A 49,971-nucleotide genomic window follows, 5' to 3' on the forward strand; every position below is an offset into this window, starting at 1 on the left:
AAGACTTTTATTTTCATGAACTCTTCTTTTGAAATCATGGTGCTTATCCAAAAGCACCAGTGTTAAGTTAACTGGATCAGATTTCAATTGTTGAAGTGGATCATTTTTGCATTGCTGGTAACAATTAGCAGGCATGGGTTTGTAAAATTTAATTAAAAACCAAAGCGCGAGATACACTCCCGCTACAATTCAAAAACTTCGCTTTTCGCGTCAGCAAGCTTAACGCCTACGGTGCTAAAAGGAGCTAGGATTTGCTCGTAGCTCGTAGCTCGTAGCTCGAAGCACTTTTTATCTTCTCTGTGTAGCGCCGCGCCTCGGTGAGCTCGGTGGTAAAATTGGTTTTAAAACAATCATAGATTAAGGTAAAGGCGCTAGGTTCTAGGGAAGTGACTAGGTTCTAGGATTAATCCGTAGCCCGTTTTTCAACTTACCAGTTTTACGCTATAAACTAGTCAATTAAAATTTACTTATGGGTTTTAATTTAATTACAAGTATTCATAAGTTAAATGCATTTTACTTATGGTCTTGTTGATTAATTATTTAGTCTAAAAGTAAAGTATCGTTGACTTTTTCTTAAGGTATTCTAGAATTGGTTGTATAAGTAAACTATAGTTGACCATAAATGAGCGATTCCTCCGTCAAAAAAACACTCGGAAGAGTTGTTAAGCGTACTGAAATGCCTGAGCTTTCTAAGCCATTTTCACCCATGCAGCTGGCTAAAGCCATTACTGCAAAGCGAACTGGTATGAAGCTGACATTAGTGGATGTATCACAAGCGCTTGCTATTTCTAAGCCTACGCTAATAAAAATAGAAAAAGGTGATGTAACTGTGCAACTGCATAATGTACTAAAAGTTATGGAGTATTTAGGGTTGTCGTTCAGCCTTGTCAGTGATGATATAGCTCATAGCAATGATGAGGTGAGCGATGAACAGTGGTACTAACACCAATCGTTTAGATGTGTTTATCGGTCAATCGCAAAAGGTGGCTGAGATAACGCTGGCAATAGGCTCTGAAAATGAGATTTCATTTACTTATGAGGCTAAATGGATCAACGAGGGTTTTGCAGTTTCACCACATTTGCCACTCAATGGCGATTTTGACTCTCGTGCAGTACGTAATTATTTGCAAAACTTATTGCCTGAGGGGAAAGGCCTTGAGGAGATCATCAGTAGCACGACCATTTCTAAGAATACATACTCAAACTACCTCTAGATACGAGTTTCAGTTGGAATTAAAAGCGATTTAGGCAAGGCATTGATTGCAAGTAATAGTGGTTCTATTGTTAAAATCAATAACGCAGTATAAATTGCTTTTAAACCAACCTGTTGGGAGTTTCACAGGCACTTACTCTCAGCGTTGTTACTTCTTAAAAGGGACTGCCATTCTTGCAAAGTAACGCCTTGATATTAAGCTCCTGTGAAACGCTGAATTCTGCATCTTGAGGTGGTTTGAGTATACCCTTGGCTTAATTAAAGTGATTGGCGAGGAGACATCAGGTGCTTTATCGTTTAGAGCAAGTAATTGTGCAGTAAAGCAAACCTCCTTTCGTGAAGTAACGAATCACCAATTGAGTCAAAAGTTGAACCGTTTTAAGCAAGCGGGCGAGCCTATTACATTATGGGACGGGCGAACGAGGCTCTCGGTTGCTGGGGTTCAAGATAAGCTTAACCTACTCGAAATAGGTGGAAAACTAGGGTTTGGTGAAGGCCAGTTATGCTCTAATAAAATCTTTAAGTTTGAAACGGGGGCTGCGCCTTTTATTGCCGTAAATGAGTTATTTACTATGCTGCTGGCAAGAGGCGCAGGACTTGATGTGCCTGACGTTGAATTGCGTAGCTATGGTGAAATGCGGGCCTTTGTTATCGATCGTTTTGATAGGCGAATAGTTGTCGGAAACTTCTAATTGAAAGTCTTGCTGCTAGCGTAAAAAATGCTACGCTATCCCTAATTTAACGACAGTGATGTATATATGATTAAAAGGATTTTATTGGCTATCTGCGTGATTTCAAGCAATAGCACATTGGCCGCAGAGCAGTATTCGCAATCACGGTGTGATGCTATTAAAGCCGAGCGAGAAAAAGTTCAGGATAGAATGAGGGTAGGGTATAAGGCAGCTGAAGGTGAGCGTTTACGCAGGCGCTCAACTGAGTTGTTTGAAATATTAGGTCGTCACTGCATAAGCCCAACTAATTGGAGGAGCCACAGTTCAGGTTCACGAACTTATACTCGCTCATCTGCGAATGATTTATTAACTAAAAAAGTTCATGACTCAACGGTCTATAGTAAAACATACGACAGTGATAGCAAGCGACTCGCGTGGAGTAGCTTTTACCAATATCCTGAGCGCTGCCGTGCTAAAGAAATGCAACAAACTGACTTTGTTTGGTGCAGTGAAAATCGAGCTGAGCAGCGTGCAAAATTTGAAGCCCAGTGGCAAGCACCAAGCAAAGCAAGCGTGAATGTTAAACAGCCAACGGTTGTTTTATCTCAACAAAACGCTACTGCAATAGCCACAATTACACATTCGATGACGCTAACCCCAGTGTCAAAAGCTGATACCCGTTTGAATACAGTTGCTTTGAAAAATGAAGGCTATAACTACAAAGTTTGGCAATTAGTGGCTGTTGGTTGCCTTGCCTTTATGGGAGTTTTTGGCGCTTACCGCTGGTTTAAAGATTAAGTGCAAACAAGTCGCTCTAAGTAAACGCCGGGTTAGGTTAGGCTTATTGTCACGTAAAGTATGAACTACGGGTTAACTCGTTACTGTAGTTTGGCTTGGGGCTGATAATCACCTTGCTCTAAACCTTTAAAGTAAGATTGGTAACGGCCGTTGTGCTTAAACTGTGATAAGTACTGATTAAAGGTGTTGAGCAGTTTTTCACTTTCGCTGTTATTTTTTGGAAATAGTAAGAAGCTTTTATTAATTAACAGGGGTTTGGGGTGGTGGCTAATAACATTAACAAGATCGGGCAGTTGGTGTTTGAGGGTAAAGTAGCCAACACTTTGCTCTTCAGCAAAGGCGTCGATACGCCCTAGTGCTAAACGGCGAAAGTTTTGCTCGGTATTACCTACCCGCGACATTTCAAAAGAGCCTTCGGCAAGGGCTTTATCAAACTCTGGGCCATAACTATAGCCAAGCCCACCACCGAGTAATAGGCCTTTTAAATCTGCAATATTTTGCCAATCAAAATGGCGCTGCTTTTGATAAAAAAACACAAATCGTTCACTGAGTACCGGTTCGCTATATAAGTAAGCAGTTGCTCTTTCGTCACTGAACATCCATACCGCAGTAGCGGCATATTTGTTATTTTCGGTATCGTGATATGCACGTGACCAAGGTAAAAATGTAAAGTTAACGGTAATGCCTGCTTCCGCAAATATATCGCGAATTAAATGCGCTACTACACCTTGGTAGGGCAGCGATTCACTGAGAAAAGGCGGCCATTCACCTGCGCTAAGTTGAATTGTCGTTGAGTCAATACTTTGCGCTGTTGGTACTGCTTTACTGGCGTTACTTACACACAACAGTAGTAACAGACTGGCGTTGCATATGTTGCGTAATCGTTTAGCTGTTCGCATTGTGTAATTTAGCATTTATGATCATGGTAAAAAAATCTGCATTGGTTATAAATTCCTCATTTATGATACTACAGTAGCGATCATGTAAAAGCGAATTAGTTCATAAAGTTATGCTGGGGTTATATGAGTTATCTGATGAGTGAAACCTATCTGGTTGTGGTGTGAGGCGACGTTTAATTGAGTCCCATATCAAATTAGGGCAGTTAGAAGTTTACCCTAATTTTGAATATAACTGCCACTATAAATATTATTTAGTGGGCCCTAAGGAGCATTTTAATTGGCCAAAGGTAATCGCTTTTCAAGCTTGGTTATTATCTAGATTTCAGCAAGATGATGACGCACTTAAACAATGTTTAAAGTAACATTGCGTTGAGATTGACTAACTTTCTAACTTTCTAACTTCATAACTTTCTTTAACTGGCTATCTAACACATTTAAATTAAAAGGTTTTACAATAAAGCCTGACACTTTCGCGGCGATAATTTCTTTGATTGCTGTGGAGCTGTCTTCGCAGGTGATCATTAATACCGGGATTTCGGCTAACTCTTGGTCATCACGAATACGATTGAGTAAAGTTTTGCCATCCATTTTTGGCATATGCAAGTCGGTGATAACTAAATCATAGCCTTGGTTTTGTAATAAACTTAATGCTTGTATTCCATCAGTCGCTTCAACAATATCGTGATAATTTAGTTTTCTTAACATATTTATTAATACATGGCGCATCAAAGGCATATCGTCAACGACGAGGATTTTCATAAAGTTAAATTGTCCATTATATGCAAATTACCTTAAGGTTAGTTAACAAAGTCTTACTCTGCCACAAAACACTGGGCAACTAGCTGACTAAGTCGCGCTATTTTTATATTGCTAAGTTGGCGGTAATCAAAGTATGGACACACAATCAACTTGTTTACTTTATCGATAGCAAATTCTTCATCTAACCACTGTAATTGGCACTGTAAGTGTCCTTGCTGCAGCAGCGCTTTAGCATATGTGCGTCCGGCAATAATATGCAAGGTATTATTGTTATTTAAAACCGGAGGGCTAAAAAGTAAGGCAGTTTGACTATTAAGCTGCAGCAGTTGTTCATCACGATAGTGTTGCCAAGTCGGGGCGAGTTTGGCGAATTGGTAATACTCGCTAGGCAGTGCAAATAACACTTTAGCATATACATTAAATACTTTACGCCAGCCATTACCACAGGCTTGGTTGATGCTGGCAATTTGTCCATCCACACATGACGTCACTGTACTTAGGTTGGTGTACTGTGGCATCGGTGGTACATTCGCTATATACACAGCGACTGTAAAAGCTGGGTCACCAAAGCCTATATTACTTGCAGCCTTACTCATTTATTTTTAGCTAGAATGCGGTCTAGATTATTAGCAAAGTTTTGACGATCACTTTGGCTAAGCGGTGGCGGTCCGCCGTTCATTTCAACGCCACTTGAACGCATAGTATCCATAAAATCGCGCACATTTAGTAACGAGCGAATATTTTCACTGGTATACAGTTCGCCGCGAGGATTTAGCGCTTGGCCGCCATTATCGATTACTTCGGATGCTAGCGGAATATCACCGGTGATCACTAGATCATTGGCTGCAATACGTTTGACGATTTCGTCATCAGCCACATCAAACCCTGATGAGACCTGCAACCGGCTAATGTATTTTGAAGGCGGAATACGCATTGCATGATTAGCGACTAAAATTGTTTCAGTTTGCGTACGCTCTGCGGCACGAAACAAAATTTCTTTGATCACCACTGGACAGGCGTCAGCATCAACCCATATCTTCATTGTTAACTTCTAATAGTTAGTAAAAAAATGATCCTAACCTAAGGCTTTTAGAACAACTAGTATTAAGTGAACTTTTTATGCTTTACTGCGTTGGTGGCCTAATTAACTATCAAGGAATCAACGATGAAAAATCAATTATTTATCACTCTTACTCTGTTCGTCAGTAGTTTACTGCTTGGCTGTACTGGCATGCCCGATAAGGTTGCACCAGTGAGTCCTTTTTCCATCGAACAGTACCAAGGTAAGTGGTATGAAATAGCCCGATTAGATCACTCTTTTGAGCGTGGTTTAGATAATATAACAGCGGATTATACAATTAACGATGATGGCTCTGTAACTGTGCTAAACCGTGGTTTTAATAGCGAGGAAAACAAATGGAGTGAGGCTCAAGGTACTGCGAAATTTGTTGATAGCAATAATGTTGGTCATTTAAAAGTATCGTTTTTTGGTCCTTTTTACAGCTCTTATATTGTATTTAAGTTAGACCAACAAAATTACCAATATGCGTACGTATCTGGCTACAATAACGATTATTTGTGGCTATTATCGCGTACCCCCACTGTGAGTGAGCAACGCTTAGCTGACTTTAAAGTGCTTGCGCAGCAAAAAGGCTTTGATACAGACAACCTGATAATGGTTAAACAGAACAGTACACCATGACTGTAAATCCCCTTTACAGTGATAGAGAATAGCTATGTAGGGCGGCTTGTGTAACTTTGACTTTGCTACGACTACACAGTAATAGGTTTTATTTTTTTATATTAAAAAGTAATTACTAGGTAATAAATATGACACATTAGAGGGATATCATATTCCGCATAGATTGATTGGCAATAGCTTCAATCAAGCTATTTGTAACATGAGTATCCCCCTACTATTTATAACCAAATCATTTGGATATAGGCAAACTAAGTTAGTTTGCCTTTTTTTTTGCTCAGATCATATTTTTACTAACTAAGCTTAAAAAACAGTTAAAAACAGCCCACTGAGCATTACAACGGTGATATTTAAAGCACTCATTATTTTTACCCAAGATGCTTTGAAGCTATAAAAAATCATTAATATTAAGACACTTAGCGCCATGTAACCACAAAATAGTAAAGCGCCGTAGCCGTTATGTTGTACAACACTCAGTACTAAGCTTAGTAAAATACTGATCCAAGCAGCGATCAAAAACTGTTTACTGAGTTTGTCGCTAGGGCGGGTTTTAAATACATCACGGTAATGATTAAATTTAGCCAAAGCAAAACAATTAAATGCCAGTAAACATAGGCTCAATTGCAGTAATTCATGCATTATGGTTGCTCCTGTAACTTAGTTTTTGCTGAACGGCGCGCCCGTTGTTGCGGTGTTTTAGCCGGAGTGTGAGTTGGTATTTTTTTGGCCTGAATTACAAATAAGGCTGCAAATATTAAGCACATTAAATCAAAACTAAACAACGCCCATTGGCCGTTTAGCAAGTAGCTTATTAGATTGCCATTGGTGGTAAGAGCATTAATAACAGGCACGCTGAGACAGGCGATACCGTTTATCCACGCGAGTAAAATCCACTGCGGCCTTGCGCGTTTAAATAGCGCAAACAAAGCAACGGCTAGCCAAGTCACAAAGAATGCAAGTATTTCTTTATCAGCGCGCTCAGGGGTTGTCATAGGCAGTAACCGGTTGGCAATAAAAAATGCGCAGGTTGCAAGTGGTAAGCCCATTAATGTGGCAAGGTTTAACCCTTCTACCAACTTTAAGCCAATTGTAGCGGGTTGGTCTTTTTTCATGCGTTCGCGAATACGCTTAGCCCACATAATACAGCCAGTTGCTATCATTACACAGCCAGCTACGCCGCATAAAAAGTATAACCAGCGTAATAATGGGTTAGCTAAACGGCCTGTGTGTAGGGCTGTTAGCGAGTCATAGAACACTTCTGTATTGGTTAATTGGGCAGCAGTTTTAGCTATTAAGCTGCCATCTACACCGTTAAATAATAAGGTGGGTGTTTGGTCGCGAACTAGGCTACCGGTGTCTGCACGGACTGTAATTGTGGCTGAGGCTCTATTTGGATCACGAATTGATATTTGTGTTAAGTCAGCATCAGGCCAGTTAGTATAAACTTGATCTAAAATAGTATCGATGGCTATTAATGGGGCGCTATCTGGGCTAGTTTTGGTGCGCACATTAGTGGGTGACACATCGTTAAATAAACCACGAATACCATCTTCGTATGCGGTCATTGCTGGATAGGGGAATAACATAAATATTAGCGTGATTAGGCCTGTATAAGTGATCATAATATGAAAAGGTAACGCCAATACAGACGATACATTATGGCCATCTAACCAACTGCGGCTGCCTTTATTGGCACGAAAGCTAAACATATCTTTAAAAATACGTTTGTGGATCACCACCCCAGATATCAGCGCTACCAACATAAATAAGCTCGCAAAGCAGACAATCCATCGGGCTGTGCGTACATCAATATAATGTAGGTCAAAATGCAGTCGGTAAAAAAAGTTACCACCTCTGGTGTCTCTTGTTTGTGCTATTTCGTCGCCTGTTTGTGGGTTGATATTGTGCTCTTGCCAACCACCAAAACGCTTCCCTTCAGGACGAGGCTTTTCATAAGCATAGTTAAGCTGCGGTTTTCGCTCTGTGGGCAAGTAAATTCCCCAACGCGTAGACTCCGAGCCTGCATTTTGTAGGTAATTAATACCACTGATAATTTGGCTACGCTGTTGCGCTACACGCTGTTCAGGCGCTTGTACATTGTGCAGCGCTGGTTGATTCCATAGCGTTATTTCGTCCCGAAAAAAACTCACCGTACCAGCAAAAAATATTAAATAGAGTAGCCAGCATACTAATAATCCAACCCAAGTATGCATCCAGGTCATGGAGCGGAAAAAACTCTCTTTCATAGCCAACCCTTTAGTAATGATAAGATCAGAGCACACCCTGAAGTAGTTAGTAAAATAGTGATCCATATTTTAGATAGTGACTTAACTGCAAACACCCAAATAAACACGCAGCTGTACACTAAAATAGTCAGGCTGATACTAAGCAGTACAGCATCTGATTTTTTCAGCGGTAAAATAATACTCAGTAACGCGGTAAACACGGCAGTAAAGGTATAACCACCAACAATGGCGGCAAAAAAGCGTGAGATAACAGCAAAACGGTAAGCATGGGCTTGATAAGCTTGGCTTAATTTAGATCTTATAGAGAGTGTTTGGCTGTTTTTGACAGATTGAGCGTGCATGATGATCCCTCAAAGTCCCAAATGGGGGCGAATAAAGAGGGTATTATATATTCTAGATACAGAAAAGATAGTGATTCGTATTTTCTTTGTTGTTTGTTCGGGTGATAGCGCAATAATACTCAGTATATTTACTTAGTAAAATGATGATCTGCTTTTATCATTTGCTGTTTTAATTGAAAAGTTCGCAAATTTTTCAACTGCTTGTATGCTTAGTGATTGGAAGGCTATAAGCCGTTACATTAATTTTTTAGGGAGTACTATGTCAGCACACAAAAAACTTAATTATGTTGAATTTGCCGCAGCAGATTTAATCGCCACTAAGGCATTTTTTAGTGCGGTTTTTGATTGGCAGTTTATTGATTATGGCCCTGAATATACGTCATTTAGTGCTGATACAGCTGGGCTTGATGGCGGTTTTTATCAAGCACCACTTAGCTCATTAACGCAACATGGCGCAGCTTTATTAGTATTTTATAGCGAGGATATTGCGCAAACACAGGCTAAAGTAGAGCAACATGGCGGGAGTATTATAAAACCAATTTTTGATTTTCCAGGGGGCTGCCGATTCCATTTTACTGAACCCAGTGGCAATGAATTTGCAGTGTGGTCAGAACATAATTGAACGCAAAAATAGATCATTATTTTACTAACTCAAGGAAAAAAATTGAATGACAGATTTGAGTTGCGAAGAAATTAAAGCATTTGTACCAGCAAAAGATTTTGCGCTTAGTTGTGCGTTTTATCAGCATATGGGCTTTCAAATCGCGTGGGAAACCCCAGATATGGCGTACTTTTACCACGGAGACTGTAGTTTTTTACTGCAAAATTTTTATAATCCAGAGCACGCTAAAAATTTTATGATGCACTTATTAGTTGCAGATGTGACAGCATGGCATGATAAATTAACAAGTGCGGGGTTGGCGCAAAAATATAATATAAAAATTACTGAGCCAAGCTTGCAAGCGTGGCAAATGATTGATTTTGTTATTTATGATCCAAGTGGTGTGCTGTGGCGAATAGGGCAAAGCAGTGATGATGGCTAGCACCTTGTTAAAGCAAGTTAGTCAATGCGTGATCTGTGAGCCTGAGCTGGCGCTTGGGGCACGTCCGGTGCTGCAATTTAATCCCAGTGCGCGTATTTTAATTGCAGGGCAAGCGCCGGGGCTTAAAGTACACCAAAGTGGCATTCCATTTGATGATGCCAGTGGCAAGCGGCTGCGCGAGTGGTTAGGGCTTAAGCCATGCGATTTTTATGATGCAACTAAGGTTGCTATTTTGCCGATGGGCTTTTGTTACCCAGGTAAAGGTAAGTCAGGCGATTTAGCGCCGCGTAAAGAATGCGCACCTGCATGGCGTTCCCAGCTTTTAGCGGCACTGCCCAATATTAAGTTAACCATAGTGCTGGGTAAATATGCCCAAGCGTACCATTTACCACACACAAAACATTTACCCCTCACTGAGTTAGTAAAATCATGGCGTGAGTATTGGCCAGATGTTTTGCCATTGCCGCACCCGAGTCCGCGTAATAATATTTGGCTAACTAAAAACCCTTGGTTTGAGCGTGATGTGGTGCCTCAGTTGGCGCAAACTATTCAAGCAATTTTGCAATGTGAGGATGATTAGTTTGATGATCAATACCCAATTTGAGCAGCATGGTTTTTTTCATGTAAAAGGTTTTTACACTGAACGTGAACTTGTGCATGAGCGCGAAGTGATCAATTGTTTTCATCAGCAATGGATCGCAGATAATCAACAGTTTTATCAAACCAAGGCGGTTAATAGTGCCTATTTAACTGCAAATACCTATTTAGATGAGGCCCAGCGCTTAGTATTATTTAAGTTTATTGCCAGCCATAAGTTAATGGCTCAAGTTGATTCGATACTTGAATCAGCGGCCTTTATGAATACCCAGTTGTTTTTTAATCCGGTTAATCCTGAGCAAGAAAATTATTGGCATCGTGATATGCAATACCATTTAAGCTTGGCGGAGCAGCAAGCTGCGCTATCGGGTCCTGAAGTGATACATTGTCGGGTTGCGCTTGAGGATGAGCCAGGTATTGAGTTAGTACCAGGTACCCATCGACGTTGGGATACCCCTGATGAGCTGGCAACTCGGTTGGCTATTGATCACAACAACACCAGCGATGATTTAGCCACCGGCCATGTGATAGAAATGCAAGCAGGGGATTTATTAATTTTCTCGGCAAATATGATCCACCGTGGTTTATACGGTAAAGACCGCTTAGCGCTGGATATTCTTTTTGGTGAGCCACAGCCCCACGTACTGCATTTTGTTCAGGATATCTGTTTGCCTACTCCAGCGATGCTTTCGACATTAGAAGATGCCAGTGCCTTTGCGGTTACTTTGGCACACCAAGAATAACCGCGCTACATAGACCTGCCTAAAAACCACATGGGCTGCTGTAATAATCTCGAAAGATAAACAGGTCTGAGCTACATTTCGCTGTTACTTAACAGCGCCAGTAGTTGATCTTTAGACATTTGCCCAGCATCACCACTGCCGGCGAGTACTTTATCTGCGAGTGCTTGTTTATGTTCGTGCAATTGCAGGATTTTTTCTTCAATGGTATTTTGTGCTATCAGTCGGTACACAGTAACGGGGCGTGTTTGCCCTAGGCGATGCGCGCGATCTGATGCTTGTTGTTCAACCGCGGGATTCCACCACGGATCGAGATGCAGTACATAATCAGCCGCCGTTAAATTAAGCCCCGTGCCGCCTGCTTTTAAGCTGATCAAAAACAGTGGTGCATGACCTGCTTGAAATTTATCAACTTGTTGTTTGCGTTTGTTAGTACTCATGCTGCCGTCAAGATAACAATAATCGATGCCGCGTTTTTGTAAGCGCTTTTCAACCAGTTTTAACACATCGACAAATTGGCTGAAGATCAGCGCTTGGTGGTTGTTTTCTAGTAATTCTTCAATAATCGCTTCTGCAGTGTCGAGTTTACTCGATGGCAACTTACTATTTTCTAATAACAACTGCGGGGCAATACAAGCGCGGCGTAATTTAGTTAATGACGCCAAGATAGTAATGTATTGGCTATCTTCCTGATTTGCTTGTTCAAGTGCATTTAAACGGGTTGCTTCGTACAGTGCTTGCTCTTTTTCACTTAATGCGAAGGTTAAGTTTATTTCGGTTTTTTCTGGTAACTCGGTCAATACCGTTTGTTTGGTTCGACGCAGGATAAATGGAGCAATGAGGGTTTTCAGGGTATCGGCTTGTTGTTGGTTTTTATCGGCGTTACCAAAGCGCTTTTTAAATACTGGCAGGGTATGTAAAAAGCCTGGCATTAAAAAGTTAAACAAGCTCCACAGTTCACCTAAATGGTTTTCGATTGGTGTGCCTGATAGGGCAATTTTAAATTGACCATTGAGTGCAAATGCGGCTTTAGCTCTTAAACTCAAGGGGTTTTTAATTGCCTGTGCTTCGTCAAAGACAATATTAGCAAAAGAAAATTGCGCCAGTTGTTCACCAATTAGTGGCAGTAAACCATAACTGACGATCACTAAATCGTGTTTACCAGCCGTTGCCAGAATATCAGCGCATGCAGTGGCGTTTTCAATGATTTTTACATGCAAAGCCGGCGCGAATCGCTCGGTTTCAACTTGCCAGTTATGACACACAGATTTTGGCGCAACCACTACACTGGCACCTAAACTACTGCGCATTTGTAACACGGTTAAGGTTTGTAAGGTTTTACCCAGCCCCATGTCATCGGCTAAACAAGCATTGAGTCCCCAGTTGGCCAGTTGCATTAGCCATTTAACCCCGACTACTTGATAGTCTCGTAAAATATGGACTAAATGTGCAGGTAAGGTAGGGTCGATAGTTTGCTCAAATTTAGCTAAACGCGTTTTCCAGCTGTCACCAAATGTGACATCATCTAAGTCGGCAATGCTTTGGTGTAAAGGCAATGCACGCGCGTTGGCAATCCGTAGTTCATCACTTGGGTTGTGCTTATCAATATTTTGCATCCCTTCTAAGCGATTTAATAAGTTAGTTAAACGCTGATCCAATAATAATGAATTGCCTTCCGAAAACTCTAAAATGCTGCCACGGCGCGGGGCTTTAAGCAGGGTTTGTAATTCGTATATTTGGCCGCTAGGGAGTGAGATTTTACCACTGACGCTTAACCAATCGTTATCATCATTTAAGTTAAGAGAAAGGTGCTGGCTTTTGGCAACTCTCATGCCTTGGCTCGTTTCGTCCCAACTTAATACCAGAGACTGTGCTTTTTGCGCAGCTTCAAGTAACTCAATTGCTTGGCTAATATCTTCAGGTAAATAAAACTGCTGTTGAATTTGATTATGTTGCGGTGATTGCCGATCAGCAAATAATCCGGCCATACTTTTCAGTAATTTTCTAAACGCTTTTTGCTCTGCTTTTAAATCACGTTTAATAACAATGCTGTCGGTTTGATCATCATCAGTATGTGCCAGTGTCAAAGCACCAATGCCGGGCTCAACCCAAGGGCCATCTACGCCATTTGGCATGGCATAAAAGTTAATGTTGATACCTAATTGGGTAAGAGCGATCACTGCGGCAAATTCACACAAGCCTTGGCGTACGTTGTTGATATGAGCAAACTCGGTACGCTGGCTGCTAATATGATGCTCGTTAGCCAGTACTTGTAATGCGGCATTTAGTTGTGGCAGTTTTTCTTCGGTTAAATTATTGGGTTGTTGCTCAAATAGTTGCAGTAATTTGAGCTGTTTGTCATCAATGGCGAATACTTGGTAACAATTTGCGTGACTGTGGATAAGTAAAAAGTCACAGTCCGGATCGCTGATACTCGGTTGCATTACCAGGCGATAGCAATCATTGCTGTCTTGTGCAATTTCAATGACAAACTCGCCTTTGATCAGCGTAAGTGGCTGTCCATTGTGATCTTCAAGCCCTTTAAACCCTATTAGTGCTTGTAATACCGCGGCCGTTGCATGTATTTCGTGATAACCAAATCCGGCATGGTTGTTGAGCACTTGTACTAAGTTATGATCGGCGCTGGTTAATGCATCTTGATACTGGTTATAAGCAAGTTCTTGGGCGTTTACTTTACGACCTTTGGTCCATTCGCCTTTGGCATTGAGTTGCTGTACTTTGGCTTGTATGAGCGGTAAATCTAAATGGGTTAAATCCAGTTGCCATACAATTCGTTGCTGCGCAGTGGGCGTATCAATTTGGCTAATATCATTAAGCCAACGCTGCCATTGTGGGACGCGGGTAAAGTGCTGTAATAAACCAGTATTGGGTAATGGTGTGTCATCGCTAAGCCAATTAACTAAGTGCTGGCATTGCTCAGCTAACCAGTGTTGATGCGCACTAATTGCGCTATTGAGCTGTTCTAACAGTTCAGTATCACCCCTTAGATGATTTACCTGTTCGTCTGTGGCGTTTTTAATAATTGCCAGTAATAAGCAAAATAATGGCGCTAATGCATTCGGGTTACCAAGTAGATGACTTAAGCTGTTGCTTAAACGATGGTTTTGATAGTTAGCTAAATCCTCTTCCAGCAAATAATCAATCGCTTGGCTTGGGTGGCTTAATTCCCCAAGATTTTTTTGATACCATTTTCGACAGGTATTTAGTTGTTTAATATCTGCAGCGGTTGCACTGATAAATAGGCATACAGTGTAAAGTAATCCGGTGATCTCGGTCGGATAGATGCCTTTGCCAAAGTTTTTTCTAAACGCTGTTAAAGCGCTTTTATACTGTATCAAAGCAATATCAATAAACTCACCCTTGATGGCATTGGTATTTGCTTCATAAAAAGTGGCTAAAACACGGTCTCTTTTATCATCTAACAATTCAGCAAAATTATCTTCTTGTAATAATATGGCTAAATTCTCATTCAGATAAATGCGTTTTCTCAGCTCTGTTGTTGGGAGCGCTTTGGCAATCAGAGTCGGCCATGCACGCTCACTGGTGAGGTTGAAAAATTGACCGCGGATAAAGTTATCCAAGCAAAGCTGTTGCCATTGCTCAGGAAGGCATTGCCACAGTTGCTCGCTGTATGGTGATTGCGCGAGCAAATTAACAAAAGCGCTATCAAGCTCAAGTGATAAATCACTAGGGAGCGGTTTTTTTCCGCTTATTGCGCGGTCAAGATCATTGAATAGCAGGTGCAGAAAGTGCACGGCTTGATCGTGGTAATAATAGCTTTTTGTAGCTTCGGTTAAAAAAGCATGCAATAAAACTGGCTGATGTTTTATAGCATTAATAGCTACATAAGCAACTGCGCTAACTGATATACGAAAGTTTGGTCCGTAGGGGAGCTTCCAAATTAAATCTTTAGATTCGAGTTGTTTAGTGTATTTAGCGACTTCAGCTTGAGAAAACGAATAGCCATTTTTAATGTGACTATAAAGACGTTTAGTGAGCTGCTGGACAGAGTTCTCATAGCCATGCGATGAGCCACTTATTATCAGTGCAAGTAATACACACAGTTGTTTTTGGTCGTTATCAGTTGTGGCGGGCGAAAAAGTACTTAATGGCATAAAATCAATAATTAAAGTCGCTAATGATTGTAGACAGTATAATTTTCAGCTGGGGGAGTTACAACTATAAAAAAGCGACCCTAAGGTCGCTTTTTTATAAAAACCTATTGCACTCTGGCAAATAGTTTTTGTAGTTGCGGCATATATTCTTTAATTAGTTTTAAATTACTTTCGCTAACAACCGGCGCATCTGTATTAGCAGCATTAGCTGAGTTACCAAGTGTGCCCATCATTGAACTAGCGCTGTTATTTTTCGAGCCGCCCATACTTTGCAAACCGCCCATTAACTGATTTACTTTATCTTTGTTTTCTGGCGATAAATTACCTTTGATGTTTTCAAGGTAAGCCATCGAGACTTCAGAACCCACAGTAATTAGTTGTTCAGGCGTGAAACCATATTTATTGGTAAGGGCTGCAAACTCTTTGTATAAATCATTATCTTTGATTGTACCAAGGGCGCCTAATGCCATTGCCGTCGAGCCCCCTTCAGAGCCACCTAACATACTACCCAAATCCATGCTTTTTAATGAATCTTGATTTTGTGACCAATCAACAACCGCGGGTAATGCTTGCATATAACCTTGTAAATCTTTTTCTGTGATATCTGCCGCAAGGCTTGAAAAACTCATTGCTAACAAACTAAGAGATAAAATTATTTTTTTCATGTTGAGCACCTTTTTTATTCAATTGTTAGTTGCATTAAAGACTATTAATTAGATAACCGCTATAAATTAAAGAGGGTTTTAGTCTGTTAACATCAGATGATATACTACATTTTTGCCTGATGTAGCTGAACCACATGTTAATTATTTCAAATACCGTAACAATCGATGAATGGGAAGTCGAGCTGTCAGCTATTCGTTCACAAGGAGCGGGTGGTCAAAATGTTAATAAAGTGGCCAGTGCGATCCACCTTCGCTTTGATATTAATCGCTCAAAGTTACCAGAGTTTTATAAAGAGCGGTTGTTGGCGTTCAATGATAGTCGTATCACTAAAGAAGGTGTGATTGTTCTCAAAGCGCAAAGTCATCGAACTCAAGAGCTAAACAGGGAAGATGCGTTAAAGCGACTAAAACAGCTTATTTTATCAGCCACTAAGGTCGAACGTGCTCGTCGTGCTACAAAGCCAACACGTAATTCACAGCGCAGACGCATGGATAAGAAAACCAAACATGGTAATACCAAAGCGCTGCGCGGCAGTGTTAAAGTTTAATTTATAAGTTTGGTTTAAGCACCTCAAATAACGCGTTAATATGATCGTCTCTATCATTAAGCGCAGCTATATAACGGTATTTTTCACCGCCAGCTTGTTCAAAAATCTCTCGGTTTTCACCTTCTAATTCTTCAAGTGTTTCAAGGCAATCAGCGCTAAATGCAGGGCTGATAATAGCCACGTCTTTAATCCCTTCGTTTGGTAAGCTCTCAAGGGTTGCATCTGTGTAAGGTTTTAACCACTCGGCTTTACCAAAACGGCTCTGAAAGGTGCTGATAACTAAATCTTTATCGAGTCCGAGCTTTTCGACCACTAAGCGAGTGGTTTGTAAACATAAGCAATGATATGGGTCGCCATTATCTAAAAACTGTTTAGGCATACCGTGGTACGAAAACACTAATTTTTGTGGCATACCGTGTTTTTCTAAATCTTCGCTAATGCTGTTAGCGAGTGACTCTAGGTAGGTTGGGTTTTTGTGATACCCATTTATAAAGTGAAGCTCTGGCACCCAGCGCCATTTTTTTAATACATTCGCCACGGCATCAAATGTTGAGCCTGTGGTTGGGCTTGAATATTGTGGGTAAAGTGGCAACACAATAATGCGGGTTAAGCCTTTATCTCTAAGCTCTTCAAGGCCGGCTTCGATTGATGGATTACCGTAGCGCATCGCCATAACCACTTCGGTATTGGTATAGCCATGCTGTTTTAATAAGGCATTTAATTTAAGGCTTTGCTGGCGTGTAATATGGGTCAGTGGCGAGCCATTTTCAGTCCAAATACTTTTATATAGTTTAGCTGAGCGTTTTGGGCGAATACGCAAAATGATGCCATGCAGGATGATCATCCACACAATACGCGGTATTTCTACGATACGAGGATCTGACAAAAACTCACGTAAGTAAATGCGCAATGCACTTGCTGTTGGGGCATCGGGGCTGCCTAAGTTGGTCAGTAAAATCCCTGTTTTTTGATTAAAACGCTGATCATGAGGGTTATCGGTAACGGCTGAAAATCGCGACACGCAATGCTCCTAAAGCAAAATAGACGGTTATGGAATATAGGCTATTAATATTAATAGCCTATTGTAACGAATGAAAGGGTTAATAGGATCACTGATTTACAATGATTTGATCATGATCCTAAATGGAGTCGGTTTTTTAGCTTCTAGTTGCTGTAACTTTTCAATGGATTTAGCACTAAATATATGCCCCTTTGGCAGCAACATAATCCCCGTGTGACTATGAAGTGCATGGCTAAGTACCATATTGATGGCTAGCTCTTTGGCCGTTATTATTTTCATCGAGCCTACTTTTGCTTGCTGCTTAATGCATTTAACTCGGCAAGCCTCCAAAGCTTGCACTAATTTAGGATGGTAAAAGTTACCGCTGTACATTTTTACTGTTTCGAGTGCATGTTGGTGCTTTTCTTCATCTTTTAAATTACTTTGTTCAAATGCATCCCAATAGTCACGTGCAAGCGCGAGTATCATTGCACTAAGAGGAATATCATTACCTTTTAATCCTTTAGGTAGGCCATTTCCGTTATAGCGTTCGTACTGGTGATAAATGGCGTCAGATACTTCATGCAGATGAGTCGCAGGCATTAACATCAATTGTGCTGTACTTGGATGCGTATAATAACTTTTGCGTTGCTGTTCATTAAGCGCATGCACGGGTTTTTCATAAAGTGCGGGATCCATTGCTAACAGCCCTATCTGAGCTAAGTAACCAGCCATTGCCGCCATTTCTATATTTTTTGGTGGTAGCTGCAACTGTTTTGCTATTTGCGTACAGGTATTGGCAATGTTCTGCGCTTTGGTGCCATCTAAATATGGATTGGCATTAATGAAGTTATAGAGCAACTCAACTGTTGAACTATGTTCGTGTTTTTCATGGGCGTTGGCAATTTCGAGTTTTTTAAGTACTTGTTTTATTTGTTTGGTTCTTTTTTCAACGCGCTGTTCAAGAGAGCTATTAAGTTCTTTGAGGACTTCATTATGGCGATTAATTTGTTGTTGGAGTTTCAGGTTTTGTTTTTTAAGTTGATATTTTTCAATACTGTCGGTGATGGAACGTAGTAATAAGTCATTTTGCCATGGTTTTTGGATATAGCCATGGATCTTGCCTTGATTAACAGCTGCTAAGGTGATTTCGATATCTGCATAACCAGTAAGTAAAATACGCTGAGTATCAGGTGCTAATTTTTGCGCTTGTTGAAAAAGTTCAGCGCCATTCATTTTTGGCATCCGCATATCGCTAATAATTACATCAAATTCATACTGTTTGATTAATTTTAGTGCATCTATAGGTGAATCACTGGTAAGTACCGTAAGTTGCTGCGTTTTGAACAGCCGCGATAAAGAACGTAGCACAATCTCATCATCGTCAACGCATAATACTTGCATGGTTGGTAGGTCTGCTGATTGACTCACGATTTTACCTATGGATAAACAATATTATTAACCATAGCCTGTCTGCTATAGTTTTTCTAATTAAACCGTGTCATTGGCATCAATTGTGCTAATTTTAATGACAAGATAATCGTTTTTAATTGCTGGTTAATTAAGATGGATGCGATAGATGAAGACTACAAGCAAGCTTATTTTCGTGAACGTACCGCGCGTATAAAGGCTGAGCAGCTGATTGAAGATAAAAGTCGCGTTTTATATGCACTAAATGAAGAGTTAATAAAAAAAGTAGCTGATCTTGAGTATCAACAGCAGTTATTTATTCAAGCAGAAAAAATGGCCACTTTAGGTACCTTATGTGCTGGGGTTGCCCATGAAATTAATAATCCCTTAGCTTATGCAATGAGCAATGTAGAAAGTTTGCAACAGAGCATGCATGGCTTTTGTGAGTTACTTGATTTAAACCAGCAATATTTAGCTAAGAGGATTAGTGAAACAAATTTTCAACAACAGTTAGCATCACTTAGTGAGCAGCAATCATTTGCTGAACTGCAGCAAGATATTCATCAACTAGTGGCCGATAGTGCTGAAGGCTTAAGGCGCATTAATCAAATCGTGGGCAATTTGCTTAATTTTGCGCGACCAACAACTAACAAGAAACAATTGGCTGATATGACAGATGCTGTGAAAAATGCGCTTAAATTGCTTAAAAATCAATTAAAAGGTTGTCAGTTAACCACATCAATAACGACATTGCCGCTGAGTTATTGTGATTTGGCAACCATCAATCAAATAATGGTTAACATACTTATTAATGCTTCACATAGTTGCGAAGCATTAATTGATAGACAAGCACATATTCACGTGCAAGTTGATAGCGACGACCAGCAAATAATTATTAGTGTTAATGACAATGGTTGTGGCATGAGTGAGCAAGTGCTTGCAAAAGTTTTTGATCCATTTTTTACTACTAAACCAGTTGGCAGGGGGACCGGTATGGGCATGCCATTAGTGTACACTATGGTTAATGATCATCAGGGAAAAATTGAAATTGAGAGCACCGTAAATATAGGTACATGTGTGCGATGTATATTTCCAGTGTTGAGTGAGCGACCTTAACTCAGGCAAAACCATTTAACCAGAGTTAGGTTAAGTAATAATTTGCTTTTAAATTAGCCAATTGTTGGTTAGTGTAGGTATGAATTTTATAATAACTTGAGGGTGAATAATGCTTAATGAAAAAAGTGAATTGGTTCTTAGGGATTATCTAAGTCAGCACCCTGAACTAAAAGTGGTGAGTTCTGACAGCGTGATTGGTTTTATCAGTGGGTTATTGGCGTGCTCGGAATTTTATGGCGAGTCAGAAATTGCCAATTATATTGCTGATAAAAATGACCCTATTTATACCCAATTAATGACAAGCTCAGCGGAGCATGACGCAATGATCACGCTGCTGGATAATGTGACCGAAGCTCAGGTAGCGCAGCAGCATATACTGGCAAGTATTTATCCTCATGGTAAAGATGCTAAAGCGCCGAGTGAGCAACTACAACAATGGTGTGTAGGCTATTTAGCTGCTTATATGGTGAATCAAGAAGTATGGCAGCATGACTTTAACTTTTTACTCAGTGCCGATAAACAGGTCGTTGAGAATCAGGCGGATGGACAGTTATTTATTGATAACTTTGAAGCGACGCTTAATTTACTAGCCACTTTTGCGATGTGGCCAGATTCGCTCAAAGAGCATCCAGAACCTGCGGTACTTAGTGAAGGCTTTGCGCTACTGTATACCGGATTAGATGAAAGTCTTACTGGCATTGCATCCATGGCATTGATGCTAGAAGATGAAAAACTGGCTTTGTGGGAAGAAGAAGGCTAGAAAACATAGTTTTAACAACCAGCATGATTTGAATAATCATGCTTTTTTTTGTTTAAAATTCAATCAAAAACATGAAATAGGAGAAAATTTAGCTAACTTTTGCATATATCGACCATTGTCGCAGTTAAATATGTTTCTTTTTATATGTGTATGTTGCTAGGATGTTTGCCAAAGCGCAATTTTGTAAATGACGCTTGATCACACTAATTATAACTTTTATTAATTTACCTGTTTACTACTGCAATTGAGTAAACAGGTGAAGAGTCAACAGGGTCGAACAACACACATGACAACACTTCGTTTAAATACATTGGCTATCGCCGTAGGACTTGCATTTAGCACCTCTTCAGTTATTGCTGAAGAAGCAACAGTTCAAGCAGAAAAAAATATAGAACAAATTTCCGTTTTAGGTTCACGGGTTTCTAACCGCACAGCAACTGAATCTTCGTCACCCATTGATTTAATTGACGCTGATGATTTAAACAAAGGTGGCTTTACCGAGCTTGGCCAAAGCTTACAAGCTACAGCGCCATCGTTTAATTTTTCGCGTACTCAAGTATCAGACGGCTCTGATTTATTCCGCCCAGCAACATTGCGCGGCTTACAGCCAGACCAAACGCTGGTTTTAGTAAACGGTAAGCGCCGTCATAATCAATCTATTTTTGGCCTTAATGGAACAGTTGGTGCAGGTGCTGCGGGTACCGATATGAATGCTATTCCACTTACGGCACTTAAAGGGGTTGAAGTATTACGTGATGGTGCAGCAGCGCAGTATGGCTCTGATGCTATTGCTGGGGTCATTAACTTATCACTGAATAACTCAACAGGTATAACAACTGGTTATGTACAATATAGTGAAACAGCTGAAGGTGATGGCGAGACTATTTCAGCGGGTTTAAATCGCGGTTTTGATTTGGGCACTGAAGGCGGTTTTATTAATTTATCTCTTGAGTATCGTGATGCCGATGGTACTAACCGTGCAGAGCGCGATACCGGTGGTTCGCTTGATGTAGAGCCAGGTACGTTATCTGACAACGTTCGTTGGGGCCAAGGTAATTCGGAAAGTGAATTTACCTCGTTATTTTATAATATGGCATTGCCAATGGGCGACGGTGAGCTTTACTCGTTTGGTGGTTACTCTGAGCGCACTGCACTGGGTAACGGCTTTTACCGTAACTTTAACGAAGCATCTAAAAATGTTACTCAAGTATACAGTGATGGTTTTTTACCGCGCATTTATAACGAAGCACAGGATATTTCTATTGCGCTAGGTTTTAAAGGTGATATTAATCCAGATTGGAATTACGATGTATCGGCAGTTTATGGTGAAAACCAATATGACTTTACATCACGCAATACATTAAACGCTTCTTACGCGGCGGAGTATTTATTTAATAATCCAACGGCAAGTGATGCTGAGATAGCAGCAAATGCAGGCCCAAGTGGTGGTTACTCAGGTGGTTTTAGGTTCGATCAAACAACAGTTAACCTTGACGTAAATGGCATTGTGGACATTGGTCGCGGCGAACCGCTCTATGTAACAATTGGTGCAGAGTATCGTAAAGAAAATTACCAGATAGTGCCTGGTGATGAAGCATCGTACGCATGTGGTTTAGCAAACATGGATACATCGTATCCATCAGTGAACGACCCTGAGCAATTTGCACAATGTGGCTTTCAAGCTTATAACGGTTTGCGTCCAGAAGCTGCAAATCAGAGTGATCGTAACAGCTACGCATTTTACGTAGATGTTGAAACTATGCTTACTGATGCATGGAACGTCAGTGGTGCACTTCGCTATGAAGATTTCTCTGATGCTGGAGATGACTTAATTGGTAAGTTAGCAACGCGTTATGAATTTAACGATGACTTTGCAGTACGTGGTGCGGTATCTACTGGCTTTAGGGCCCCTTCGCTGCAGCAAAGTGGCTATACAGCATTTACTACTAACTTAGGATCCGACGGCACGTTAACGCAATCATTTACTGCAAATACGGGCACTGCTTTCCCAAGTGCACTAGGTGTAGATAGCTTAAAGCTTGAGACATCGACAAACTACAGTGCTGGTTTTGTTTACGATGTAACAAGCGAACTTTCGTTAACGGTTGATTTTTACCGCGTAGAAATTGAAGACCGTATTACACTTGGCAGTTTATTAACGGCTGACGATGTATCGTTTAGCTCTGAGGCTGTTGCTGCTTTACAAGCAACCGGCGCTGTACAAGCTAACTACTTTTCAAACTCAGTTGATTCAACCACTCAAGGCGTTGATATAATTGCATCATATCGTACAGATGTAGAAGGCGGTAACTTTGGTGTTACTTTTGCGGGTAACTTAAACGATACTAAAATTGATGGTGTAAACGCAGCGGACGGCATTCCAGAATCGGTTGCATTTGATGATTTACAACGCAGCTTTTTTACCGACGGACAGCCTAGTGAACGAGCAACACTTACCTTTGACTACGAACGTGATGCATACACTTCAACAATTCGTTTTAATTACTTTGGCGAAACCGATGTAAAATATTTTGGTAACGATCATATACCATTACCGGGTGAGCTTTCGCCAACAGGTTCGTTTAAACCAACAAGTACGGTTGAATCTGCAGTGTTAGTTGATTTAAACGTGAGTTACCAAATTAACGATATGTTTGTGCTTTCGGTTGGTGCCGATAACGTATTTGATGAAACGCCAGATGAACTAGGCGATGACGAAGTACTAAACTTTATCACCAATGGCGCATTTAAATACCCTGTACGTGCATTGCCTTATGGCTTTGATGGCAGAAGTTATTACGCAAAAGTAAGCTTTAGTTTCTAAATTTATAGTTGTTTATTAAGCCCGCAAATAAGCGGGCTTTTTGATTTAAAATACTTGTATTTTTTTATATCAAGCATACAATCGCAAAACTTTTAAAGAGGAAAAATAAATGAGTAAACGTCGTTCTAAAGTGATTAAATCTACAACATCAGTAGATACAGGTCGGGGTGTTATTCGCGATAATGCATTAGCGGCATTAGTGACATCGAAAATTTTTAAACCACAAATTGTAGCTGCTAAAAAAGGCAAAGGCGCTTACAAACGCAACAAAAAACACGCAGGACAAGAGTCCTATTTAATCGCCGCTTAATGACGTTGTGATCAAATAGGGCTTTTATTTAAATGCTATTTTTTACAAAAAATAGCAAGCTCCGACATTTTTTTAAAAACCTCGCTTAGATAATTTTTTTCTAAGCGAGGTTTTTTGGTTATATAGTCTACCACCTTATTGTTTATATCTATTCCCACTCTCATTTACGTTTTCGTAAAACTTGCTAGAGCCCGCGAAGATACTCGCAAATAAAACTTAACCATAAATTAACCTTGTATTCATATTCTGTATGCGAAATTACCCTTTCTTTAAACGGGATGGCTCTAATTTAGTTCTAAATAATGATAAAAAATATATTTTATGGTCTTTTTTTATTAATAAAGTGGCTGTTTTATATACATCATATATCCAAATTAAGTTGACGTATGAGTTAACTGTGGTAGTTTTTAAACTGAGTTGTAAATTTAATGTTATATTTAACCCTGGGCGGAGGAGCTATGAGCTCACAAATGACAATAAAAAATGCTTTTAAGCTAAGTGCGGTATCGCTTAGTTTTGTAGGCTTAAGTACGCATGCAGCAGTTGACTGTAGTGTATTAACACAATGGCAAACGGGTCAAACTCACAGCGGTGGCAGCCAAGTACACGCACAAGATAATGCGTATGAGGCAAAATGGTGGACACAGTCAAATCCAGTTGAAAATGCTGGTGACTGGCAAGATTGGAAACTTTTGGGTTTGTGTGACAGCGCTGTCACAGAAAATCAGGCGCCAAATATTACAGTATTAACCCCCGCAAACAATTCTCAATTTGCTGATAAAGACAGCGTTGTCATGACTGCGCAAGCAACCGATGACGATGGCTCTGTGACAAAAGTTGAGTTTTTTGTTGATGGTGCATTAATCGCAACTGATAGTAGCGCACCGTTTAGTACTAATTGGCCTGCAGTTGTCGGCACACATCAAGTGAGTGCTGTGGCAACCGATGACGATGGCGCGCAATCTACGCAAGTGATCAATACGATCAGTGTTACTGAGATCGTGGAGCCGGTTAATCAAGCACCGGTGGCAACAATTAGTTTCAGCAGTTTACCAACAGAATTAACGGTTGGCTCACAAGTGGTGTTTGCGCTTGCTGGTACTGACAGTGATGGTCAAGTAACGGCACTTAACTTTGCGGTTAATGGTGCTGATGTTCACCAAGCAAGTACGGCATCAAGCAGTTATGCTTGGCAAGCAACAGCGCTTGGTCAGGCAACCTTTACGTTAACGGTAACTGATAACGAAGGCGCAACAGCCCAAGTAACAAAGCTGCTTACTGTTGTTGAAGAAAATACCGGACCAGTGACTGGAACTGATTGTCATCCGCAGGGGTTATATCAAACACCAGGTGTAAATACGCCGTATTGTACTGTGTATGATGCAGATGGTCGTGAGATAATGGGTGTTGATCATCCGCGTCGTGTAATTGGTTACTTTACCAGTTGGCGCAATGGCGCAAATGGCCAACCGAGCTATTTAGTAAATGATATTCCATGGGATAAGATAACTCATATCAACTATGCGTTTGCCCATGTTGATGCCAATAATAAAGTATCGATTGGCGATCCAAATGCTGCAGGTAATCCAGCTACAAATATGGAATGGCCAGGAGTGGTAGGTGCCGAAATGGACCCAAGCTTCTCGTATAAAGGTCACTTTAATCTTTTAAACAAATTCAAAAAACAACACCCACACGTTAAAACATTAGTATCTGTAGGTGGTTGGGCTGAAACGGGTGGTTTCTTTGATGAAACGGGCCGCGTTGAAAGTGGTGGTTTTTATACCATGACGACCAATGCAGATGGTTCAGTTAATCAAGCGGGTATTGATGCCTTTGCAAAAAGCTCAGTCGAGTTCATTGAAAAATATGGTTTTGATGGTGTTGATATTGATTATGAATACCCATCATCAATGAAAGATTCAGGTCATCCTGATGATTTCCCAATTTCAAATGCACGTCGTGCAGGTTTAAATGCATCTTACCAAGTACTAATGAAAAAGCTGCGCGAAGAGCTAGACCGTGCTGGTGAAAAAGCGGGTAAACATTATTTACTAACAATTGCATCGCCTTCTTCAGGTTATTTACTACGTGGTATGGAAGCATTCCAAGCGGTTAAATACCTCGATTACGTTAACATCATGTCTTATGACCTTCACGGTGCATGGAACTCGCATGTTGGCCACAATGCGGCCTTGTTTGATACCGGTATTGATTCTGAACTAGCGCAATGGGGGGTTTACTCAACAGCTGAGTTTGAAGGGATTGGTTATTTAAATACTGATTGGGCGGTACGTTATTTTCGTGGTGCAGTATCGGCAGGACGTATCAATATTGGTATTCCTTACTACACCCGAGGTTTTAAAGATGTCAGCGGGGGTACTAATGGGCTGTGGGGGCAATCTGCACTACCTAATCAAGCTGATTGCGCAACAGGTACCGGCGTTGGTGAAAAGAACAAGTGTGGTAATGGCGCATTAGGCATTGATAATCTTTGGCATGATAAGAACGATGCAGGACAAGAAATGCCAGCAGGTTCTAACCCGTTGTGGCATGTTAAAAATCTTGAGAACGGCATTGTTGGTTCGTACTTAGGTGTGTATGGCTTAACACCAGAGACTGATGTTGATGATCAATTAACGGGTACTTATACACGTCACTATGACAGCGTTGCTGTTGCACCTTGGTTATGGAACTCAGAGAAAAAAGTATTCCTATCTATTGAAGATGAGCAGTCTATGGCAGCTAAAGTTGATTACGTAATTAACAATGGCCTTGGCGGTATCATGTTCTGGGAACTTGCTGGTGATTATGATTTTGACTCAGCAAAAGGTGAGTACTTCATGGGTTCTACCTTAACAACTTTGGCTTATGACAAGTTTAACCAAAGTGGTGTGGCGTACGACACTCATCCAGGTAATCCAAACTTTGTTGTACCAACTGAAGCGGTAGATGTAACGTTTGCAGCAAAAGACTTCCCAATTGGTGATGATAACTACCCAATTAGCCCAACATTTGCGTTCACTAATAACTCCAATATTGATCTAAGCGGTGCGAAAATTTCGTTTGATGTACCTGTATCAACATCGGCTATTTTTAAATCTAACTGGAACGCACAAGAAAAATTGGGCATGGCAGTTGAAGTAAATGGCTCAAATGCCGCAGGTAACAACATTGGTGGGTATGAAAATGAATTCCACCGTTTTTCAATCACTCTGAACAATGAATGGGGCGGTCAACCGAAAGACTTCAGTGGTGGCAAAACAGTCAATGCGCAAGTTATGTATTACATGCCAATTACCGGTCCTAGTAACTTTACTATAGAAAAAGATGGCAAAGTTTACGCGTTCAAATTTGAATACCCACAATTGCCTGATGGGACTACCGGTGGCGGCGACACCACGGATCCTGGTAATGGTGGTGGCGATACATCTGGTATGTGTGAAGGTGTGGCTGTGAGCTCAATCCCTGTATATCCAAACTTCCCTCAAAAAGACTGGGCAGGCAATCCAAGCCATGCCGCAGGCGGTGACTTAATGGTTCATAACAGTGCCGTTTATAAAGCGAAGTGGTGGACAAGTTCTGAACCAGGAGCAACAGCTGACTGGACTAAAAGTTGTAGTCTGTAAGTAAATAATAGGGGCAAGTTTGCTTGTCCCAAAATTTCAGCTTTTCAAGGACAAAACAATGAAAGCTATTAAATTTAAAACTTTATCACTCTCGGCAGTGGCAAGCAGCGTATTACTAACAATTATGCCAGCGCAAGTGAACGCCCATGGTTATATGGATAGTCCAAAAGCGCGGCAAGCTTTTTGCCAAGCCGATGGTGGGTATTGGTGGCCAGAAGATGGCACTAATATTCCAAACCTTGCTTGTCGCGCCGCATTTTTAGAGTCGGGTACAGTGCAATTTGTACAAGATATTGAGTTTTCTGTTAATACACCGGACTACTTAAATCAAGCCGCGGTAGAGGCTAAGGTACCAAATGGGTCGTTATGTGCCGGTGGTGACAACGCAAAGCGTGGTATGGATTTACCTTCGCCGCATTGGCAACGCAGTGATGTGGTACCTAATGCCAATGGTGAAATTCAAATTCGTTACTTAGCAGCAACGCCGCATAATCCCAGTTTTTGGCAGTTTTATTTAACTAAACCAAGCTTTAATGCAGCAACAGATGTATTGACGTGGGCTGACTTAGAGCTAGTTCAACAACATGAAAATATTGACGTTATCAAAGATACCGATGGAAAGCGTTATTACGAAATGAATGTTGCTATTCCACAAGGGCGCAGCGGCGATGCTATTTTATATAGCCGTTGGCAACGTATTGATGTGGTGGGGGAAGGTTTCTATAACTGTAGCGATATCAATATTGTGACAGACGCAGGGCCGACGGATCCGAGTGTTTGGTCAAGTGTTGGTTACTTTGTTCGTCAAGGACAAAGTGCCATTGCTGGTGACACTGTTTGGGCACGTTTATTTGATGAAAATGGCCAAGAGGTTATCAATCAGCAATTAAAAGTGACCGCTGCGAATCAAGCGAGTTGGCAGCAAGCACTGGCACAACAACTGAACTTAGATTATGCCCACTTAGTACAAGTTGGCGTGCAAAATCAAGCCGGTGACGTGGTTTATAACAGTACTGATGTACTGACTAATCAAGTGTATAGCAGTAATGAAAATTACACTTATAGCTTAAGCGTGCAAAGCGCTCCCACTAATACTGCGCCAATTGTACATACTTTGGATGATTTAGTTGTCGATGAAAACACCAGCACAGCTGTACACCTTCATGCTTTTGATGATGAACAAACGCAATTGAGCTACAGCTGGTCAGTGCCAGCACCACTGAGCTTTACCGGTGGTGACGCAAACGTGGTGATTAGTGCGCCAGAGGTATCAACAAGCACAGATTATACCGTGTCGGTTTCGGTTTCGGATGGTCAATTAAGTACTCAAACTAGCTTTAAAGTCACTGTAAATGACAGCGTTATCACTGATCCTGATGTTGCTGCTTGGAGCAGTAGTGCAGTTTATCAAGCCGGTGACAAAGCCAGTTTCCAAGGTGTTGTTTATACCGCGAAATGGTGGAACCAAGATCAGCAACCTGATAGCTCTAATGCATGGCAAAGCGATTCACAATCGGATATGAATAACGATTGGAATGCAAGTAAAGCCTATCAAAGTGGCGCTGAAGTAACGTATCAAGGACAGCGCTATAGCGCTAAGTGGTGGACTCAAGGTGATACACCTGGACAAGCCAATGTATGGACCAAACTTTAATAAGAAGCCTAAGTTTTGTAGTTCAAACTTATTAAATAATTAAATTAATAATGGATAAGAGAGAAATATGAATATTAAACAGTTAACAGCAGCCATTGGCGTTGCTCTATTTGCAAGTACAGCCTTTGCAGCACCGTCTACACCAAGTATTAATTGGGAACCGCAACAATATTCGTTTGTTGAAGTGAACTTAGAAGGTAACGGTTCTTATAAGCAACTTGTTACCCGTGTGGAGCAGGTGAGCATCAATATTCAATGGAGTGCATGGAGCGGTGACGGTGGTGACAGCTACAAAGTTTACTTTGATGATATGTTGGTAAATGAAGGCACACTTTCTGCAGGTTCTAAGAGCGGAACTATTTCTTTCCCTTATGACAAAGCTGGTCGCCATACATTGTATGTAGAACTATGCGAAGTCGGTACTACTTGCGCACGCAGTGCCGGTAAGCCAATCGTAATTGCAGATACCGACGGCGGGCACTTAGCGCCATTGCCGATGGATGTTGATCCTAATAATCGTGATATTGGTACCAAAGCAGGGTTAGTGACCGGTGCGTATTTTGTTGAGTGGGGTATTTACGGTCGTGATTATGATGTAACAAATATTCCAGCACAAAACTTAAGTCACATTTTATATGGCTTCATTCCAATTTGTGGTGAAAATGCATCACTAACTGGCAGTCCTAAACAAGCACTTGAAACAGCCTGTGCTGGCTCTGCTGATTATGAAGTGGTTATCCACGATCCATGGGCTGCTGTACAAAAAGCATTACCAGGTGTGGATGCAGCGGATCCAATCCGTGGTACGTATTCACAGTTAATGGCACTTAAGCAGCGTTACCCGGATCTTAAAATCTTACCATCAGTAGGTGGCTGGACGCTATCTGACCCATTTGGTGGTTTTACTAATAAAGCTAACCGCGACACATTTGTAGCATCAATGGAAGAGTTTTTAAGAACCTGGAAGTTTTACGATGGTGTTGATATTGACTGGGAATTTCCTGGTGGTGACGGCGCTAACCCAGATATTGGCGATCCGATAAATGATGGTCCTGCATATGTTGCGTTAATGCAAGAGCTGCGCGCTATGCTTGATAAGCTTGAAGCTGAAACAGGCCGTACTTATGAGCTTACGTCAGCAATTGGCGCTGGTTACGATAAAATTGAAGACGTTGACTACCAAGCCGCTAGCCAATACATGGATTATATCTTCGCTATGACTTATGACTTTTATGGGGCATGGAGTGGCGTAACTGGCCATCAAACTGCGCTTTATTGTGGTGAGCATATGAGCGTAGGGCAATGTAATGGTACGGGCGTAGATGAAAACGGTGAGCCACGTAAAGGCCCTGCTTATACAACAGATAACGCAGTACAGTTATTATTAGCACAAAATGTAAACTCGAAAAAAATTGTTGTTGGTACTGCTATGTATGGCCGTGGTTGGGAAGGTGTTTATCCAACAGGCACCACTATTGATGGTAACCCTATGACAGCAACAGGCTCCGGTCCATTAAAAGGCTCAACAGCACAAGGCGTGTGGGAAGATGGCGTTATTGATTATAAAGGCATCAAAACTCATATGATTGGTGCTGCAGGTACTGGTGTTAATGGCTTTGAAGTAGGCTACGATGACCAAGCGCAAGCGGCGTATGTGTGGAATCGCGCCACAGGTAAACTAATCACTTATGATAGCCGTGAGTCAGTGATAGCTAAAGGTGCTTATGTTAATCAATATAACTTAGGTGGGTTATTTGCATGGGAAATTGATGCAGATAATGGCGATATTCTCAATGCTATGCACGATGGCTTAGGCGGAGTTGTTACACCACCAAGTAATAAAAAACCAGTGTTATCAGTATCAAGCACTGTAACCGTGAACGCTGGCGAAAGTGTTTCTGTCAGTGCTTCAGCAACAGATGCCGATAATGATCCACTGACGTTTAGTTGGACTGCATCACCTGAGTTAACAGTATCTGGCAGTGCAACAAGCACATTGGCAATTACTGCACCTAACGTAACCCAAGACAGCCAGTTTACCGCAACCGTCAGTGTAACTGATGGCAAAGCAACGGTAAGCCAAAGTGTTTTGGTTAATGTCATCGCGCCAACAACTGGTGACAACACTGCACCGACAGTTGATGCGATTGCTGATATCACTATTGAAGAAGGCGCTTCTGCAGCAGTAACGGTTGTTGCCTCTGATGCGCAAAACGACGCACTTACTTATACATGGAATGTCCCTGCAGGTCTTACATTAGTGGGCAGTGGTGCCAGTGTTAATCTTACGGCGGGCGCAGTCGATGCTGATACTAATTTGACAGTATCTGTGGCAGTAAGTGACGGCCAAGTTGCTACCACTCAAAGCTTTACTGTAACGGTAACTAACACCGATACAACGCCTCCTACAGGTGATACGTGGGATGTGAGTAAGGTATATGTTGGCGGCGATACTGTTGTTTATAACGGCGTAACATACAAAGCTAAATGGTGGACTCAAGGTAATCGTCCTGACTTAGGTGGCGTTTGGGAAGCAATTACGCAACCAACAGATGATACAGGTGCTCTGATTTGGCAGTCATCAGCAACTTACAATAGCGGTGACCAAGTTTCTTATGGTGGTAACAAATACCAAGCGAAGTGGTGGACTCAAGGAAATGAGCCAGGCGTAGCAGGCGTATGGAAATTACTTTAATTAGCCTATTAATCAAGCCTACTTTTAGGTAATAAATTAAAGTGTAATTTACTCACATAAAGCAGCTTTCGGGCTGCTTTTTTTGTATTTCGAGTCAGATGCACCATACTGTACAAAGCGTCTATAATTTTACTAGGCTGTAGTTATTAAATACATTTACTTATTTTTGATATTGTTGAGTCCAATTAGTAGCGGCTGCGAAAAAACTCTGCAAGTAGGGGTGGTGTTACCTTGGCCACCGTTTGTCTTTGATGGTGAGCAGGCTCTTACAGGAATAGATGTAGAGATCAGCCGTTTGGTGTTAACGCATGCTGGATTCTGTAGTCAGTTTGTGTCTTTACCGTCATCAAAGCGCGGTTTGGTCGAGCTTGAAAAAGGCCGCGTGGATCTATTAACTGCTGCGAGTTTCAATCAACAACGTGCCCAATATAGTCACTTTTCAACCCCATATAGACGTGAGAAAATGCGGCTGTTCTGGTATGAAGATGCTAAGTACCTAACACACGATTTAGCCAGCCTGTTGGCGCAACAAAAAACCATAGCCGTAAATAATGGTGGTTATTATGGTAAAGAATTTGAGCAGCTAAGCAAAGTCACAAACAATAAAGATTTACTTGTACGAGTACCTTTGCTCAAGCACCGGCTATATATGTTAAAAGCTAAACGCGTCGATTTTATGATCGATGATGAAATATCTGGGTTATACCTCATAAGCCAAGAAAAAATCCCCGGTATTACACTGCATCCTTATGTTATTCATGATAATCCAATCCATTTTATGCTCAGTAAAAAAACGGTCACGATGGACAATGTGCGCTCAATTAATGCAGCGATCATTGATATGCAATCGAATATCAAGCAAATAATTGCCAGCTATACCTATTAATTAACTGGCTATAATTGATACCACTAAAGCTGCGCACGTTTTACTGTGTCTGAAGGGTTTTCACCAAATAGTTGTTTATAGTCTTTAGCAAACTGGCCCGGATGCCAAAAGCCCCAATTGGCGGCAATCATTGAAATGTGTTTATTTTGTTGCGGATCACTGAGTTCACGGCGTATTTGGTTAAGCCGGGTCATGCGTAAAAAACGCAGCGGATTGATGCCTAAAATACTTTCAAAGCTGTATTGTAAAGTCCGTCGACAAACGTAGGTAAACTCACATAATTGGGTGATAGTCACTATGTTGTCTGGGTGATCGTGAATAAATTCTTTCGCTTTATCAACAACGTTTTTACGGTGTTTATAACTTGGGGTTACTTTTTGCTGGGGGAGTTGTGATTGCAGTAAGTGCAGCACTAAATTTAATAAAATATCGTGTTGTAAAGCCGCACTTGCTCCACCGCCATTAGCATAAATGATTTGTTCAATGCATTCACGAGCACGTTGCAGTGTTTGTGGTGATGTTGTAATACGCGGTGACCCATGTTCACAAATGCCCTGAAGCGACAACCCTTGTCGCTGAGCAATTTGATGAAGCGTATCTTGATTGATCACCATGCCATAAATATTAAATTGCTCAGGGGTGATCAGCTCAAAGTTGCAATCACTTGGGCGGCACATTAATTGATTATCAGCGATGGTGAGACCATTAATTTTACTGTTTTGTGCGTTTACCGGAATGCCAAGCCATAACGCATTTGGCCATACTTTACACTGTTGTCGTAATGCGCACTGGGTATACTCTTTAAACACTTGCAAACCATCATAAGCCACTTCATCAATACAGCCATAAAAGCGGCCATCACTGACTTGATCATATTTTTGTTGCCAGTTTGTTAGGTTTCCCGCCTGCTGGTCCACATCGGTTGTAGCTAAAGTGCACTTACTTGGTGCATTTGTCGGTAAATTATGTTGCATAGTTGCGTATTACACCTCAGGCTAATTATTACAAGTAAACAGTAGTTTTCCGATTTTTAATTTTAACTATATGATTTTTATTGTTTAAGTAACATTTGCCAAAACTTGATAGTTGCTTGGTACGCTATAAGCTACCTTAAAAGAATCGTTGTACTGTTTATTGCTTTATTTATTGTTTTTTATTGTAGTAAAAGCAATAGCTGTGCCTATCCTTTTTAACACACATTTTGTCAGCAAGGTAAGTTTATGAGTAAATCGTATCGATACACGTTAGGAAGTAAAACCTACCAGTTTAACAATCTCGCACAGTTAATGGCTAAAGCGACCCCGCAGCGCTCTGGTGATAGCTTGGCAGGTGTTATTGCCAGTTCTGCCGAAGAGCGAGCCGTGGCACAAATGACGCTGGCAGAAGTCCCTTTAAAAACATTCTTGAACGATGCCTTGATCCCTTATGAAGACGATGAAATTACTCGGCTAATAATAGATGAACATGACACTAACGCATTTGCAGCAATCGCACATTTAACGGTAGGTGATTTTCGTAATTGGCTGCTGAGTGATCACGCAACAAGCCATGTTTTAGCGACAATCAGAGCGGGTATTACCCCCGAAATGGCTGCTGCTGTTAGTAAAATAATGCGTAATCAAGATCTGATCTTAGTTGCCAAAAAGTGCCATGTTACGACTGCATTTAGAAATACCATTGGCTTACCTGGCCACTTATCAACACGCTTACAGCCTAATCATCCAACAGATAATGTAAATGGCATTGCCGCGAGTATTTTAGATGGGCTGCTGTATGGCAGTGGCGATGCCGTAATTGGTATTAACCCCGCCACTGATAATGTTGCACAAGCGATTAAATTAATGCGGTTAATGGATGATGTGATTGAAAAATACCAGATCCCGACTCAAAGCTGTGTTCTCACGCATGTAACTAACACCATTGAATGTATTGAGGCCGGTGCGCCGGTTGACTTAGTGTTTCAGTCTATAGGGGGGACTGAGGCGACTAACTCAAGTTTTGGTTTTAATTTAAATACACTTGCTGAGGCGCAAGATGCAGCACAAAGTTTAAAACGCGGAACAGTAGGCAATAATGTGATGTATTTTGAAACGGGGCAGGGCAGCTCGCTATCAGCAAATGCCCACCATGGGCTTGATCAACAAACGTGTGAAACCCGTGCTTATGCCGTAGCGCGAAAATTCAAACCGTTACTGGTCAATACCGTAGTGGGTTTTATTGGCCCGGAATATCTATTTGATGGCAAAGAAATTACTCGAGCAGGGCTTGAAGACCATTTTTGTGCCAAATTACTGGGTGTGCCTATGGGCTGTGATGTGTGCTACACCAACCATGCTGAGGCAGATCAAAATGATATGGACAACTTACTGACCTTACTCGGTGTAGCGGGGTGTTCGTTTGTAATGGGGATCCCCGGATCTGACGATATTATGCTTAACTATCAAACCACCTCATTTCATGATGCTCTGTATGCAAGGCGGGTATTAGGTTTGCGTCCAGCACCTGAATTCGAACTTTGGCTGGCAAAAATGAACATTATGACAGATACCCAGCAGCATATTTTGTCTGACACGTTACCGTCACAATTTGCGCGTTCTTTGAAAGCTTTAGGTGGTGGACAGCCATGAAAAACTCATCTCCCAAAACGGCACAGCAAATACAGCAACAACATCAAGATAATGGCAAAGTGGTGCATAACCCATGGCGGCAACTACGCAGCTTTACCGATGCACGCATTGGTTTAGGGCGCGCTGGGATCAGTCTTCCGACGGCTGAAATGTTGGCGTTTCAACTCTCCCATGCGCAAGCACGAGATGCGGTTAATTTTCCATTGGATTTAGCTGCGTTAAGTGAACAGCTAGAGGATTTTTGCGCATCACCACTGCATTTACATAGTCAAGCCGTGGATCGCAATCATTATTTACAACGCCCTGATTTAGGTCGAAAACTAGATCAAGCATCGCGCGATCAGCTAAGCAACTATATGAGGAAAGCGGCTATAGCCACTGAGTTACACCATGATATCGCAATCGTTATTGTTGATGGTTTATCGTCTTTAGCAGTACAAAAAAATGCCCATCCTTTTCTTGTTCAGTTACTGACGATACTGCGTGAACAACCAGAGCCATGGCGTTTGGCACCGATCAGCTTAGTTGAGCAAGGTAGAGTGGCGATAGGCGACGACATAGGTGAGCTCCTTAATGCCAAGGTGGTGCTGGTATTAATTGGTGAACGGCCAGGGCTAAGTTCTCCAGATAGTTTAGGGCTGTATTTAACTTGGCAGCCAAAAACAGGGCTGAATGATGCTTGTCGTAATTGTATCTCTAATATTCGTCCTGCTGGGCTGTCATATCAGGATGCAGCACAACGAACTTTATATCTTTTACAAGAAGCGAAACGTTTAAACCTGTCAGGGGTGGGGTTAAAAGATCGCAGTCAAGACGATGTGATAGAGCATCAAACGCAAACAACAAACTTTTTACTATCAGAATAATCAACAACGAAAACATAATGTAATTACAACAATAAATAGCAGGAGAAGATAATGTCAGATAATAAAGAGTACCTTGCAAAAAGACAGTTAAAACGAGGCTCCGCGGGATGGATTTTATTGGCGGGATTAGGAGTGTCGTATGTTATTTCTGGGGATTTTGCGGGTTGGAACTTTGGTATTGCAGAAGCTGGTTGGGGCGGCTTTACTGTCGCCACAGTATTAATGGCGGTGATGTATTTAACTTTGGTTTTGTCATTAGCAGAAATGTCGGCGGCCATTCCGGCATCGGGTGGTGGCTATAGTTTTGCGCGTCAGGCAATGGGCCCTGCTGGTGGTTATTTGACCGGCTTGGCCGTGTTAATCGAGTATGCATTAGCACCCGCTGCGATTGTTATTTTTATTGGCTCGGCGGTCGAAGCGCTACTGGGTTTTAATGGTCCTTGGGTGTATGCGCTGTTCTATATTGTGTTTATCAGTATTCATTTAGCGGGAGTGGGTGAAGCATTAAAAGTGATGATGGTGATAAGTGGCTTAGCGGTTTTTGCCATTATAGCCACTGCGATCGCATTATTTACACATTTTGATGTGTCGCGATTGTTTGATATTGCCATCACCGATGCTGCTGGAGCCTCCGAGTTTTTGCCCTTTGGTTGGTATGGCGTGTGGGCTGCATTGCCGTTTGCAATGTGGTTATTTTTAGCCGTTGAAGGCGTACCATTAGCGGCAGAAGAAGCCAAAGATCCAGCTAAAGACGTGCCAAAAGGAATTATAGGTGCAATGTTGTTTTTATTGTTTACTGCTTTGTTAGTCGTAGTATTGATCCCTGGTGCCGGTGGTGCCAGCGCAATGGGGTCTAGTGCCGTGCCGTTAGTTGATGCGCTAAACGTAACAGGGAATGCAAGCTTAGCAACACTCGTTAATATATTAGGTTTAGCGGGTTTAGTGGCGTCGTTTTTCTCGATTATCTATGGGTATAGTCGGTTAGTGTTTGCGCTCTCTAGAGCGGGCTACTTTCCAAAAAGTTTGTCGGTTACAACTTCACGAAAAGTGCCGGCACGTGCCTTAATTGTGCCGGGTATTTTTGGTTTCTTAGCATCATTAAGTGGTGAAGGTGATTTAATGCTGGCGATGGCCGTGGTAGGCGCTACGGTTTCGTATGCATTGATGGCATTGAGCCATATTTTACTGCGTATTAAACAGCCTGAACTCGCACGACCTTATAAAACGCCAGGTGGCATGATAACCTCAGCAATTGCGCTGGTCTTATCTTTGGTGGCTTTAACTGGGGTATACGCGTTTGATCCTCGTGCATTCTTGTTTACTGTGGTGCTATTTGTGATCGGAGCGATTTATTACTTTGCATACAGTAGTAAGCACTTAGTCGCACACAGTGCCGATGAAGAGTTTGCTATGTTGGCTGAAGCTGAAGCCGCTTTAGGTGCAAAATAGTGATAGTTTAATGTTACCAATAGGCCGTTAGCACGGCCTATTAATAATGCAATTAACCAAGGCGGGTCACGTTTATTTTTATACGCCCAGCATTAGCGCCATAAAAACGCACCAAATCATTTGCAAAAGGCGTAAATTCTCCTGAGTGAGTCATTTTAAATTCACCCCCATCGGCAATCTCAAAAGCATCATTATCGCTATGGGCAATAGCACCAATTAAGGCAAACCAGTTTGCATGTGGTAAACGACGAAAGGGTTCGAGCAATGCCATGGGGATCTCTTTTACACCCAACTGTAGGTTATCTCGGTGCCAACCTTGTGGCCCACATTTTACGCCATCGTCATACCAAAGTTGTTCTGGGTAAGGGCTAAAGCGATAAGTAGCTCCTTGTTCAAGCATTAGTCCTGTTGCATTGTATTGCTCTGCGGCATAAACCAACACATCTTGGCTTTGGCCAATTTGTAACACTGACATGTTTTGATTTTTTAAAGCTATATGGGCAGACAAACCGTTAAAACTAAGCGTAGTTTGATCTGCATACAGCAGTTGATAACTAAGGTTTTTTAAAGACTCGGGACGATAACTGGTTAATTGATTGATACGTGTAGCAACACTGTGGTGGATAATGGGTAACAGCTTACTTTGTTCGTCATCAACCAGCACGGTACATTCACGATCAATCAGTTTAAATAAAGGATTAAACCAAAAATAATTCTGTTGATGGCTTAACGCGAGAGGATCTGGGGTGATGGTCATATCATCTTGGGCGATAAAACTGTTTTGATCCGCAGGAAATAACGATGAATACTCGATTGCTTGACTAGTTAAAAAGGATAAAGCCACAGGCAGTTCAAGTAACCACTCCATTGCAAAGCGTAAGCAAATATCCGCCAGCCCATCTCGATAATAGCCACCACCGATATCGGAATGTGCGCCTGCAAACCATATTTCATGTACATTGTTTTGATGATTTATAAGGGTAGGCTCAAAAGCTCGACGCTTTTCATCCAGTGCCACACAATGCAGAGCCTGATTTATGTTGGTCGCTAAAGTATGGTTTTCAAAAATAACATGCTCAGCGCCTCGGGTGGCCTTGGTGACTTTGGATAAACCAATGGATGCCACAGTATCAAATACGCATAAATAAACGTTATTATCTATGAGCGGCTCTAAGCACTTTGCAAAACGTCGTGCTAACGCAGCGCCGCGACTAAAGCCAGTGAGTAACAATGTATCGCCAGTTTTGTAGTAGCGCTTAAAATCATTTATAGCATGATTTAAAATACTGGCAACATCGTCATCGCGTGGTGCGAAAGATTGATTGAGGAATCGCTTTAAACGACTTCCTTGAGTTCCAATACCTTGGTAATAGAAGCTAAGTTGATTAGTAAAAGGAGTAACGGGCTCGTTATTTAATTGGCCACCCATTAATAAATGAAGTTTGAGAATATTCGAAATGCTTGCATCTTCCTTAAAATGCGCAGAGCTGAACTGCTCAGCATCACGTGGCTCACTACCTGTGCCATCAAAGTTGAAAATCAGCGTTTTCGCGGTCATAGCATCATTCCTTTATGTGGTTTTTTATAACTTACAGGTAAATTATTTAAATTTGAAGACAATCCACTCAAATATGCTATAAGGATTTTTTGTTATTAATTTTAGGCAATACTTTTTTATAGATTGAAAATAATATAGTCAAATGTAGTCTAAGCTTAAACAGTTGAAGCTCTGGTTTAGTAACAAAGTTCAAGTTGCCATTAAGCCTTAGGTTAAATAGTTAAGTTACGCAGATTTGCCTAGAGCAAATGTATTATTGTGTATCTTTAGATAGGCATGATAAAAGGTATCGTGTTGCTATGACTAAATTTTTTATTATTTTGCTGTTATGCATACAAAGTACTGCTGCGCTTTCTAATTCAATAACACAGCCTTTAGTAGGATCTCATAATGAATGGCCTCCCTACATATTTGCTGATGGAACGGGTATGACTACTGAGCTTGTACGTGCTGCATTTTTTAGCCAGAATATTGCATTCGATATTAAAATAGCGCCATTTAGTCGTGCAATGCGAATGTTAGAAAATAATGAAATAGATTTGATCCCTGCATTATGGTGGACAGAAAATCGTGCTAAAACAATTTTGTTCAGCCAGCCCTACTTTACTAATGAACTTAGCATAATTAGTAATACTAAGTCGCAGCTTGATTATCAAGGCCCTCACAGCCTAGAAAGCTTAACAATCAGTACAATCAGAGGTTATGGATATCATGAGTATTTATAGTCTATTGATAGGCTTACAATCGTTCCTTTGCTTAATGTCCATAGTTGTCTTGAGCATGTAAAAAAGCATCGCGCTGATATTGCTCTGGTTGATAAATATGCAGCATGGTTCGAAATGAAAAATAATGGTTACTCAACAGAGCTAACAATTTGGCAACCAGCTTTAATTAAGCACCCTCTTCATATAGGGATCAGTAAAGAGCATCCCGATGCTGAATATATAATAACCTCCTTCAACAAAGGGCTAGAGCAAATAAAGCGCTCAGGTGAATATGATGAAATATTAGCCCGTTACGAACATCTAGCCTCAGCACAGCCAGAGTAACTAATAAAAAAATAAAGACACCCACCTAATAAATGGCGATTGTAGTAATTCAAACTTAAATGACACCCATAATAATGACTATATTTGCAGTTTTACCATGAGGAACTAGTATTTTATAAGGAACGTGATATCTGAGATATTTATGGCTACTGCAAGAAATCGACAAATCAGTTTAACGGACACTCGTTACTATCATTGTATATCACGATGTGTAAGACGTGCCTATTTGTGTGGTGTGGATGAATATACGGGTCAATGTTATGAACACCGCAGAAAATGGGTTGAAGATAAGCTAATGAGTTTGGCATCTCTCTTTTTTATAGATGTGTGCGCTTATGCAGTAATGAGTAATCATACTCATATTGTAGTGTACGTAGATAGTAAAAAGGCGGAAAGAGTAAATGATAGAGCAGTTGCAATTCGCTGGCATAAAGCCTTTAAAGGTTCTGAATTAACACGACGTTTTGCTAAAGGTGAAAAGCTAGCATCTTTTGAGATGAAAATAGTTACAGATAGTATTGCGCAATATCGTTCAAGGTTAATGGATATTAGCTGGTTCATGCGCTCTTTAAATGAATATATAGCGCGAAAAGCAAATAAAGAAGATGACTGTAAGGGGCGATTTTGGGAGGGACGGTTCAAATCCCAAGCGTTACTTGATGAAGCCGCATTATTAGCATGTATGGCGTATGTTGATTTAAACCCAGTTCGTGCAGGTATTGCTGACAAACCAGAAAATTCAGATTTCACGAGTGTCAAAAAGCGTATTATTTCGGTCGCAGCAGGGAAACAGCCCAAATCATTACAACGTTTTTCAGGGATGGCAACACAGCATATGGTGAAAGGTTTACCTTTTGAGCTAACTTCCTACCTTTCTCTTGTTGATGCGACAGGGCGCTGTATTCGTCCTGATAAAATAGGTTATATAGCCGCCGATCTAACCCCTTTGCTTGAAAGGTTGCAAATAACCCCCGAAAACTGGTTGAAAGTTACCAGCAAATTTACCACCGTTTTTCACGGTGCTGTTGGAAGACCTGAGTCGTTAAATATGTTTTGTGAACATCAACACTTTAAGCGACGAACGAATCTAACGAATTGCGAAAAATTACTAGCGTGATAACGTAGCCAACCAATAATACATAACTTATTAATTCAGATTTTTTTGACGCCTAAAAATGCAAACGCCTGATATTTATCTGCCATTTGTATAAAAGTCCTTTTTGAAAATAACTACGGTTTTTAATTGTTTCGTTTATTGCCCTAACCTGGATGTTTGCAATTTCATTCTTATTTTGAATGGGTGTCATTGCAATTTTTAGATGGGTGTCTTTTTTATTTACCTTCAATCCATTGCTTTAAAATGTAAGTTTGCATTTTTTTAGATATATATGGATGGGTGTATGGATGGGTGTCAATTTTAATTTTAATGGGTATCATTATAATTTCTAGATGGGTGTCATTTTTTATTTTATTTCTAGGTGTGTAAGTGAAGCGGCGGCTCCACTTACTCTTGTTAGTTGCTTAATGTAATTTCATCTTTGGCCTAACGACCCGGAGCACTTTTTCGCTGATCCATAATGCAAAGGTTTTGGCGCTGCCGTGGATAGCGCGTTGATGCATGCGATAGAGCGAAATATACATAAAGCGGGCTATCTTGCCTTCAATAAAAAAGCTATTACTAGTGAGGTTGCCCATTAAGCTCCCCACGGTACTGTAGCGTGACAAATTGACGAGCGAACCATGATCGCTGTATTCAAAGCCAGTTAACGGCTGTTGGCGCAGTGTCGCAATTAGGTTTTTTTCAACACATTGTGCCATTTGATGGGCTGATTGCGCACGGGGCGGTACTAATTTGCCATCTTTTTGTGTAAACGCGCAACAGTCACCTAATACAAAAATGGTGTCATCGCTATTACTTTGCAAATAGTCGTTCACCATGATTTGGTTATTACGAGTTAGTTCAAAAATCCCGAGATCTTTTATAAAATCGGGGGCTTTTACACCCGCTGCCCATACCATAATGTCGGCATCGATCTGTTCATCATCTTTAGTGATGAATCCTTGATTTGTTGCCTGCTTTACTTGGGTGTTTTCTCGAACGTTAACACCAAGCTTTAGTAGCTCTCTTTTCGCTGAGTTTGCTATACGCTCTGGTAGGGCGGGTAAAATACGCGGGCCTGCTTCGATTAAGTGAATGTGTAAGCGCTTTGCCGACATATTTGTCAAACCATAAAGTTTTAATAAGTCAGAAACATGATACAGCTCAGCTGAGAGTTCAACGCCTGTTGCGCCACCGCCAACAATGGCAATATTTAATGCATGCTGTGGGTCGTCGTCTTGATGTAGCCGAGTAAAGTTATCGAGTAGCGCGTGCTGAAAGCGTTCCGCTTGTTGGTTTGAATCAAGATAAAAACAATGTTCTTTAATACCGGGTGTATTGAAGTCGTTACTGACGCTGCCGATGGCAATCACCAAGTAGTCATAATGAACGGTGCGTTGTGGTAAAATTTGATGGCCAAGTTCGTCATTAAAGGCACTGAGTGTGATGGTTTTATTAGCGTTATCAAGGTTGCAAAAAGTGCCAAGTTGAAAGTTATAATGATGTTTTGCTGCGTGTGCTGAGTAAACTACCCCATCTAAATCGGCATCTATAGAACCCGTTGCCACTTCGTGCAGCAAAGGTTTCCAAATATGGGTGCGATTTTTATCAATTAATAGAATGTCGGCGTGTTTTTTCTTCCCTAGTTTATGCCCTAATTGCGTTGCGAGCTCAAGGCCGCCGGCACCGCCACCGATGATCACGATTTTAGGATGTGTGGTTATCATTTCATTGCCCTCAAAAGAATTATACCTAAATGCTCTTATGATGATGAAACGTATAGAACACTTAGGTATTGAGCTGAACAAAAATGTTCAAAATACCTTTTCAAGCAACGCATTTATAATGCGCCTTTTCTCACGATTTGTCAGTAAAATTTAATAGGAACAAATAGATAAGCCAAGAAAATAAAGCAAAAAAAAGTTATCATGGCAAACATTGCATTTTCAAACTATGATTTCCTTTATTAGGGAATATGAATAAAGGGAAATATTATGAGCGGATCGATACTTTCTTCACTTGAGCAACACTTTGGGTTTAGTCAATTTCGCCAAGGTCAGCAGCAAACCATAGAGCAACTGCTAAATAACCAATCATCATTGGCAATTTTCCCCACTGGATCTGGTAAGTCATTGTGTTATCAGTTAACTGCATTGCATTTACCTAATCTAACGCTGGTTGTTTCGCCATTACTTGCGCTGATGAAAGACCAAATTGGTTTTTTAAATAACAAGGGAATTTATGCCGCAAGCCTTGATTCAAGCCAAACTACAGAGCAAAGCCACACTGTAATGAGCGATGTGCGTGCCGGTAAAGTGAAAATCTTAATGGTGTCGGTAGAACGTTTTAAAAACGAGCGATTTCGTGAATTTATTAATCAAGTGGCTATTTCAATGCTGGTGGTTGACGAAGCTCACTGTATTTCCGAATGGGGCCATAATTTTAGGCCTGATTATTTAAAACTGCCGCGCTATCGTGATGAGCTCAATATTCCCTTGGTATTATTATTAACGGCCACCGCCACTAAAAAAGTAAAGCGTGATATGAGTGAACGTTTTGCAATTACCCCAGAATACATTGTACAAACTGGGTTTTATCGGGCTAATTTAGACTTATCGATACTCAGCGTGAAAAGCGCTGATAAAGCAAGTACATTGGCTAATATTGTGCGCGAGCAAACGGGCCCAGGGATTGTTTATGTGACCTTACAACATAGTGCAGAGCAAGTCGCTGAAGCGCTTAGCCGCCAGGGCTTACACGCTGTGGCTTATCATGCTGGGCTTGAAGATACCCTGCGTTATGGTATCCAAGATGATTTTATGGCGGGTAAAATTAATGTCGTAGTGGCCACGATTGCGTTTGGTATGGGGGTTGATAAATCAGATATCCGTTTTGTTATTCATTATGATTTACCAAAGTCGATTGAAAACTACAGCCAAGAAATTGGTCGTGCAGGGAGAGACGGACAACTATCGCAGTGTTTTACATTGGCTAATTTAGATGGCTTAAACACGGTTGAAAACTTTGTTTATGGCGATACCCCAGAGCTTAGCGGTATTGAGCATGTGATCAACGATATTCGCCAACACCAAAGCGATCACTCAAAAGAAAGTCAACAGTGGGAAATGCAAGAATACAGCCTTTCAAGTGATAGTAATATTCGCCAATTAGCGCTTAAAACCTTGTTAGTACAATTGGAAATGCAAGGTGCAATAACACCACTTTATGCTTATTACGCCGACTTTAAATATAAGTTTTTGGTTGATAAAGCCGCTTTACTTGGTCACTTTGATGCTGATAGACAAGCATTTTTACAGTTAATATTTAACCATACCCAGTTTAAAAAAATCTGGGGCACACTAAATTTTGACACGCTTACCCAAGCCGCTCAGGTGGATCGCAAACGCGTTGTTGCAGCGCTTGATTATTTAGCAGAGAAGAATTTAATAGCACTTGAAACAAAGCGAATCACCCAAGTCTATCAAGTACATAATGAGGTAATTAATAACCCTGAGCTGGCTAAGCAATTACACAGCTATTTTGTTGATAAAGAGCAAGCTGAAATTAAGCGTATTGCGGCACTTATTCGCTTTTTCGAGCTTAAAACATGTTTGAGCTATAACCTTGCTCGTTATTTTGACGACCATCAAGCGCCACAGCAATGCGGCCATTGCTCAGTATGTAGAGGCCAAGCTGTAACACTTGAATATTCACTCGCTCATAGCTTTGCTAACGATGCTGTAATTTATCAAAAGGTTGATGAGTTACTTAGTCACCTCGCCAGTAAAGGTATACATAATATAGGTATTGAAACCCAATGCCGCTTTTTAGCGGGAATGAGCGTACCGTTATTTGCGCGTAACAAAGTGCGTCAACTCAGTGGTTTTGGTTTGTGTGAGCAGCAGCGTTACAGCGAAATAAAAGCGAAACTACTGGCGCGTTAGTTTTGCTCGTGTATGCTAAGCGGCTAACATTATTTTAGTAAGCCGCTATGCCTCAAACCGTTATCCCCATCGACAATATAATTCCTATTGAAACAGTTACTAACGCCCCTGAGCCGGTTACCTGTGCTAACTGCCAAGCATGTTGTTGTCAGTTAGAAGTGCGTATTGTGACCGACACTGGCGTGCCGTTTCATTATATTGAATATGATAAATGGGGCAGCGAAGTGATGAAACGCGCCGATGATGGTTGGTGCCAAGCACTCGACCGCAATACCTTATTGTGTTCAATCTACGAAAACCGCCCGTTAGTATGCCGCGAATTTGAAATGGCATCGAACGAGTGCATCACCGAGCGTGACCTTGCAGGGATCTGATGGTTGCTTTAGCAGTAGATTACTAAGTGATTGAATCATAATCGCTATTCGGCTATGGTTGGTAACTCAACAATAGCATTAAACAATCATGCATAAATTAATCACTATTGTGTCAGTTACTTTTCTTAGCTTTATTATATGGGTCATATACCAAGCTAATACGGGGCAACATAGTATTTTCTTTGAGCTTGTTAGAAGTATCCCTTATGGCGATAAAGTAGGGCACTTTTGTTTATTTGGTTTGCTTACTCTAGGTGCTAATTTTGCGTTTAAGCTAAAATCATATTCAGTATTGTCATGCAATTTGTATATTGGTTCGAGCGTCGTGTTTCTATTCGTTTTATTGGAAGAGCTAAGCCAATACTTCATACCTAGTAGAACCTTAGACATCGCTGATCTACTTGCTGATGCTTTAGGTATCCTCACTTTTAGTTTGATAACCAAGCTGATAAATAAAGGTTCGCGATGACGAGTTTTGTTAGCTTACATTAGTTGATTACTGCAAATGAACAGCTTTTTCTCCTGCATAGCAAGCGCTGGTTTGAAGGTTTTTTTGTCGTTAGTTTATTAATGTATCGATAGTTAAATTTTATTCAATTCAATTCAGAACCATTAACCAACCTCATATTCGTTATGCAAGCTCTTAAATCATCATGGTTAATTTTTGGCTGTATTCCATAAATTAACAATGGGTGTCTTTGTTATTTTCCAATCAATTTTTAGTTTACACATTACGAAATTAAGATGGGTGTCTGTGTTATTATCTTTATGCAAGCTCTTAAACCATCATGGTTAATTTTTGGCTGTATTCCATAAATTAACAGTGGATGTCTTTGTTATTTTCCAATCAATTTTTAGTCTACATATTACGAAATTAAGATGGGTGTCTGCGTTATTATCTGTGTTTTTAACCTATGAAAATCGTCTGTTAGTATGTGGCGAATTTTAAATGGCATCAGGTGAGTAAACCACTGAGCGAGCATTAGCTGGGATTTAGTTTGAGATTCTCCCAGCTCTGCTATTTAGCCAATCGATAATTGTGCGCTTGGATACCTTAGTTTCCTACTGCGAGGACTCGCTAAAAAGTAGGCAATGGTTAAGGGACCAATCCTTCCCATAAACATTAAAAACATAATGATAAATTCGCCCAGCGGAGAAAGAGAAGCAGTTAAACCCCGCGACAATCCTACAGTGCCAAGTGCAGACACAGCCTCAAAGGCGACATCTAAAAAAGGCGCATCTTCAACAATCAGTAAAGTAAAAATAGCCAGCCATGTTATACCCGCTGAAACAAGGGTTAAAGCCAGTGCTTTATATACAGATTCTTTGTCGATTTCTCGGCGTAACACAGTAACGCCTTTATCGCGGCGTAAGTAGCTGTAAGTTGCTAAAATCAACACCACAAAAGTCACTACTTTTATACCACTTGCGGTACTGAGTGAGCCTCCACCAATAAACATTAACATCATTGTTAATGCGGTACTGGCATTTCTCAGCTCTTCTATAGCAATGGTATTAAATCCAGCCGTACGCGGTGTTACGGCTTGAAACCAAGCAGCTAGCCATTTACCGACTTCTGACAAGGGTTGCAGTGTTTTTGGATTGTCATATTCAATAACGTAAATCAGTACCAGCGCTACAATATTGATGATAACCGTGCTGATCAGCATTAACTTACTATAGGTGCTAAGGGCTGCCCAACGTTTTGATTTATACACATCCATGAGTACGGTAAAACCTAGGCCACCGATAATAAACAAACCAGTAACGGTAAGATTGATCACAGGATCGTCAACATACTGCATTAGGCTGTTGGGGCTAAGCGCAAATCCCGCATTATTAAATGCACTAATGGTATAAAACAACGCATGGAAAAAGCTGGTTTGTAAGCCCAGCTCAGGGAGCCAGTACAGCGTTAAAATAACAACACCGAGTGACTCAACAATGATGGCAAAAAGCAACACTGATTTTGCCGTACTCAAAAGTGTTGATGTATCTGTTTGATTAAAAGCTGCTTTAGTTACTGTTTTTTGAATAAAGCCAACTTTGTTACCCAATGCCAGCAAGGTTACCACTGCAAATGTCATCAAACCCAAGCCACCAAGTTGAATTAATAGCGCGATCACCCCTTGGCCAAAAGGGGTAAATGCGGAGCCTGTGTCTACCACAACTAATCCGGTGACGGTTACCGCCGATGTTGCAGTAAAGGCACTTTGTATCCACGAAATAGGTTCATTGGTGGCAAAAGGCAGCTTTAATGCTAAAGCCCCTAGTGCGATTAATATCAAAAAGCTGCAGCATAAAATAAGCGGCGGTGCAGCATTGATTTTTTTATGCCCACTGACTTTGCGCTCAATAGGCGTTTTGAGAGGGTGCCATAAAACCATGGTTATAACAGCCTTGGAGCTAGATAGTTTAATTCGACTCGGCTACCTGATAGCAGTAAGGTGTCGTGGGTATGTAACTCAAAGTCGTCATCAAGCTTGACAAACGTTTGCTTGGCGCGCTTTACCAATAGAGGGTCTACAGTGCCTTTTATTTCTCTGAGTAGATGCCCTAGTTTTGTTTTATGTAGGTGAGCTTTTATACTTACTTCAACAACGTATAAGCCATTGCCTAATGAAATATAGTCGTTCACTATCGGGTAATTAAGCGCTTGTGCAACGCGCACACCCATTTCTTCTTCTGGGTGAATAATACGCGAGACACCCAACTTTGATATAATCGTATGATGCGCTTTGGTGCTGGCTTTAACCCATATTTGTTTAACCGCTAAATTTTTTAGTGCTAAGGTACACAATATGCTGGACTGCATATCTTCACCGATCGCGACTAAGACCGCTTCACTATTTGCTAAATCGAGCTCCTTTAACGCCGCTTCATCTGTTGAATCGCATACCACTGTCTCTGATAAGTGCTCAACATACTTTTCGGCGAGTTTTGGGTTGCTATCAACGCCAGTCACTGTGTGTCCTAAATGGATCAACTCCAAGCTTGCTGCAATGCCAAAGCGGCCTAAACCGATAACTGTAAAATGTGCCATAGTATTCCTTCGTTATTTTTTCCAAAAGCTATGAGTAAAAAGTGCAAAAACAGTAAAATATTCTAACCGACCCACGATCATAGCGACCGAGAGTATCCAAATACCGGTGTCTGAAACGGGTTGAAAGTTAGCGCCAACTTCACCAAATCCAGGGCCAAGTACATTGACGCATGCAGCTACTGCAGTAAATGCGCTCCAAAAATCCAGACCCGTTGCCATAAGCAACATTGTAAACAGTAAGCTTGAACCAACAGCAAAGGTCATAAATGCCATAATTGCATGGCGTACATCTTCTTTAACGGGCGATCCTTGATACTTCAGTGTAAATATCGCTCTTGGGTGAAGCAGCTGTTTAATATTGTTATTAATCATTTTGCCAACAATAATGTTACGAATTATTTTATTTCCGCCAGCCGTTGAACCTGCACAACCACCAAGATAGCCGGCAATAACCAGTAAAAACCCAGCCTCAGCTGGCCAGTCAGTAAAGCTTGCTGCGCCATAACCGGTGCTGGTAATAAAAGAAATAATATGAAATGTAGAGAAACTAAATGCTTCAAGTACATTTGAGTAGCTGTCTTTAAGCAGTAGCATGGTGGTTAAAAGAACCGATAAAAGCACCACTATATAAATAAAATAACGCGTCTCTTCATCATGATAATAACTAGTAATGGCTCTTTTGTGCGCTACTTTGAAGTGCAAGGCAAAGTTAATCGCTCCTGCAAGCATAAATACATTAGCTATCCACAGCAGTAAGTGGCTGTGGTAATACCACATACTGGCATCATGGGTTGAAAAGCCCCCAGTTGAAACCGTGGTAAAGGCATGTGCAATCGCATCGTAAAAACTCATTCCGCCAGCATAATAGGCTAAAGTACAAAGTACGGTGATTGCTAAATAAACGCCCCATAAATAATGAGCGGTACTGGCAACGCGCGGAGTTAATTTTTCGTCTTTAATGGGGCCTGGTGTTTCTGCTTTTAATAATTTCATGCCACCAATATTCAACATAGGTAAAATAGCCACTACAAAAATTACAATGCCTAAACCGCCCATCCATTGTAAGAATTGTCGATACAATAAAAAGCTAGCAGGCATGTTATCGAGCCCTGATAACACCGTTGCGCCAGTGGTGGTTAAGGCGCTGATTGACTCAAATACCGCGTCGCTAAAGTTAACGCCAGTGACGACTAGAATAGGAATGGCGCCTAACACACCGGCTATAATCCACGTTACTGTGGCGTAAATAAGTGCATCTCTGAATGTTGCGGCGGTTAGATCAGTTTTACGTAAATTGATAAGTAGCACTAAAGCGACAGAGAT

44 protein-coding genes are annotated in these 49,971 nt (G+C 41.1%); 27 read left to right on the forward strand and 17 right to left on the reverse strand.

Annotation, left to right across the window (positions count from 1 at the left end):
* Positions 1-622 precede the first annotated feature (622 nt).
* The 4 genes from H5200_RS14660 (at position 623) to H5200_RS14675 (ending at position 2,682) form a co-directional block, all read left to right on the forward strand.
* Entirely contained in the window at positions 623-943 is a 321-nt protein-coding gene (locus tag H5200_RS14660; protein ID WP_145242858.1) for a helix-turn-helix domain-containing protein, read from the forward strand.
* Entirely contained in the window at positions 927-1,214 is a 288-nt protein-coding gene (locus tag H5200_RS14665; RefSeq protein WP_259398490.1) for a HipA N-terminal domain-containing protein, read from the forward strand. Before H5200_RS14660 ends, H5200_RS14665 begins: the two co-directional genes overlap by 17 nt.
* A 226-nt stretch (positions 1,215-1,440) precedes the next feature.
* A complete protein-coding gene (locus tag H5200_RS14670) occupies positions 1,441-1,905 on the forward strand; it encodes a HipA domain-containing protein (RefSeq protein ID WP_259399220.1) in 465 nt (154 codons plus the stop codon).
* A gap of 66 nt (positions 1,906-1,971) precedes the next feature.
* Positions 1,972-2,682 carry a hypothetical protein gene (locus tag H5200_RS14675; RefSeq protein WP_182739998.1) on the forward strand — a complete coding sequence of 237 codons (711 nt, stop codon included), beginning with the start codon at positions 1,972-1,974 and terminating at the stop codon, positions 2,680-2,682.
* A gap of 80 nt (positions 2,683-2,762) precedes the next feature.
* On the opposite strand, the gene H5200_RS14680 is transcribed toward H5200_RS14675, so the two are convergent.
* From H5200_RS14680 to H5200_RS14695, 4 genes are all read right to left on the reverse strand, one after another.
* Positions 2,763-3,596 (reverse strand): ABC transporter substrate-binding protein, encoded by an 834-nt coding sequence (locus H5200_RS14680; protein WP_259398492.1) that lies wholly within the window; start codon positions 3,594-3,596, stop codon positions 2,763-2,765.
* A 372-nt stretch (positions 3,597-3,968) separates the two neighbouring features.
* Positions 3,969-4,340, reverse strand: coding sequence for a response regulator (locus H5200_RS14685; protein WP_145239878.1), 372 nt, complete (start codon positions 4,338-4,340; stop codon positions 3,969-3,971).
* A 53-nt stretch (positions 4,341-4,393) separates the two neighbouring features.
* The gene (locus H5200_RS14690; RefSeq protein WP_182739997.1) at positions 4,394-4,936 is read right to left on the reverse strand and encodes a DUF6942 family protein; all 543 of its coding nucleotides are present in this window, start codon (positions 4,934-4,936) and stop codon (positions 4,394-4,396) included.
* On the reverse strand, positions 4,933-5,382 hold the full coding sequence (locus H5200_RS14695) for a YaiI/YqxD family protein (RefSeq protein ID WP_145239874.1): 450 nt from the start codon (positions 5,380-5,382) through the stop codon (positions 4,933-4,935). The genes H5200_RS14690 and H5200_RS14695 overlap by 4 nt, the downstream gene beginning before the upstream one ends.
* A 123-nt stretch (positions 5,383-5,505) precedes the next feature.
* Here H5200_RS14695 and H5200_RS14700 point away from each other — a divergent pair, with 123 nt between their 5' ends.
* The gene (locus H5200_RS14700) at positions 5,506-6,042 is read left to right on the forward strand and encodes a lipocalin family protein (RefSeq protein ID WP_182718227.1); all 537 of its coding nucleotides are present in this window, start codon (positions 5,506-5,508) and stop codon (positions 6,040-6,042) included.
* Between the two features lie 300 nt (positions 6,043-6,342).
* On the opposite strand, the gene H5200_RS14705 is transcribed toward H5200_RS14700, so the two are convergent.
* The 3 genes from H5200_RS14705 to H5200_RS14715 are packed head-to-tail and all read right to left on the reverse strand — an operon-like array spanning position 6,343 to position 8,626.
* Complete coding sequence (locus H5200_RS14705; RefSeq protein WP_149981968.1) at positions 6,343-6,678, reverse strand: DUF3325 domain-containing protein; 336 nt, start codon at positions 6,676-6,678, stop codon at positions 6,343-6,345.
* Positions 6,678-8,285, reverse strand: coding sequence for a PepSY domain-containing protein (locus H5200_RS14710; RefSeq protein ID WP_182761729.1), 1,608 nt, complete (start codon positions 8,283-8,285; stop codon positions 6,678-6,680). Before H5200_RS14710 ends, H5200_RS14705 begins: the two co-directional genes overlap by 1 nt.
* Complete coding sequence (locus H5200_RS14715; RefSeq protein ID WP_182739995.1) at positions 8,282-8,626, reverse strand: hypothetical protein; 345 nt, start codon at positions 8,624-8,626, stop codon at positions 8,282-8,284. The genes H5200_RS14710 and H5200_RS14715 overlap by 4 nt, the downstream gene beginning before the upstream one ends.
* Positions 8,627-8,885: 259 nt before the next feature.
* On the opposite strand from H5200_RS14715, the gene H5200_RS14720 reads away from it, so the two are divergent.
* The 4 genes from H5200_RS14720 to H5200_RS14735 are packed head-to-tail and all read left to right on the forward strand — an operon-like array spanning position 8,886 to position 11,009.
* Positions 8,886-9,248: a VOC family protein gene (locus tag H5200_RS14720; protein ID WP_182761730.1), complete on the forward strand. Its 363-nt coding sequence runs from the start codon at positions 8,886-8,888 to the stop codon at positions 9,246-9,248.
* Positions 9,249-9,294: 46 nt separating this feature from the next.
* Positions 9,295-9,669 carry a VOC family protein gene (locus H5200_RS14725; protein WP_182718231.1) on the forward strand — a complete coding sequence of 125 codons (375 nt, stop codon included), beginning with the start codon at positions 9,295-9,297 and terminating at the stop codon, positions 9,667-9,669.
* Positions 9,659-10,249 carry a uracil-DNA glycosylase family protein gene (locus H5200_RS14730; RefSeq protein WP_182761731.1) on the forward strand — a complete coding sequence of 197 codons (591 nt, stop codon included), beginning with the start codon at positions 9,659-9,661 and terminating at the stop codon, positions 10,247-10,249. Before H5200_RS14725 ends, H5200_RS14730 begins: the two co-directional genes overlap by 11 nt.
* A 4-nt stretch (positions 10,250-10,253) precedes the next feature.
* Positions 10,254-11,009: a phytanoyl-CoA dioxygenase family protein gene (locus H5200_RS14735; protein WP_145239853.1), complete on the forward strand. Its 756-nt coding sequence runs from the start codon at positions 10,254-10,256 to the stop codon at positions 11,007-11,009.
* Between the two features lie 71 nt (positions 11,010-11,080).
* On the opposite strand, the gene H5200_RS14740 is transcribed toward H5200_RS14735, so the two are convergent.
* Together H5200_RS14740 and H5200_RS14745 are read right to left on the reverse strand one after the other, a co-directional pair.
* Positions 11,081-15,142 carry a DEAD/DEAH box helicase gene (locus tag H5200_RS14740; protein WP_182761732.1) on the reverse strand — a complete coding sequence of 1,354 codons (4,062 nt, stop codon included), beginning with the start codon at positions 15,140-15,142 and terminating at the stop codon, positions 11,081-11,083.
* Between the two features lie 104 nt (positions 15,143-15,246).
* A complete protein-coding gene (locus tag H5200_RS14745) occupies positions 15,247-15,807 on the reverse strand; it encodes a short-chain dehydrogenase (protein WP_182761733.1) in 561 nt (186 codons plus the stop codon).
* 134 nt (positions 15,808-15,941) lie between these two features.
* Here H5200_RS14745 and arfB point away from each other — a divergent pair, with 134 nt between their 5' ends.
* Positions 15,942-16,355: an alternative ribosome rescue aminoacyl-tRNA hydrolase ArfB gene (gene arfB / locus H5200_RS14750; RefSeq protein ID WP_145239847.1), complete on the forward strand. Its 414-nt coding sequence runs from the start codon at positions 15,942-15,944 to the stop codon at positions 16,353-16,355.
* 1 nt (position 16,356) lies between these two features.
* Here arfB and hemH read toward each other — a convergent pair whose 3' ends face one another.
* Positions 16,357-17,376: a ferrochelatase gene (gene hemH / locus H5200_RS14755; RefSeq protein ID WP_149981962.1), complete on the reverse strand. Its 1,020-nt coding sequence runs from the start codon at positions 17,374-17,376 to the stop codon at positions 16,357-16,359.
* Between the two features lie 96 nt (positions 17,377-17,472).
* Entirely contained in the window at positions 17,473-18,759 is a 1,287-nt protein-coding gene (locus tag H5200_RS14760) for an HD domain-containing phosphohydrolase (protein ID WP_182740004.1), read from the reverse strand.
* A 162-nt stretch (positions 18,760-18,921) separates the two neighbouring features.
* Here H5200_RS14760 and H5200_RS14765 point away from each other — a divergent pair, with 162 nt between their 5' ends.
* From H5200_RS14765 to H5200_RS14800, 8 genes are all read left to right on the forward strand, one after another.
* Positions 18,922-19,881, forward strand: a complete 960-nt coding sequence (locus H5200_RS14765; protein ID WP_182718235.1) for a sensor histidine kinase — start codon at positions 18,922-18,924, stop codon at positions 19,879-19,881.
* A 109-nt stretch (positions 19,882-19,990) separates the two neighbouring features.
* Positions 19,991-20,641 carry a hypothetical protein gene (locus tag H5200_RS14770; RefSeq protein ID WP_182718236.1) on the forward strand — a complete coding sequence of 217 codons (651 nt, stop codon included), beginning with the start codon at positions 19,991-19,993 and terminating at the stop codon, positions 20,639-20,641.
* Positions 20,642-20,927: 286 nt separating this feature from the next.
* Positions 20,928-23,465, forward strand: a complete 2,538-nt coding sequence (locus H5200_RS14775) for a TonB-dependent siderophore receptor (RefSeq protein WP_149981959.1) — start codon at positions 20,928-20,930, stop codon at positions 23,463-23,465.
* A gap of 109 nt (positions 23,466-23,574) precedes the next feature.
* The gene (gene arfA / locus H5200_RS14780) at positions 23,575-23,775 is read left to right on the forward strand and encodes an alternative ribosome rescue factor ArfA (protein WP_182718237.1); all 201 of its coding nucleotides are present in this window, start codon (positions 23,575-23,577) and stop codon (positions 23,773-23,775) included.
* Between the two features lie 458 nt (positions 23,776-24,233).
* The gene (locus H5200_RS14785; protein WP_182761734.1) at positions 24,234-27,404 is read left to right on the forward strand and encodes a glycosyl hydrolase family 18 protein; all 3,171 of its coding nucleotides are present in this window, start codon (positions 24,234-24,236) and stop codon (positions 27,402-27,404) included.
* 58 nt (positions 27,405-27,462) lie between these two features.
* Positions 27,463-29,058, forward strand: a complete 1,596-nt coding sequence (locus H5200_RS14790; protein WP_182761735.1) for a lytic polysaccharide monooxygenase — start codon at positions 27,463-27,465, stop codon at positions 29,056-29,058.
* A gap of 67 nt (positions 29,059-29,125) precedes the next feature.
* Entirely contained in the window at positions 29,126-31,753 is a 2,628-nt protein-coding gene (locus H5200_RS14795; RefSeq protein ID WP_182761736.1) for a glycosyl hydrolase family 18 protein, read from the forward strand.
* Between the two features lie 175 nt (positions 31,754-31,928).
* The gene (locus H5200_RS14800) at positions 31,929-32,639 is read left to right on the forward strand and encodes an ABC transporter substrate-binding protein (protein WP_182761737.1); all 711 of its coding nucleotides are present in this window, start codon (positions 31,929-31,931) and stop codon (positions 32,637-32,639) included.
* Positions 32,640-32,662: 23 nt separating this feature from the next.
* Here H5200_RS14800 and H5200_RS14805 read toward each other — a convergent pair whose 3' ends face one another.
* Positions 32,663-33,613, reverse strand: coding sequence for a helix-turn-helix domain-containing protein (locus tag H5200_RS14805; RefSeq protein ID WP_182761738.1), 951 nt, complete (start codon positions 33,611-33,613; stop codon positions 32,663-32,665).
* A 246-nt stretch (positions 33,614-33,859) separates the two neighbouring features.
* Here H5200_RS14805 and H5200_RS14810 point away from each other — a divergent pair, with 246 nt between their 5' ends.
* From H5200_RS14810 to eat, 3 genes are read left to right on the forward strand one after another with little or no spacing between them, the layout of a single operon-like run.
* Positions 33,860-35,266: an ethanolamine ammonia-lyase subunit EutB gene (locus H5200_RS14810; RefSeq protein WP_182718243.1), complete on the forward strand. Its 1,407-nt coding sequence runs from the start codon at positions 33,860-33,862 to the stop codon at positions 35,264-35,266.
* Positions 35,263-36,132, forward strand: a complete 870-nt coding sequence (eutC, locus tag H5200_RS14815) for an ethanolamine ammonia-lyase subunit EutC (RefSeq protein ID WP_182718244.1) — start codon at positions 35,263-35,265, stop codon at positions 36,130-36,132. The genes H5200_RS14810 and eutC overlap by 4 nt, the downstream gene beginning before the upstream one ends.
* 51 nt (positions 36,133-36,183) lie before the next feature.
* Positions 36,184-37,581 (forward strand): ethanolamine permease, encoded by a 1,398-nt coding sequence (gene eat / locus H5200_RS14820; RefSeq protein WP_220497029.1) that lies wholly within the window; start codon positions 36,184-36,186, stop codon positions 37,579-37,581.
* Positions 37,582-37,633: 52 nt separating this feature from the next.
* On the opposite strand, the gene H5200_RS14825 is transcribed toward eat, so the two are convergent.
* Entirely contained in the window at positions 37,634-39,139 is a 1,506-nt protein-coding gene (locus tag H5200_RS14825) for a DUF2235 domain-containing protein (protein ID WP_149981949.1), read from the reverse strand.
* Between the two features lie 299 nt (positions 39,140-39,438).
* Here H5200_RS14825 and H5200_RS24460 point away from each other — a divergent pair, with 299 nt between their 5' ends.
* From H5200_RS24460 to H5200_RS14840, 3 genes are all read left to right on the forward strand, one after another.
* On the forward strand, positions 39,439-39,864 hold the full coding sequence (locus H5200_RS24460) for a transporter substrate-binding domain-containing protein (protein WP_182718246.1): 426 nt from the start codon (positions 39,439-39,441) through the stop codon (positions 39,862-39,864).
* Positions 39,865-39,891: 27 nt separating this feature from the next.
* Positions 39,892-40,188: a transporter substrate-binding domain-containing protein gene (locus tag H5200_RS24465; RefSeq protein WP_182761739.1), complete on the forward strand. Its 297-nt coding sequence runs from the start codon at positions 39,892-39,894 to the stop codon at positions 40,186-40,188.
* Positions 40,189-40,330: 142 nt separating this feature from the next.
* On the forward strand, positions 40,331-41,305 hold the full coding sequence (locus H5200_RS14840; RefSeq protein ID WP_182761740.1) for a transposase: 975 nt from the start codon (positions 40,331-40,333) through the stop codon (positions 41,303-41,305).
* 404 nt (positions 41,306-41,709) lie between these two features.
* On the opposite strand, the gene H5200_RS14845 is transcribed toward H5200_RS14840, so the two are convergent.
* On the reverse strand, positions 41,710-43,014 hold the full coding sequence (locus H5200_RS14845; RefSeq protein WP_182718249.1) for an NAD(P)/FAD-dependent oxidoreductase: 1,305 nt from the start codon (positions 43,012-43,014) through the stop codon (positions 41,710-41,712).
* A gap of 267 nt (positions 43,015-43,281) precedes the next feature.
* Between H5200_RS14845 and H5200_RS14850 the strand changes: the two genes are divergently transcribed.
* From H5200_RS14850 to H5200_RS14860, 3 genes are all read left to right on the forward strand, one after another.
* The gene (locus tag H5200_RS14850) at positions 43,282-45,231 is read left to right on the forward strand and encodes an ATP-dependent DNA helicase RecQ (RefSeq protein ID WP_182761741.1); all 1,950 of its coding nucleotides are present in this window, start codon (positions 43,282-43,284) and stop codon (positions 45,229-45,231) included.
* A 47-nt stretch (positions 45,232-45,278) separates the two neighbouring features.
* Positions 45,279-45,605, forward strand: coding sequence for a YkgJ family cysteine cluster protein (locus H5200_RS14855; protein ID WP_182761742.1), 327 nt, complete (start codon positions 45,279-45,281; stop codon positions 45,603-45,605).
* An 88-nt stretch (positions 45,606-45,693) separates the two neighbouring features.
* On the forward strand, positions 45,694-46,074 hold the full coding sequence (locus tag H5200_RS14860; RefSeq protein ID WP_182732393.1) for a VanZ family protein: 381 nt from the start codon (positions 45,694-45,696) through the stop codon (positions 46,072-46,074).
* Between the two features lie 553 nt (positions 46,075-46,627).
* Here the strand turns inward: H5200_RS14860 and H5200_RS14865 are convergent.
* From H5200_RS14865 to H5200_RS14875, 3 genes are all read right to left on the reverse strand, one after another.
* Positions 46,628-47,992, reverse strand: coding sequence for a TrkH family potassium uptake protein (locus tag H5200_RS14865; protein WP_182739983.1), 1,365 nt, complete (start codon positions 47,990-47,992; stop codon positions 46,628-46,630).
* A gap of 2 nt (positions 47,993-47,994) precedes the next feature.
* A complete protein-coding gene (locus H5200_RS14870) occupies positions 47,995-48,648 on the reverse strand; it encodes a TrkA family potassium uptake protein (protein ID WP_182718253.1) in 654 nt (217 codons plus the stop codon).
* A 12-nt stretch (positions 48,649-48,660) separates the two neighbouring features.
* Positions 48,661-49,971 (reverse strand): TrkH family potassium uptake protein (locus H5200_RS14875; RefSeq protein WP_182761743.1); only part of this gene is annotated, 1,311 nt, incomplete at its 5' end.

Source organism: Pseudoalteromonas sp. SG43-7 (assembly GCF_014164295.1).
Classification (GTDB): Bacteria; Pseudomonadota; Gammaproteobacteria; order Enterobacterales; family Alteromonadaceae; genus Pseudoalteromonas; species Pseudoalteromonas rhizosphaerae.

What these genes read in the sequence shown, in the direction of transcription:
- H5200_RS14660 (WP_145242858.1), top strand. Translation starts at nt 623, where the DNA reads ATGAGCGATTCCTCCGTCAAAAAAACACTCGGAAGAGTTGTTAAGCGT.
- H5200_RS14785 (WP_182761734.1), top strand. Translation starts at nt 24,234, where the DNA reads ATGAGCTCACAAATGACAATAAAAAATGCTTTTAAGCTAAGTGCGGTA.
- H5200_RS14810 (WP_182718243.1), top strand. Translation starts at nt 33,860, where the DNA reads ATGAGTAAATCGTATCGATACACGTTAGGAAGTAAAACCTACCAGTTT.
- H5200_RS14740 (WP_182761732.1), bottom strand. Translation starts at nt 15,142, where the DNA reads ATGCCATTAAGTACTTTTTCGCCCGCCACAACTGATAACGACCAAAAA.
- H5200_RS14790 (WP_182761735.1), top strand. Translation starts at nt 27,463, where the DNA reads ATGAAAGCTATTAAATTTAAAACTTTATCACTCTCGGCAGTGGCAAGC.
- H5200_RS14710 (WP_182761729.1), bottom strand. Translation starts at nt 8,285, where the DNA reads ATGAAAGAGAGTTTTTTCCGCTCCATGACCTGGATGCATACTTGGGTT.
- H5200_RS14695 (WP_145239874.1), bottom strand. Translation starts at nt 5,382, where the DNA reads ATGAAGATATGGGTTGATGCTGACGCCTGTCCAGTGGTGATCAAAGAA.
- H5200_RS14725 (WP_182718231.1), top strand. Translation starts at nt 9,295, where the DNA reads ATGACAGATTTGAGTTGCGAAGAAATTAAAGCATTTGTACCAGCAAAA.
- H5200_RS24460 (WP_182718246.1), top strand. Translation starts at nt 39,439, where the DNA reads ATGACTAAATTTTTTATTATTTTGCTGTTATGCATACAAAGTACTGCT.
- H5200_RS14860 (WP_182732393.1), top strand. Translation starts at nt 45,694, where the DNA reads ATGCATAAATTAATCACTATTGTGTCAGTTACTTTTCTTAGCTTTATT.
- H5200_RS14705 (WP_149981968.1), bottom strand. Translation starts at nt 6,678, where the DNA reads ATGCATGAATTACTGCAATTGAGCCTATGTTTACTGGCATTTAATTGT.
- H5200_RS14690 (WP_182739997.1), bottom strand. Translation starts at nt 4,936, where the DNA reads ATGAGTAAGGCTGCAAGTAATATAGGCTTTGGTGACCCAGCTTTTACA.
- H5200_RS14840 (WP_182761740.1), top strand. Translation starts at nt 40,331, where the DNA reads ATGGCTACTGCAAGAAATCGACAAATCAGTTTAACGGACACTCGTTAC.
- H5200_RS14720 (WP_182761730.1), top strand. Translation starts at nt 8,886, where the DNA reads ATGTCAGCACACAAAAAACTTAATTATGTTGAATTTGCCGCAGCAGAT.
- H5200_RS14665 (WP_259398490.1), top strand. Translation starts at nt 927, where the DNA reads ATGAACAGTGGTACTAACACCAATCGTTTAGATGTGTTTATCGGTCAA.
- H5200_RS14855 (WP_182761742.1), top strand. Translation starts at nt 45,279, where the DNA reads ATGCCTCAAACCGTTATCCCCATCGACAATATAATTCCTATTGAAACA.
- H5200_RS14700 (WP_182718227.1), top strand. Translation starts at nt 5,506, where the DNA reads ATGAAAAATCAATTATTTATCACTCTTACTCTGTTCGTCAGTAGTTTA.
- H5200_RS14730 (WP_182761731.1), top strand. Translation starts at nt 9,659, where the DNA reads ATGATGGCTAGCACCTTGTTAAAGCAAGTTAGTCAATGCGTGATCTGT.
- eutC (WP_182718244.1), top strand. Translation starts at nt 35,263, where the DNA reads ATGAAAAACTCATCTCCCAAAACGGCACAGCAAATACAGCAACAACAT.
- arfB (WP_145239847.1), top strand. Translation starts at nt 15,942, where the DNA reads ATGTTAATTATTTCAAATACCGTAACAATCGATGAATGGGAAGTCGAG.
- H5200_RS14770 (WP_182718236.1), top strand. Translation starts at nt 19,991, where the DNA reads ATGCTTAATGAAAAAAGTGAATTGGTTCTTAGGGATTATCTAAGTCAG.
- H5200_RS14825 (WP_149981949.1), bottom strand. Translation starts at nt 39,139, where the DNA reads ATGACCGCGAAAACGCTGATTTTCAACTTTGATGGCACAGGTAGTGAG.
- H5200_RS14850 (WP_182761741.1), top strand. Translation starts at nt 43,282, where the DNA reads ATGAGCGGATCGATACTTTCTTCACTTGAGCAACACTTTGGGTTTAGT.
- H5200_RS14715 (WP_182739995.1), bottom strand. Translation starts at nt 8,626, where the DNA reads ATGCACGCTCAATCTGTCAAAAACAGCCAAACACTCTCTATAAGATCT.
- H5200_RS14760 (WP_182740004.1), bottom strand. Translation starts at nt 18,759, where the DNA reads ATGCAAGTATTATGCGTTGACGATGATGAGATTGTGCTACGTTCTTTA.
- H5200_RS14775 (WP_149981959.1), top strand. Translation starts at nt 20,928, where the DNA reads ATGACAACACTTCGTTTAAATACATTGGCTATCGCCGTAGGACTTGCA.
- H5200_RS14745 (WP_182761733.1), bottom strand. Translation starts at nt 15,807, where the DNA reads ATGAAAAAAATAATTTTATCTCTTAGTTTGTTAGCAATGAGTTTTTCA.
- H5200_RS14805 (WP_182761738.1), bottom strand. Translation starts at nt 33,613, where the DNA reads ATGCAACATAATTTACCGACAAATGCACCAAGTAAGTGCACTTTAGCT.
- H5200_RS14865 (WP_182739983.1), bottom strand. Translation starts at nt 47,992, where the DNA reads ATGGTTTTATGGCACCCTCTCAAAACGCCTATTGAGCGCAAAGTCAGT.
- H5200_RS14735 (WP_145239853.1), top strand. Translation starts at nt 10,254, where the DNA reads ATGATCAATACCCAATTTGAGCAGCATGGTTTTTTTCATGTAAAAGGT.
- H5200_RS14680 (WP_259398492.1), bottom strand. Translation starts at nt 3,596, where the DNA reads ATGCTAAATTACACAATGCGAACAGCTAAACGATTACGCAACATATGC.
- arfA (WP_182718237.1), top strand. Translation starts at nt 23,575, where the DNA reads ATGAGTAAACGTCGTTCTAAAGTGATTAAATCTACAACATCAGTAGAT.
- H5200_RS14765 (WP_182718235.1), top strand. Translation starts at nt 18,922, where the DNA reads ATGGATGCGATAGATGAAGACTACAAGCAAGCTTATTTTCGTGAACGT.
- H5200_RS14795 (WP_182761736.1), top strand. Translation starts at nt 29,126, where the DNA reads ATGAATATTAAACAGTTAACAGCAGCCATTGGCGTTGCTCTATTTGCA.
- H5200_RS14675 (WP_182739998.1), top strand. Translation starts at nt 1,972, where the DNA reads ATGATTAAAAGGATTTTATTGGCTATCTGCGTGATTTCAAGCAATAGC.
- eat (WP_220497029.1), top strand. Translation starts at nt 36,184, where the DNA reads ATGTCAGATAATAAAGAGTACCTTGCAAAAAGACAGTTAAAACGAGGC.
- H5200_RS14845 (WP_182718249.1), bottom strand. Translation starts at nt 43,014, where the DNA reads ATGATAACCACACATCCTAAAATCGTGATCATCGGTGGCGGTGCCGGC.
- H5200_RS14685 (WP_145239878.1), bottom strand. Translation starts at nt 4,340, where the DNA reads ATGAAAATCCTCGTCGTTGACGATATGCCTTTGATGCGCCATGTATTA.
- H5200_RS14870 (WP_182718253.1), bottom strand. Translation starts at nt 48,648, where the DNA reads ATGGCACATTTTACAGTTATCGGTTTAGGCCGCTTTGGCATTGCAGCA.